The organism is Pseudomonas thermotolerans DSM 14292 (genome assembly GCF_000364625.1).
In the GTDB taxonomy this organism is placed as follows: domain Bacteria; phylum Pseudomonadota; class Gammaproteobacteria; order Pseudomonadales; family Pseudomonadaceae; genus Aquipseudomonas; species Aquipseudomonas thermotolerans.
The window spans coordinates 29,508-83,713 of sequence record NZ_KB822611.1; the positions used below are offsets into that span (position 1 = coordinate 29,508).

At 66.5% G+C, this 54,206-nt stretch carries 59 protein-coding genes and 1 pseudogene (1 of these 60 only partly in view); 10 read left to right on the forward strand and 50 right to left on the reverse strand.

The genetic code is table 11. From position 1 onward, the window contains the following. The 3 genes and pseudogenes from H165_RS20000 to H165_RS0111095 all read left to right on the forward strand — a co-directional run. Positions 1–89, forward strand: a pseudogene (locus tag H165_RS20000) (Lateral flagellin); the annotation flags it as partial. Positions 90–286: 197 nt separating this feature from the next. Then, positions 287–1,138: a winged helix-turn-helix domain-containing protein gene (locus tag H165_RS0111090; protein ID WP_026146556.1), complete on the forward strand. Its 852-nt coding sequence runs from the start codon at positions 287–289 to the stop codon at positions 1,136–1,138. Next, entirely contained in the window at positions 1,135–1,584 is a 450-nt protein-coding gene (locus H165_RS0111095; RefSeq protein WP_017939006.1) for a hypothetical protein, read from the forward strand. Before H165_RS0111090 ends, H165_RS0111095 begins: the two co-directional genes overlap by 4 nt. Positions 1,585–1,666: 82 nt before the next feature. On the opposite strand, the gene H165_RS0111100 is transcribed toward H165_RS0111095, so the two are convergent. The 23 genes from H165_RS0111100 to flgB all read right to left on the reverse strand — a co-directional run bounded on the left by H165_RS0111100 (position 1,667) and on the right by flgB (position 19,900). Then, on the reverse strand, positions 1,667–2,584 hold the full coding sequence (locus H165_RS0111100; RefSeq protein WP_026146557.1) for an OmpA family protein: 918 nt from the start codon (positions 2,582–2,584) through the stop codon (positions 1,667–1,669). Between the two features lie 2 nt (positions 2,585–2,586). Further along, positions 2,587–3,462 (reverse strand): flagellar motor stator protein MotA, encoded by an 876-nt coding sequence (gene motA / locus H165_RS0111105; protein ID WP_017939008.1) that lies wholly within the window; start codon positions 3,460–3,462, stop codon positions 2,587–2,589. 3 nt (positions 3,463–3,465) lie between these two features. Continuing rightward, the gene (locus tag H165_RS0111110; RefSeq protein WP_017939009.1) at positions 3,466–4,194 is read right to left on the reverse strand and encodes a FliA/WhiG family RNA polymerase sigma factor; all 729 of its coding nucleotides are present in this window, start codon (positions 4,192–4,194) and stop codon (positions 3,466–3,468) included. Between the two features lie 8 nt (positions 4,195–4,202). Then, positions 4,203–4,718 carry a flagellar basal body-associated FliL family protein gene (locus tag H165_RS0111115; RefSeq protein WP_026146558.1) on the reverse strand — a complete coding sequence of 172 codons (516 nt, stop codon included), beginning with the start codon at positions 4,716–4,718 and terminating at the stop codon, positions 4,203–4,205. Positions 4,719–4,775: 57 nt separating this feature from the next. Continuing rightward, positions 4,776–5,858, reverse strand: a complete 1,083-nt coding sequence (locus H165_RS0111120) for a flagellar hook-length control protein FliK (RefSeq protein ID WP_017939011.1) — start codon at positions 5,856–5,858, stop codon at positions 4,776–4,778. A gap of 14 nt (positions 5,859–5,872) precedes the next feature. Then, a complete protein-coding gene (locus tag H165_RS0111125; protein ID WP_017939012.1) occupies positions 5,873–6,184 on the reverse strand; it encodes a hypothetical protein in 312 nt (103 codons plus the stop codon). Continuing rightward, the gene (gene fliS / locus H165_RS0111130; protein ID WP_017939013.1) at positions 6,165–6,566 is read right to left on the reverse strand and encodes a flagellar export chaperone FliS; all 402 of its coding nucleotides are present in this window, start codon (positions 6,564–6,566) and stop codon (positions 6,165–6,167) included. Before fliS ends, H165_RS0111125 begins: the two co-directional genes overlap by 20 nt. Beyond that, positions 6,563–7,858, reverse strand: a complete 1,296-nt coding sequence (fliD, locus tag H165_RS0111135) for a flagellar filament capping protein FliD (RefSeq protein WP_017939014.1) — start codon at positions 7,856–7,858, stop codon at positions 6,563–6,565. The genes fliS and fliD overlap by 4 nt, the downstream gene beginning before the upstream one ends. Before the next feature lie 310 nt (positions 7,859–8,168). After that, positions 8,169–8,585: a flagellar export chaperone FlgN gene (gene flgN / locus H165_RS0111140; RefSeq protein ID WP_017939015.1), complete on the reverse strand. Its 417-nt coding sequence runs from the start codon at positions 8,583–8,585 to the stop codon at positions 8,169–8,171. Between the two features lie 17 nt (positions 8,586–8,602). After that, positions 8,603–8,896, reverse strand: coding sequence for a flagellar biosynthesis anti-sigma factor FlgM (flgM, locus tag H165_RS0111145; protein WP_017939016.1), 294 nt, complete (start codon positions 8,894–8,896; stop codon positions 8,603–8,605). 90 nt (positions 8,897–8,986) lie between these two features. After that, positions 8,987–9,307, reverse strand: coding sequence for a hypothetical protein (locus H165_RS0111150; RefSeq protein ID WP_026146561.1), 321 nt, complete (start codon positions 9,305–9,307; stop codon positions 8,987–8,989). A 76-nt stretch (positions 9,308–9,383) separates the two neighbouring features. Next, positions 9,384–10,427: a hypothetical protein gene (locus H165_RS0111155; RefSeq protein WP_017939018.1), complete on the reverse strand. Its 1,044-nt coding sequence runs from the start codon at positions 10,425–10,427 to the stop codon at positions 9,384–9,386. 12 nt (positions 10,428–10,439) lie between these two features. Then, positions 10,440–11,354, reverse strand: coding sequence for a flagellar hook-associated protein FlgL (gene flgL, locus H165_RS0111160; protein WP_017939019.1), 915 nt, complete (start codon positions 11,352–11,354; stop codon positions 10,440–10,442). 43 nt (positions 11,355–11,397) lie between these two features. Continuing rightward, positions 11,398–12,765, reverse strand: a complete 1,368-nt coding sequence (gene flgK / locus H165_RS0111165) for a flagellar hook-associated protein FlgK (RefSeq protein ID WP_017939020.1) — start codon at positions 12,763–12,765, stop codon at positions 11,398–11,400. After that, entirely contained in the window at positions 12,762–13,787 is a 1,026-nt protein-coding gene (locus H165_RS0111170) for a lytic transglycosylase domain-containing protein (RefSeq protein ID WP_017939021.1), read from the reverse strand. Before H165_RS0111170 ends, flgK begins: the two co-directional genes overlap by 4 nt. Before the next feature lies 1 nt (position 13,788). Next, the gene (locus H165_RS0111175; protein ID WP_017939022.1) at positions 13,789–14,892 is read right to left on the reverse strand and encodes a flagellar basal body P-ring protein FlgI; all 1,104 of its coding nucleotides are present in this window, start codon (positions 14,890–14,892) and stop codon (positions 13,789–13,791) included. Between the two features lie 8 nt (positions 14,893–14,900). Further along, positions 14,901–15,563 (reverse strand): flagellar basal body L-ring protein FlgH, encoded by a 663-nt coding sequence (gene flgH / locus H165_RS0111180; RefSeq protein WP_017939023.1) that lies wholly within the window; start codon positions 15,561–15,563, stop codon positions 14,901–14,903. Between the two features lie 5 nt (positions 15,564–15,568). Further along, positions 15,569–16,354, reverse strand: a complete 786-nt coding sequence (gene flgG / locus H165_RS0111185; RefSeq protein ID WP_017939024.1) for a flagellar basal-body rod protein FlgG — start codon at positions 16,352–16,354, stop codon at positions 15,569–15,571. A 118-nt stretch (positions 16,355–16,472) separates the two neighbouring features. Next, positions 16,473–17,198: a flagellar basal body rod protein FlgF gene (locus H165_RS0111190; RefSeq protein WP_017939025.1), complete on the reverse strand. Its 726-nt coding sequence runs from the start codon at positions 17,196–17,198 to the stop codon at positions 16,473–16,475. A 9-nt stretch (positions 17,199–17,207) separates the two neighbouring features. After that, positions 17,208–18,410: a flagellar hook protein FlgE gene (gene flgE, locus H165_RS0111195; RefSeq protein ID WP_017939026.1), complete on the reverse strand. Its 1,203-nt coding sequence runs from the start codon at positions 18,408–18,410 to the stop codon at positions 17,208–17,210. 25 nt (positions 18,411–18,435) lie between these two features. Next, the gene (gene flgD, locus H165_RS0111200; protein ID WP_017939027.1) at positions 18,436–19,104 is read right to left on the reverse strand and encodes a flagellar hook assembly protein FlgD; all 669 of its coding nucleotides are present in this window, start codon (positions 19,102–19,104) and stop codon (positions 18,436–18,438) included. Then, positions 19,104–19,532, reverse strand: a complete 429-nt coding sequence (gene flgC, locus H165_RS0111205; protein WP_017939028.1) for a flagellar basal body rod protein FlgC — start codon at positions 19,530–19,532, stop codon at positions 19,104–19,106. Before flgC ends, flgD begins: the two co-directional genes overlap by 1 nt. 5 nt (positions 19,533–19,537) lie before the next feature. Continuing rightward, complete coding sequence (gene flgB / locus H165_RS0111210; RefSeq protein ID WP_017939029.1) at positions 19,538–19,900, reverse strand: flagellar basal body rod protein FlgB; 363 nt, start codon at positions 19,898–19,900, stop codon at positions 19,538–19,540. Positions 19,901–20,148: 248 nt separating this feature from the next. On the opposite strand from flgB, the gene flgA reads away from it, so the two are divergent. Beyond that, entirely contained in the window at positions 20,149–20,817 is a 669-nt protein-coding gene (gene flgA / locus H165_RS0111215; protein ID WP_017939030.1) for a flagellar basal body P-ring formation chaperone FlgA, read from the forward strand. A 70-nt stretch (positions 20,818–20,887) separates the two neighbouring features. Here the strand turns inward: flgA and pcaC are convergent, their stop codons facing one another. From pcaC to H165_RS0111245, 6 genes are all read right to left on the reverse strand, one after another. Then, a complete protein-coding gene (pcaC, locus tag H165_RS0111220; protein ID WP_017939031.1) occupies positions 20,888–21,289 on the reverse strand; it encodes a 4-carboxymuconolactone decarboxylase in 402 nt (133 codons plus the stop codon). Between the two features lie 67 nt (positions 21,290–21,356). After that, positions 21,357–22,145, reverse strand: a complete 789-nt coding sequence (gene pcaD, locus H165_RS0111225) for a 3-oxoadipate enol-lactonase (RefSeq protein WP_017939032.1) — start codon at positions 22,143–22,145, stop codon at positions 21,357–21,359. A gap of 9 nt (positions 22,146–22,154) precedes the next feature. Then, on the reverse strand, positions 22,155–23,516 hold the full coding sequence (locus tag H165_RS0111230) for a 3-carboxy-cis,cis-muconate cycloisomerase (RefSeq protein ID WP_017939033.1): 1,362 nt from the start codon (positions 23,514–23,516) through the stop codon (positions 22,155–22,157). A gap of 117 nt (positions 23,517–23,633) precedes the next feature. After that, positions 23,634–24,839, reverse strand: a complete 1,206-nt coding sequence (pcaF, locus tag H165_RS0111235; RefSeq protein WP_017939034.1) for a 3-oxoadipyl-CoA thiolase — start codon at positions 24,837–24,839, stop codon at positions 23,634–23,636. After that, positions 24,836–25,618, reverse strand: a complete 783-nt coding sequence (locus H165_RS0111240; RefSeq protein ID WP_017939035.1) for a CoA-transferase subunit beta — start codon at positions 25,616–25,618, stop codon at positions 24,836–24,838. The genes pcaF and H165_RS0111240 overlap by 4 nt, the downstream gene beginning before the upstream one ends. After that, entirely contained in the window at positions 25,618–26,466 is an 849-nt protein-coding gene (locus H165_RS0111245) for a CoA transferase subunit A (RefSeq protein WP_017939036.1), read from the reverse strand. The genes H165_RS0111240 and H165_RS0111245 overlap by 1 nt, the downstream gene beginning before the upstream one ends. Before the next feature lie 327 nt (positions 26,467–26,793). Here H165_RS0111245 and H165_RS0111250 point away from each other — a divergent pair, with 327 nt between their 5' ends. After that, positions 26,794–27,057, forward strand: a complete 264-nt coding sequence (locus H165_RS0111250; protein WP_017939037.1) for a DUF2790 domain-containing protein — start codon at positions 26,794–26,796, stop codon at positions 27,055–27,057. A gap of 275 nt (positions 27,058–27,332) precedes the next feature. Here the strand turns inward: H165_RS0111250 and catA are convergent, their stop codons facing one another. The 3 genes from catA to H165_RS0111265 are packed head-to-tail and all read right to left on the reverse strand — an operon-like array spanning position 27,333 to position 29,757. Beyond that, a complete protein-coding gene (catA, locus tag H165_RS0111255; protein ID WP_017939038.1) occupies positions 27,333–28,277 on the reverse strand; it encodes a catechol 1,2-dioxygenase in 945 nt (314 codons plus the stop codon). 55 nt (positions 28,278–28,332) lie between these two features. Then, on the reverse strand, positions 28,333–28,623 hold the full coding sequence (catC, locus tag H165_RS0111260) for a muconolactone Delta-isomerase (protein WP_017939039.1): 291 nt from the start codon (positions 28,621–28,623) through the stop codon (positions 28,333–28,335). Between the two features lie 12 nt (positions 28,624–28,635). Further along, positions 28,636–29,757, reverse strand: a complete 1,122-nt coding sequence (locus tag H165_RS0111265; RefSeq protein ID WP_017939040.1) for a muconate cycloisomerase family protein — start codon at positions 29,755–29,757, stop codon at positions 28,636–28,638. Positions 29,758–29,916: 159 nt separating this feature from the next. Between H165_RS0111265 and H165_RS0111270 the strand changes: the two genes are divergently transcribed. Next, positions 29,917–30,789, forward strand: a complete 873-nt coding sequence (locus tag H165_RS0111270; RefSeq protein WP_017939041.1) for a LysR family transcriptional regulator — start codon at positions 29,917–29,919, stop codon at positions 30,787–30,789. Between the two features lie 85 nt (positions 30,790–30,874). On the opposite strand, the gene H165_RS0111275 is transcribed toward H165_RS0111270, so the two are convergent. The 8 genes from H165_RS0111275 to H165_RS0111310 all read right to left on the reverse strand — a co-directional run bounded on the left by H165_RS0111275 (position 30,875) and on the right by H165_RS0111310 (position 39,351). Beyond that, on the reverse strand, positions 30,875–32,134 hold the full coding sequence (locus H165_RS0111275) for an OprD family porin (protein WP_026146564.1): 1,260 nt from the start codon (positions 32,132–32,134) through the stop codon (positions 30,875–30,877). Positions 32,135–32,246: 112 nt separating this feature from the next. After that, positions 32,247–33,464 (reverse strand): benzoate/H(+) symporter BenE family transporter, encoded by a 1,218-nt coding sequence (locus tag H165_RS0111280; protein WP_017939043.1) that lies wholly within the window; start codon positions 33,462–33,464, stop codon positions 32,247–32,249. Positions 33,465–33,558: 94 nt separating this feature from the next. Further along, positions 33,559–34,899, reverse strand: a complete 1,341-nt coding sequence (locus tag H165_RS0111285; RefSeq protein ID WP_017939044.1) for an MFS transporter — start codon at positions 34,897–34,899, stop codon at positions 33,559–33,561. Positions 34,900–35,024: 125 nt separating this feature from the next. Further along, positions 35,025–35,801, reverse strand: a complete 777-nt coding sequence (locus H165_RS0111290) for a 1,6-dihydroxycyclohexa-2,4-diene-1-carboxylate dehydrogenase (protein WP_017939045.1) — start codon at positions 35,799–35,801, stop codon at positions 35,025–35,027. Between the two features lie 71 nt (positions 35,802–35,872). Then, positions 35,873–36,886 (reverse strand): benzoate 1,2-dioxygenase electron transfer component BenC, encoded by a 1,014-nt coding sequence (gene benC, locus H165_RS0111295; protein WP_017939046.1) that lies wholly within the window; start codon positions 36,884–36,886, stop codon positions 35,873–35,875. Between the two features lie 99 nt (positions 36,887–36,985). Further along, positions 36,986–37,474: a benzoate 1,2-dioxygenase small subunit gene (benB, locus tag H165_RS0111300; RefSeq protein WP_017939047.1), complete on the reverse strand. Its 489-nt coding sequence runs from the start codon at positions 37,472–37,474 to the stop codon at positions 36,986–36,988. Between the two features lies 1 nt (position 37,475). After that, positions 37,476–38,837, reverse strand: a complete 1,362-nt coding sequence (gene benA / locus H165_RS0111305) for a benzoate 1,2-dioxygenase large subunit (protein ID WP_017939048.1) — start codon at positions 38,835–38,837, stop codon at positions 37,476–37,478. 196 nt (positions 38,838–39,033) lie between these two features. Then, positions 39,034–39,351, reverse strand: a complete 318-nt coding sequence (locus H165_RS0111310; protein ID WP_017939049.1) for a class I SAM-dependent methyltransferase — start codon at positions 39,349–39,351, stop codon at positions 39,034–39,036. Between the two features lie 182 nt (positions 39,352–39,533). Between H165_RS0111310 and thpR the strand changes: the two genes are divergently transcribed. Next, positions 39,534–40,055, forward strand: a complete 522-nt coding sequence (gene thpR, locus H165_RS0111315) for an RNA 2',3'-cyclic phosphodiesterase (RefSeq protein WP_017939050.1) — start codon at positions 39,534–39,536, stop codon at positions 40,053–40,055. 60 nt (positions 40,056–40,115) lie between these two features. Here the strand turns inward: thpR and H165_RS0111320 are convergent, their stop codons facing one another. Together H165_RS0111320 and H165_RS0111325 are read right to left on the reverse strand one after the other, a co-directional pair. Further along, complete coding sequence (locus tag H165_RS0111320) at positions 40,116–40,550, reverse strand: DoxX family protein (protein WP_017939051.1); 435 nt, start codon at positions 40,548–40,550, stop codon at positions 40,116–40,118. Between the two features lie 106 nt (positions 40,551–40,656). Further along, complete coding sequence (locus H165_RS0111325; RefSeq protein ID WP_026146566.1) at positions 40,657–42,081, reverse strand: MltF family protein; 1,425 nt, start codon at positions 42,079–42,081, stop codon at positions 40,657–40,659. Between the two features lie 214 nt (positions 42,082–42,295). On the opposite strand from H165_RS0111325, the gene H165_RS0111330 reads away from it, so the two are divergent. Then, on the forward strand, positions 42,296–43,120 hold the full coding sequence (locus H165_RS0111330) for a TatD family hydrolase (RefSeq protein WP_017939053.1): 825 nt from the start codon (positions 42,296–42,298) through the stop codon (positions 43,118–43,120). Between the two features lie 17 nt (positions 43,121–43,137). Here the strand turns inward: H165_RS0111330 and rlmKL are convergent, their stop codons facing one another. Further along, a complete protein-coding gene (gene rlmKL, locus H165_RS0111335; RefSeq protein ID WP_017939054.1) occupies positions 43,138–45,327 on the reverse strand; it encodes a bifunctional 23S rRNA (guanine(2069)-N(7))-methyltransferase RlmK/23S rRNA (guanine(2445)-N(2))-methyltransferase RlmL in 2,190 nt (729 codons plus the stop codon). A 530-nt stretch (positions 45,328–45,857) separates the two neighbouring features. On the opposite strand from rlmKL, the gene rmf reads away from it, so the two are divergent. Continuing rightward, positions 45,858–46,076, forward strand: coding sequence for a ribosome modulation factor (gene rmf / locus H165_RS19185; protein WP_081609352.1), 219 nt, complete (start codon positions 45,858–45,860; stop codon positions 46,074–46,076). Positions 46,077–46,171: 95 nt separating this feature from the next. Here the strand turns inward: rmf and H165_RS0111345 are convergent, their stop codons facing one another. Both H165_RS0111345 and H165_RS0111350 read right to left on the reverse strand, forming a co-directional pair. Beyond that, a complete protein-coding gene (locus tag H165_RS0111345) occupies positions 46,172–47,194 on the reverse strand; it encodes a quinone-dependent dihydroorotate dehydrogenase (RefSeq protein ID WP_017939056.1) in 1,023 nt (340 codons plus the stop codon). A 76-nt stretch (positions 47,195–47,270) separates the two neighbouring features. After that, on the reverse strand, positions 47,271–47,492 hold the full coding sequence (locus H165_RS0111350) for a DUF2835 domain-containing protein (protein ID WP_017939057.1): 222 nt from the start codon (positions 47,490–47,492) through the stop codon (positions 47,271–47,273). A 95-nt stretch (positions 47,493–47,587) separates the two neighbouring features. Here H165_RS0111350 and H165_RS0111355 point away from each other — a divergent pair, with 95 nt between their 5' ends. Then, complete coding sequence (locus tag H165_RS0111355; protein WP_017939058.1) at positions 47,588–48,472, forward strand: DUF6685 family protein; 885 nt, start codon at positions 47,588–47,590, stop codon at positions 48,470–48,472. A 9-nt stretch (positions 48,473–48,481) separates the two neighbouring features. Here H165_RS0111355 and pelG read toward each other — a convergent pair whose 3' ends face one another. The 5 genes in view from pelG to H165_RS0111380 are tightly spaced (at most 5 nt apart) and all read right to left on the reverse strand, a layout consistent with a single transcriptional unit that may run on beyond the window. Next, complete coding sequence (gene pelG / locus H165_RS0111360; protein WP_017939059.1) at positions 48,482–49,855, reverse strand: exopolysaccharide Pel transporter PelG; 1,374 nt, start codon at positions 49,853–49,855, stop codon at positions 48,482–48,484. Continuing rightward, complete coding sequence (pelF, locus tag H165_RS0111365) at positions 49,856–51,382, reverse strand: GT4 family glycosyltransferase PelF (RefSeq protein WP_017939060.1); 1,527 nt, start codon at positions 51,380–51,382, stop codon at positions 49,856–49,858. It lies immediately after the preceding gene. Then, on the reverse strand, positions 51,379–52,368 hold the full coding sequence (locus H165_RS0111370; RefSeq protein WP_017939061.1) for a HEAT repeat domain-containing protein: 990 nt from the start codon (positions 52,366–52,368) through the stop codon (positions 51,379–51,381). The genes pelF and H165_RS0111370 overlap by 4 nt, the downstream gene beginning before the upstream one ends. After that, positions 52,346–53,719 (reverse strand): PelD GGDEF domain-containing protein, encoded by a 1,374-nt coding sequence (locus H165_RS0111375; RefSeq protein ID WP_017939062.1) that lies wholly within the window; start codon positions 53,717–53,719, stop codon positions 52,346–52,348. Before H165_RS0111375 ends, H165_RS0111370 begins: the two co-directional genes overlap by 23 nt. 5 nt (positions 53,720–53,724) lie before the next feature. Continuing rightward, positions 53,725–54,206 carry the 3' portion of a hypothetical protein gene (locus H165_RS0111380; RefSeq protein ID WP_017939063.1) on the reverse strand. It continues 37 nt past the right edge of the window, so only the last 482 of its 519 coding nucleotides appear in the window; its start codon lies beyond the right edge, outside the window; its stop codon occupies positions 53,725–53,727.

The window sequence follows — 54,206 nt, forward strand, 5'->3', positions numbered from 1 at the left end:
CCAAGAACTCCATGCTCCTGCAGTCCGGCATCTCCATGCTGAAGCAGGCCGGCCAGATGCCGAGCATGGTCATGTCCCTGCTGGGCTGATCCCTCCCCGCATCACGACAGCGCCCCGCATTCGCGGGGCGTTTTCGTTTCGGGCTGGCAGGCGGCCTTTGATCAGAACCTTCGAAAACGACTAATCCGAAAGTAAAAATGTGACTTGCTCCACCATTTTCTTGACGCCAAAATGCCAGCCCATCGAAGGACCTGAAGCCCATGATCAAGCGAACGACCGTCCAAGAATGAACACCTCAACCGCAGCCTTGGTGCCTACCTTCCCTGCTGCAGACAGTTCCGGCCTGGTCATCCAGACCGGCCACGACGAATGCCAGGCGATCTTCTATCCAGCGTTCTACCAGTTGGTGATGAAACGATCCGGCCAGGAGGAAAAGGTCGAACTGGGCTACTCCGGCAGCCGTCTGCTCGAGCGTCTGCTGCAGACGCCCGGCACCGTGGTATCCCGTGAGGAGCTGATGGAATATGCCTGGGCGGACCGGGTCGTCGGCCAGGGCAGCCTGAACCAGCAGATCTACACCCTGCGCCAGGTGCTCGGCGACGAGAAGAAGCGCGAGATCATCCAGACCCTGCCGCGCCGGGGCTACATGTTCAACCCGCGCTTTCTGGTGCCGGTGGTGCTGGACGAGCCCGAGCCGGAACCGCAGCCGTCTGTCAGCCCCGCCGCGGAAATGTTGCCGGCGATGCCTGTGCCGGAGGTGGCCGTCCGCAGCTCACAGCCGCCGCTGCGAACCGTGCTGGTCCTGCTCCCGCTGGTGGTGGTCCTGGTCGCCTCGCTGGTCTACCAAGGCCTGACCGTGGCCGGGGTGCGCAGCAACCAGGTACAGTCCGGGCTGGCGAGCATCGCCTACATCGCCGGAGATGGCATCACTCTGCCGCAACTGATGAACGAAACCAAGGAGCTCTCCGAGCGCATCGCCGGTCTGGCGGAGCAGCCGGTGGAGCTGGTCCTCGGCAAGGCCGCGGACTTCTACCAGCTGCTCTGCGCCCGCCCCGACGGCAGCGCCCGCTGGCTGATGGTGCAGGAAACCCAGCTGGCCTCCCTCGACGAAGCGACCCTGCGCAGGTGCTTGCCATGACCAGCCGCAAGCAGTTGATCCTCGCTCTGGGCGGCGGCGTCCTGCTCGCCGCCGGCGCCATCGTCACCTGGCTGACCCTGCCGCCGACCACGGTGGATCTGGATGGCCGCTACGGCTCCCAGGGACAGGTTCGCCTCGGCAGCGGCGAAGTGCTCGACGCCAGCTACAGCATCCTGTTCACCGAGGGACGCTACTACGCCATGAGCCGCCAGGGCGACGTCATCGTGGAAACCTCGGGCAAGGTGGAGACGGACTGGCGTGGCGGCTACCGACTGCTGGTCGAGAAAGGCGACGTCACCGAGCTGAACGCACAGCTCGACAACAGCCTGCTGTTCAACCTGCTGTACAGCCGCCATCCGGGAGCGGTGATCCATCTGAAGCCGCTGTATGCCGCCTGTCTTTACGCCCAAGAGACCCAGCAGGTGTATTGCGCAAACAACCCCTGAGCCTGCGCCCGCTTTCCCCACCGAAACGACTCGCGCCACCGGGCTCTCGAGATGACGAGAGTCCGGCGACGCGATCGCGCGCTTACAGAGCGCTCTTCCGTACCGGAGCGACGAACTCGGTGCCGTCGTTCGAATAACGGGCCTGGGCGCTGCCGTTACCGAACAGCTCGCGATACAGCTCTTCCGCGTGGGTGGTGAGGAGCAGTAGCTCGATGCGACGGTTGGCGCCGTTCTCCGGATCCTCCGGCAGCAGCGGCATGACGTCCGCCTGAGCCGCCACCTGAAGGATGCCGGCAGGCGGCAGGCCGGCATCGACCAGCACGTTGCGCGCGCGCAAAGCGCGCTCGCCGGACAGGTTCCAGTTGTTGTAACCGGTCTTGCCGCGATAGGGCACCGCATCGGTGTGGCCGCTGATGATCAGCTTGTTGTCCACCTTCGCCAGCACCTCGGCCAGAGACCTGAGCAGGGTACGGAAATGCGGGTCGAGATCGGCACTGCCACGCGGGAACATGAAGCGCTTCTGGTCATCCTTGATGAGGATGCGCAGGCCCTGGGGCACCACCTCGATCTCCACGTTGGCCATGGCGTCCACCTTGAGCGCCACCATCTCCATCAGCCTGGCCAGCTGCTGCATCTGCGCCGGCGTTTCGTAGTGCTGGCGTTCCGCCTCGGCCTCGCCATCCTGCTTCCGGATCTGCTCCGTCTTGCGCGGCGGCGCCGGCGGCAGCCCGTCCAGCTCCAGCGGAGTGTTGCTGGTGCCGTCGAAGACCCCGGCACCACCGTCCACCACTGGGTTGTTGTCCTGGTCGCTGTTCGAGGGGTTGTGCAGCTCCTGGCGCGGGTTGACGATCCAGAGCACCATGAACAGCGCCATCATCGCCATGGTGAAGTCGGCGAAGGCCACCTTCCAGGCACCGCCGTGCTCGTCGTCGTGGCCCTTCTTGGAGCGCCGCTTGACGATGATCTCCTCGCTGTCCTTGTTGCCGCCGCGCTTCTTCAGGCTCATGCCACAGCGTCCCTCTCATCCTCGAACTGGTTGACCCAGATCTCGAGCTGCTTGAAGGCCGGTTTGACGTCCTGCTCGATCAGCTTGCGTCCGGCGTCCACGGCCAGCAGGGTCGGCTTGCCGGCCACGTGGGCGACCAGGGTGGTGCGCACGCATTCCAGCGCCGAGAGCTCGGTCTTGACCCGCTGCGACATGGCGTTGGAGAGCGGCTCCATCAGGCAGTAGCAGCAGAAGATGCCGAGGAAGGTGCCCACCAGCGCCGCGGCTACGTGGGCCCCCACGTCGGCCACCGAACCACCGATGTTGCCCATGGTGATGATGATGCCCATGATCGCCGCCAGGATGCCGAAGCCCGGCATGGCCTCGCCCACCTTGTGCAGCGACTTGGAGGGCAGCAGCAGCGCCTGCTCCATGGCATCCAGCTCCTGGTCGAGGAAGTTCTCCAGCTCGTGGGCGCTGATCTTGCCCATGGCCATCAGGCGGAAGTTGTCGGCGATGAAGGCCATCAGGTTCCTTTCCTGGAGGATCAGCGGGTACTTGGCGAACACCTCGCTCTGCTCCGGTTCCTCGATGTGCTCGTCGAGGACCTTGAGGCCGCCCACCTCGACCATCTCCAGCAGCTCGTAGAGCAGCATCAGCAGCTGTCGCTGGAACTCCTCGCCCCGGTGCTTGTAGAAGAACACGCCCTTGATCTGCGAGCACATCTCCAACAGCACTTCCTTGGGGTTGCCGACGATCAGGCTGCCGAGGCCGGCCCCCAGGATGATGACGGCCTCCGCAGGCTGCCACAGCACGGCCAGGTCGCCATGGGCGAGCAGATAGCCCCCCAGCACGCAGATGACGATGATCAGCGCTCCCAATACCTTCTGCACGGTTCAGTTTCTCTCGGTCAGGTAACGGCAGGCCTTGTTGAGGGCCTGCTTGCTCAGTTGACATACCCGGGCGTCGCTCACTTCGAGCACCAGGGCGATTTCCTTGAGGCTCAGCTCGTACTGGTAGTAGAGCGTCAGCACCAGGCGCTCACGCTCGTCCAGCTGGCTCAGCGCCTGGGTCAGCAGGCGCTCCTTGATGACCCGCTCCTCGATCCCCGTCTCGTTGCTGGCGAACTGGTCGTGGCCGTCCTGCAGCAGCGCATCCAGGCTTTCGATGGCCTCCGACGACTCGGCCAGCAGGAACGCCTGGTAGCCCTGCTCGTCGAGACCTGTGTATTCGAGGATCTCCGCCTCGCTCGGCACCCGCCCCAGCTGGCGGGTCAGCTTGCGGATCTCGTCGCGGGTGCGGTGCACCTGCTGACGCACCTGCCGCGGCCGCCAGTCCAGACGACGCAGTTCGTCGAGGATGGCCCCGCGGATGCGCAGCGCCGCGAAGCTGGCGAAGTGCTCATCCGGGGTGCCATAGCGGCGCAGCCCTTCCAGCAGCCCCATCAGACCGATCTGCTCCATGTCCTCCCGATCGAGCACCTGGTTGGCCTGCAGGGAGAGCTGGCCGACGATGCGTTTGACCAGTGGCAGGTACTGCATCAGCCACTGCTGCTCGGCCCCCGGGGCGAACAGCAGGTGTTCTTCCTGGGCAACGGCATGCTCGAAGTCGATGGCTGCGTTCATGGCCGGACCTACTGGACGATCAGCTTGCTGACCAGCACGTGCTTGAAGGGCGTGGCCACCCGACGGCTGGCGAAGTCACTGAGCAGCGCCTTCTCGAGGCCGGCTTGCAGCTCGGGGATCGACTTGCCGCGCAGCTCCTCGAACTTCAGGGCCGACAGGTAAGCCACCGCTGAGTTGCGCACCATGGGGTCGATCAGGTCCAGCTTGCGGCGGTCGGTCTCCAGATCGGCCTGCAGCACCAGGTCAAGCACGAAGTAATGCTCACGATCCTCGCCGGGCAGGCTGACGATGACCTTGTTGATCGGGAAGAACAGGTATTCCGCAGGCTCGCCACCCTCCTCCGGCGCCTCGCCCGCGACAGAGGACTCGTCCTCGCCGGCGGCGACCGGAGCCTGGACGGCCTGGGCCGGTGCGCTCTTGCCCGAAACCAGCGGCTTGAGCAGCTGGTAGTTGAGCAGCACGCCGCCGGCGGCGATCGCCGTGTTGAGGAGCAGGATTAGCAACAGGATGCGCTGCATCGTCATGACGGGTTCTCGTTCCTGGATCTATCGAATGGGTTCCATGGCCGGGCAGTCGCCCGGCTAGACGGTGACCAGCACGTCGCTGGTCCGGGCGGCCGCCTTGCCGCCCTCCTCGACCACGCTGGCGGCCCGCACCGGTTCATCGGCCAGTTGCACCATCGCCTCACGGCGCGACTGCTGGCGACCAGAGTGGCCATCCGCGGCGACCTGGACCTCCACCTGCACGAAGTGCTGGCCGGTCAGCTCCTGGCGCAGCCGCTCGCTGGTCTGCTGCACCAGGCGGGCAACCTCGCTCTGCCCCGCGGTGATCTGCACGTTGAGACGACCTGACTCGTGGCTGAGGAGGATCTCCAGGCTGCCCAGCTCCGGGGGGTCGAGGCGGATGCTGGCCTGCTGGACGTTGCTGCGCAGCTGCAGCTCGACGCTCTCGCGCAGAGCGTTGAGCATCTGCTCGCCCCACTTGGCCTCGGGGGCCTGCAGGACCAGGCGCTGCTCCAGCGGCGTCGCGGCGGCCTGGGTCGGCTGGGCCTGGCCGGCGAGCGGCGCTGCGGAAGGCTGGGTGAGCTGCAGGGCCGCAACCTCGGGCTGGCCGGACAACGGCGCGTCAGGCAGCTCGATGGCCAGCGGCTGAGCCACTGCCTGCAGCGGCACCGGTGCGATCGAGGCATCGGCCAGTGCCGGCTGATGCTGCGGCAGCTGGACCGCCGGGCCCCGGCTCTGGTGCTCGCCAGAGATTCCTCGCTGCGGTTCGACCAGCGCGGCCTGCGCCTGCGGCAGCATTGGCAACTGCGTCTCCTGGGGTGGAAGATCGCCGTCGACAGCCGCCTGCGGCTGCGCCTCGCGGGCCTGGATGTTCAGCGCCTGCTGGTCGAGCATGATCAGCAACCATTGCCCGGCATCCGGCACCTCCACGCCGGCCAGCTCGGCAGGTTGTTCGAGCTCGGCCCGCGGCGGCGCCGGCAGTTCCGTGGTCGCCGACAGCTGCCACGGCCCAACTGGCAGGGTCTCTTCCGCGCTCAGCGCCAACTGCTCGCCAAAGTCCCCGCCCGGCACCGCGCCGTCGAGCAGGCCGGTCAGCTCGGCGCTGGCCTGAGGCGCGGCCTGTCCCTCGCCGGCCGCCCCGCTGCGGACAGCCTGCGTCATCACCTGAACAACCACTATCTTCCACCCTGCATCAGTTCGATCTGCGTATAGGCCGAACGACCCTCGGCGTATTCCAGATGCGTCAGCAGCAGGCGCCGCAGACGCTCGCACTCTTCGGCGCAGGCCGCCCGCGCCCGGCCGTGCAGCTCCTGCAGGCGACGCTTGGCCTGCAGCAGGTCGGCATCCGGCTCGCCGAGGCCGGACAGGCGCTGGAGGTGGGCGCGAATGGCCTGATCGACCTCGCCGAGTTGCCGCCAGTCACGCCTCTCCAGCACCTCGGCGAGGCGCTGGTAGAGCGCGCGGGACTCAGCGACGACGGGCCGCATTGACGCCTTCCCAGCCTTCGCGGATCACCTTGACGAGTTCCACCACCTCGTCCAGCCCTTCCAGGGACAGGGTCACGCTGACGTCGGAGAGACGGTAGATGCAGTAGTCGTACAGACGCGCCAGGCTCTGCACCACCTCGCCGCCCTCCTCGTAATCCAGCGCGCTGCTGAGGCCGCCGAGGATGTTCAGGCACTTCTCTAGGGACTGCCCCTTCTGCTGGTAGCGCTTGGCCTCGATGTGGCCGCGCGCCCGGGCCAGTTCGTCGAGCAGGCCGTCGAACAGCACCAGGACCAGCTCGTAGGGGGAAGCCGCGGCGGCGCGGGCTTCCAGATCGATGGTGCGATAGCTGTCGTAGCTCTCGTTCAGGCTGTAGTTGCTCATGTAAACATCCCGGCGGTCTGCTCCATGGTGGCCATGGTCTGCATCAGGTTGGTGTACTGCTTCAGGTAGCGGCTGTAGTACATGTCGTACTGCTTCTGGATGGTGTCGAACTGCTCATCGATGCGTTTGAGCATGCTGTTCAAGCTTTCCTTGCGGTTCTTCAGCACGCCGTTGGTGCTGTTGGTGTACACGGCAAGGTTCTTGTCCAGGGTCTCCAGCAGGTTGCCCTTGCCGGAAAACAGCTTGTCGAACCCTTCCGGATCGGCGGCGATGGCCTTCTCGAAGCGGGTGCTGTCGATGGTCAGCTTGCCGCTGCGATCGGCACTGATGCCGAAGTCGACCAGACTCTTGCCGCCGAACGAGGTGCGGATCAGTTGGTTGAGCATGCTCTCGATGGAGCGCACGCTGGAGTCGCCGGCCAGGGCACCGCGCCTGCTGTCCTCGCTGCCACTGGCGGTCAGCGTGTCGAAGGTGCTCATCAGGGTGTTGAAGGCGTTGATGAAGGTGTTGGCCTTGTCCTGGGTGGCCTTCTGGTCCTTGTCGATGCTCACGGTCAGCGGCGCCTCGCCGCTCTGGTGCACCTGGGTGAAGGTCAGGCTGACGCCGGTGATGATGTCCTCGAAGGTATTGCTGGAGTTGGTGAGCTTCATGCCGCCCTCGCCCCCCAGGTAGACCTCTGCATCGCGAGCCGGCGAGAGCGGCTGGCTGCCGTCCCAGGCGCTCTGCACGGCGGCATTGGTACTCGACAGGCTGATCTCGTTGACCTTGCCGCTCTTCTCGCTGGCCAACACCAGGGAGACCTCACCATTGCTGCGCACCAGGGTGGCCTTCACGCCGGTATTGTCCTCGGCGGCATTGATCGCCTTGGCCAGGTCGGCCAGGCTGGTGATGCCGTCCATGTTCACGGTGAAGCTTTCACCGTTCTGGGTGAGGGTCAGCGAGCCGCTGCCGGTGAGATCGGAATCCTTCAGGCCGTTCAACGCCTGCTGGTGGGCGCTGGCCAGCTGCTTGACGAAGAACTGGTAGCTGCCGGACAGGGCGGTGGGCGAGACGCTGGCGGTGGCCATGCCCTCCTTGCTGAAGGTGGCACTGTTGACCAGCAGGCTGCCATTGGACTTGAGACCGGAAGCCGCGCTCTTGAAGGTCTTCAGCGCGCTGTCCAGCTTGGTCACCGCGTCCAGCTGCGACTGGTAGGAAGTCTGGTTGCGCTGGGCCTTCGCCTGCGCCGCCTGCACGTCGTAGCTGGCCAGCTGGGTGGCCATCTGCTGTACGTAATCCGAATCGATTGCCATGGAAATATCCTCTTTCGCCTGCTTGAGCAATAAGGGTGCCAACTGCTGAAAGCCGCATTCCAGAGCGGTTCTCCGCCAATCGCGGGTGAAAGGGAATTTCCGCATCGGGCTTTCCAGAGACCATGCGGAAACGCTCCTTCCGCCCGGACGGAAGGCACGGTCGTGACTTCAGAAGGCGACGAACCGGACCCGCGGGTTAAGCGGAAGCGGCGACGAAACAGGAGGCCGAGACGGAAAACCCGGAAGGTCCGGGGAGCGGATGCGGATCAGCGGCGAACGCTCGGCTCGGGCGTCGCCGAGGCAAGTACCACTAGTAGTGCTGCGGGCCGTACAGGTGCTTGTCGTGCTCGCCCAGCAGTTGGCCGAGGATGTCGTTGTGCATGGCCAGCAGCTTGCCGTTGCGCTCGTTGAGGCGCTTGCACTGGCCGACCAGTTGGCCGAGCTGCTGCCAGGTCTGCTCCATATGAGCTCGGCGCACCGGCGGGAACTGGGCGATCAGCTTGCGCATCGCCGCGCCATCGCTGCCGAGCTGGAAGGCGCCGAGGACCTTGCTGCGCCGGACGGCGCGCGCCCGCACCTGGTCGATGAGTTCGAGGATCTGCTGGTTGAGCAGGTCGATCTGCCGGCTGTCACGCCTGAGCAACTGCTGATACAGCTCCTGCATCAAGCCGCGCAGACTGAGGTAGTCGGAGCAGTCCTGGCAGACGTCCTGCTCGACGACTTGCAACAATTGCTCCTTGCGGGTCACGCCAGCTTGCCACCGTGATAGTCGAGCATGCTGGCAGCCAGACTGGCGCTGTCGGAGGCCAGCTCGCCACGCTGCAGGGCCTGTCGGAGGGCGGCTACCTTGTCGAGGTCCACGTCGGGCAGCGCACGCAAGGCTTCTTGCATGCGCTCCAGGGGGAGGGGCGCTTCGCTGCCGGCGGCGGCGCCAGTGTCGCCGGCGGCACGTGAAGTGGCCGCACGCTCGGCCTGCTGCAGCTTCGGCGCTTCGCTCTGCACGGCGTAGCCGACCTTGAGATGCCTGTTGATTTCCATGTTCAGAATCCAGTTCGTGGGCTCACCACTCTATAACGACCGCGATGTGCAGCGACTTAAATCAGGCCCGGAAAAATTTTTGCCGGCCTCTCATTCCATCGGCAGCTTCGGCTCGAACAGAGGGGCGGGCAGGCAGTCCGCCAGCCCTTCCAGCTCGGCGCGCGCCACCGCCCGCTGATCCAGCTTGATCCGCGCTGCCTCCGGCAGGTCGGTGAAGCTGATGATGCCGCGCTCCACGAGAATATGCACCACGTCTTCCAGAACCCGGATGATATCCAGATCGGACTGACGGAGCAGCTCGAGACGCTTCCTGGCCTCGTCCTGATAGACGGATGCATCCTGCCCGCCGTTGAAAGGTTTGCTTTCCACCCTCAGCAACCCACCTTGCCCATAGCGCTCTACATGAACCATTCAACTTCACCCGCCCGATACCGAACCGGGACGGCACCCCGGCGAGGCCGCCGCCTCGGGGCGTCACACGCTGGGGTCAGGACAGCAGACTGACTACGGTAAAGCGGCTGATATTGGCCTGGGCCACCACCACCTGGGTGACCGAGGCGTAGCTGGAACCGCTCTGGCGAAGTAAGTTGAACACCGAAGTGGCGTACTCCATCGCCCATTGCCGCTCGTCCTCCACCGCCTGGCGGGACAGGAACTCGCGAATCTCATCCTGGCGATGGCCGAGCTGCTCGCGCAATACGGCGATCCTGTCGAGGGCATGCAGCACCTCGTCGAGTATCCGGCGCAGTTCGCGCTGGCTGTCCAGCGCACGCTCGCCGGACAGATCGAGGAGCTGCTCCTCGCGGATCTTCACACGCGTCGCGCGCTCCTTGGGAAAGAGCCCGCCCTCGCCCTGCACGGCGAGATACTCCTTGAGCTGCCGCCATTCGCTTTCCGGGGCCGAGAACTTCAGCTCGCCGCCCTGCCCCAGCTCGGCACGGATGCCGGCCTGCCCCAGGCTGGCATTGAAGCGCCGGAGGATCTGCTGCTCGCTGAGCCCCTCATCGAGCACCACCGCCAGCGGCTCGATCAGCTTGCGCCCGGCGCTGAACAGCAGGGTTTCCTTGCCGGCGCTGCGGACGTTGGCGATCGACTCCAGGCCCTCCATGCTGAAGCGGCTGCGCACCGGCTCGTACAGGCGCAGCTGGAGGTTGGCATCCAGCGAATTGCCGGAACGCTCGGCGCGCTGGCTGAGCAGCTCGGCGGTTTCCTCGATCTGCCGGGCCAGGCCCTTGCGATCGCCGCCCTGGGCGTTGCTCAGCTCACGGGCCAGGCTCAGCTTGAGCTGACCGAGGCGCGCGCTCAGCTCGCCCAGGTAGCTCTCCGCCGACTGCATGGCGCTCAGCTGCTGGTTGAGCTGGACGCTGAAGCTGGCGTTCTTGCCCTTGCTCGCCGCCTGCTGCCAGACCTTGGCAGCAGGCGGACCAGAATACTCCCGGGGGCGCGCCACCTGGGTGTCGTTACGGGTCTGCCGGCGCTCCTGGGAGTCGATGGCAGCGACTGTCGGGAAACGATTATTCTCGACCTTCATCCAGGGAGTTCCTTACAGCAGGCTGAACAGCGACAGCTCGTTGATGGCCAGATAGGTCTTCTGAGTCGCCTGCAGGGACAGCTTGTAGTTGTTCAGATCGATGCTCGCCCCCGCATAGTCCAGCCTGGACAGCTCGCCCTCGATCTTCTGGTTGACCAGCGACACCTCGTCGTTGCTGTCGGTCAAGAGAGTCAGGGCATTCTGCCGACCGCCCAGCTCGGTGATGGCGCCAAGCACCTTGCCGTGAGTGTCATCCAGGCTGTTCAGGGCATCGACGATCTGCTGGCGGACGGCCGGGTCGCTGGAGTCCAGCGCCGGATCCCTGAGGGTCTGCACCAGGGCGTGCAGCCGGTTGAGCATGTCCGCGTTGGCGCCGAGTACCTCCAGCGCGGTGACGTTCTCGTCCACCAGCACGCCGTTGGCCACCGCCGCCTGGCGGTGCTTGCCGTTGCCGGTAATCTGGTAGGTGGCGGTGCCGGCGTCGAAGGTCAGCGCCGGGATGTCGCTCAAGGTGCCGGAGAACAGGTAGCGGCCCTCCTCGTCGCGCACGTTGACGAAGCTGGCGATGGTGTTCTCGATGATCTCCAGCTCGCCGGCCATGGCCGCCAGGTCCTCGCTGGCGTTCGAGCCGTTGGCCGCCCACACCAGCAGGTCGCGGACGTTGAGCATGGCGTCCGATATCGACTGCAGGTTGGCCTCCTGGGTGGACAGGTTGCCGGAGACGTTGGTGATGTTGGTGCGATACTGAGCCAGGCTGGCTTCCTCGCGCTGCACGCGCAGCACCCGCACGCTGGCGATGGGGTCGTCGGAAGGCAGGCGCATGCGCTCGCCGCTCGACATCCGTTCCATCAGCTTGCTCAACTCCACCGAGTTGCGGTTCATGGAGTTGTGCATGGTAGCGGTGATCTGCGAGTTGGTGATGCGCATGGCGTTGGTACCGTTATTCCGCTGATTGTCCCTGCCGCTCCGCTCAGAAGGCGGAGAGCATTTCTTCGAATATCTTGTTGGCCGTGCTGATGACCTTCATGTTGGCCTGGTAGGCCTGCTGGTAGGTCATCAGGTTGACCGCCTCCTCGTCCAGACTCACCGCGCTGACGCTGTCGCGCTGCGCCTGGGCCTGCTCGGTGACCGCCGTGGAGGTATCCAGATCGGCCTGGTTCTGCCGGCTGGCGCTGGCCACGCGGCCGAGCAGGCCGGCATAGGCGTCATTCAGGGTGACCGCGCTGCCGCTGACGGTGATGGTCCGGTTCTTCAGCTCCAGCAGGGCCAGCAGCACTTCGTTGTTGCCCGACTCGCCAGCCGCCGAGGAGAAGGCCAACTCCTCCGCGCCGAGACCGGTGACGGTGAGCATCGCCGTGGTGCTGGATGGGTCGAAGGCGAACAGCGGCTGGCCGGCGTTGCCGTTGAGGTCGAAACCGGTGGCCAGGGTGTCGTTGACCATCTTGGCCAGCTGCCCGGCCATTTCGCGCAGGGCGTCCTGGGCCGGTCGCAGGGAGCCCTGCTCGCTGACGTAGAGACCGCCCAGGGCACCGCCGAAGCCGTCCTGGCGGAGCGGGAAACTGGTCCCGGCGAAGCGCACCGAGAGGATCTGCTCGCCGCTGCCGTCCTCGGTCACCTCCATCTGGCCAGCGGTCGGCCCGGCAACCAGCGGCTGGCCGTTGGCCAGGGCCACGGTGACCGAGCCGTCCGCCGTCTCGTTGATGCGCAGCGAGGCATACTGGCTGATCGCCTGCAGCAGGCTGTCGCGCTGGTCGCGCAGCGCACTGCTGTCGCCCTGCACGGACTCGGTCTCGGTGATCCGCCGGTTCAGCTCGGCGATGTTGGCGGACAGGCCGTTGATCTCGGTGACCATGGCGACGCGCTGCTCGTGCAGGGCGTCGATCTGCGCCTGGATGTTCTGGTTGAGGCCGTTGAAGCGCTGGCTGAGGTTGCTCGCCTCGCTGATGATCTGCTGGCGCAGCGCGGCCGAGCCCGGGGTGGCGCTGGCCTCGCTGAGCGCCGCGAAGAACCGGTCCAGGCCCACGCTAATGCTGGAACCATCGCCGGCCATCAGCCCCTCGAGCGCGGTGAGGTACTGCTGTGCACTGGAGTAGTAGTTCTGCTCGGTGGTGGCGCGCCACAGCTGCTGGTTCTGGAAGTCGTTGGACAGCCTGCGGATGCTGCTCACCTGTACGCCACCACCGGCGCTCAGCGCGCTGGTGCCGCTCATGGAGACGCTGATGGTCTGCAGGCGGCTGAAGCCGGGAGTATTGACGTTGGCGATGTTCTGCCCGGTGGTCGACAGCGACACCTGGGCAGCCCGTACGCCGCTGAAGCCGATCTGGCTGAGGGTACTCACGAATCTAGCTCCTTGCGCTCAATCCGGATCGGCTGGGCGAAGGCCGCCGACAGGGATTGATGGAGACCGCCCGGGGCGGTCGTGGGAATTCTTTCCTGCAAGGCGACCGGCTGGTCGCCAGACTTAAATTCCGTGTCCGTCTTCTCATTTCGGGCCGAAGCGTCTGCGCCGCCGCTTTCCGGCAGATCACCGAGGATCCGCCAGGTGTAGTCGCGGGTCTCCCGGAAGGGAATCCGCTCGATCCAGTCGGCCACGCCGATCTCCCCGGTACGCGGGTCGCCGTTGCTCTGCAGCCACTCGTCGACCCGTGCCGGGCCGGCGTTGTAGGCGGCCAGGGCCAGCGCCGGGTGCTGGTTGTAACGCTCCAGCATCTTGCTCAGGTAGGCGCTGCCGAGGCGCTTGTTGTAGGCGGCATCGCGGGTCAGGCGCGACTCGTCGTAGTCCAGGCCCAGTTCCGCGGCCATTTCCCGGGCGGTATCCGGCATCAGCTGCATCAGCCCACGGGCGCCCTTGGCGGACACCGCTCCCACCTGACCGCTGGATTCCTGCTGAATGACCCGCTCGACCAGAGCCTGGAACTGCTCGGTACCGGCCCGCCAGGCCTGGCTGAGGCGCTCGACGCCACGCTGCCAGGCACTGGCCAGAGGATTGCTGGCGCTCATCGATGGACGCTGCGGCAGCTCGGCAGCGCGCGCCGTAGCCCCGGCCGCCTCGAGGTCCGCCGCCGAGGTGCCACCGCTCAGTTGGCTGACCAGCATATCGGCGATGCCAGTCTGCCGGCGGCTGGCCAGGGATTCCGCCAACACCTCGTCGTAGAACTCGCGCATGGTCTCCGACTCGCGGCTGCGCAGTGGACTGCCAGCCCCCAGCACGTCGCTGGCCTTGCGCATCTGCTTGAGGATCTGCTGCAGGAACAGCGCCTCGAACTGCTCGGCGGCCATCTCCAGGTCCCGCTGCCGGGCGATGCCGGCATCCGCTTCGCGACGGGCGTTCAGATAGTGGTTGAAGGATACGATGCTCATGTCAGATCACGATCAGTTCGGCATTCAGGGCGCCGGCGCGCTCCAGTGCCTGGAGGATGCTCATCACGTCGTCCGGGGTGGCCCCCAGGCTGTTCACGGTGCTGATGATGCTGTCCAGGCTGGTGCCTTCCGGCCAGCGGAACATCGGCTTGCGCTCCTGAGTGATATCCACGTCGGATTCCGGCGTGACCACCGTCTGGCCGCGGCCGAAAGCGTTCGGCTGACTGACCTGTGGGTTCTCGCCGATGGTTACGGTGAGAGTGCCGTGGGCCACCGCGGCAGCCTTGACCCGCACGCCCTGGCCGATCACCACGGTGCCGGTGCGGCTGTTGAATACCACCTTGGGCCGGGTGCGCCCCTCCTCCACCTCCACCGCCTCGAGCATGGCCATGAAGCTCATCCGCTGGGTACTGGTCAGTGGCGCGCGCAGCGATACCTTGGTGGCGTTGAGGGCGGTGGCGGTGCCCGAACCGAAGCGCGCGTCGACCGCTTCGACGATCCGGCTGACGGTCTGGAAACTCGGCTGGCGGACGTTGAGGACCACCTCCTGGCGTGACGCGAAGTCGCTGGGAATCTCCCGCTCGATGGTCGCGCCGTTGGCGATCAGGCCGGTGTTGGCGCTGTTGATCGCCACGCTGGAGCCGCTCTGGCCCTGGGCGTTGACACCGCCGACCACCAGGTTGCCCTGGGCGATGGCGTAGATCTCGCCATCCACGCCCTGCAGCGGGGTCATCAGCAGCAGGCCGCCGCGCAGACTCTTGGCGTCGCCGAGGGAGGACACGGTGACGTCCACCGTCTGTCCCGGGCCGTAGTTCGGCGGCACGGTGGCGGTGACGCTCACCGCGGCGACGTTCTTCAGCTTGGGATCGATGTTCGCCGGCAGGTTGACGCCGAACTGCTTGACCATGTTGGCCACCGACTGGCTGGTGAATTTCACCTGGTTCTTGTCGCCGGTACCGTCGAGGCCGACCACCAGACCGTAGCCAATCAGCTGGTTGCCGCGCACGCCCTCGATGTCCACCAGATCCATCAGCGGCACGGCACGGGACAGCAGCGGCCAGCACAGGCCGCCGAGCAGCAGGATGAATTTCAGACTCGCGCGCATGGCCGGACTCACAGCGGGAAGAACGGGGAAGTGAAGAAGCGCGTCAGCCAGCCGGCCGAGTTGCTGTCGTTGAGCACGCCGCGCCCGGCGTAGGAGATCCGCGCGTTGGCGACGTTCTGCGAGGACACCTGATTGTTGCGGTTGATGTCCTCCACGCGCACCAGGCCGGTCAGGCGGATGAACTCGTCGCCCTGGTTGAGGCGCAGCGACTTCTCGCCCTTGACCAGCAGGGTGCCGTTGGGCAGCACCCGGTGTACGGTCACCGCGATGGAGCCGCGCAGGGTGTTCTGCTGCGAGCTCTTGGCCGAACCCGCGAAGTCTCGCTCGGCCTCGGCGGAGCTTTGCAGACGGTCGTAGCGCTTGTCCAACACGGTGGGGATGCCGATCGCCGCGCTGCTGCTCTTGCCGAAGCTAGTGCCGGCGCTCTTGCTCGACTGGGTGGACTCCTGGAGAACGATGGTGAGGATGTCGCCGACCCGCACCGCGCGCTTGTCCTGGATCAGCGAGCCGCCGTAGCCGGGACGGAACAGCCCGCCGGCGGTGGTCGGCGGCAGGCTGTAGTCCAGCTCCAGCGGCTGATACTGACTGGAGTCCTCGTCCGGCAACATCTCGTCGAAGCTGGCGCAGCCGCCGAGCAGCAGCAGGCCGGCGCAGAGGGCGAGTGCTTTCATGGCCGTCAGACGGTCTGGTTGAGGAACTGCTGCATGCCGGAGGCGGCGTCCAGCACCTTGGCATTCGCCTCGTAGGCACGCTGGATGGCGATCATGTTGACCATTGCCTCCACCACCTGGACGTTGGAGCCTTCCAGCACGCCCTGCTTGAGGGTGCCCAGACCTTCCTCGCCCGGCACGCCTTCCAGCGGCTCGCCACTGGCCACGGTCTCGCGGTACAGGTTGCCGCCCAGCGCTTCCAGGCCAGCCGGGTTGGCGAAGTTCACCAGGGTGATCTGGCCCAGCTCGGTAGGCACGGTCTCGCCGGCCTGAATCACGGTGACGGTGCCGTCGGAGCCCACGGTGAAGCTGCTGCTGCCTTCCGGCACCTGGATGTTGGGGATCAGTGGCAGACCCTGGGCATTGACCACCATGCCCTCGGCGTTGAGCTGGAACTGGCCGTTCTCGGTGTAGAAGATCTGCCCGTCCGGCGATTCCACCTGGAAAAAGCCGCTGCCAATGATTGCCAGATCCATGGGCTGGCCGGTGGTCTGCATGCTGCCCTCGGTGAACACCTTCTGGGTGCCCACCACGCGTACGCCGCTGCCCAGCTGGATACCGGAGGGCACGGTGTTGACCTGATCGGCCTGGGCGCCAGGCTGCAGTTCGATGGAATAGAACAGGTCCTCGAACACCACGCGGTCGCTCTTGAAGCCGGTGGTGTTGACGTTGGCCAGGTTGTTGGCCACCGCGGTCATCGCGGCGTCCTGGGCGGCCAGACCAGTCTTGCTGACCCAGAGTGCGGAACTCATGAAAAATCCCCTCTTCCGTCCGGCTCGCGGGCCGGATTGCTTGCTGTCATGTGCTGGCGAAAGCTGAAAGTCGTGTCTCGCCCGACCTCGCCTGGTGGAGCCCCGAACGAGCCGTGGATCAGCCGCGGATCATGCGGTTGCCGGCATCGGACAGGTCCTCGGCGGCCTTCATCATCTTCACCTGGGTCTCGAACAGGCGGTTCAGGCTCATGGTCGTTACCAGTTGGTCGATGGCCGAAACGTTGCTCGACTCCAGGTAGCCGGAGACCAGGCGGATGTCCTCGTTGGGCTCGGCCGGCTGGCCGTCGCGGGTGGCCAGCAGGCCATCGTCCTGCTTGACCAGCTCGGCGGCCGGCAGGTCGACCAGCTTGATACGGCCGACCTCAGCGGTCAGGTAGTCGCCGCGAGGGATCACCGAGACGGTGCCGTCGGCACCGATGGTCAGGCTGTCGTACTCGGGCAGCACGATGGGACCGTTCTCGCCGAGCACAGGGCGGCCGTTGATGGTCAACCGCAGGTCGGCGCTGACCTGCAGGCTGCCGTGTCGGGTGTAGCGCTCGCCGGCCGGGGTCTCCACGGCGATCAGACCGGGGCCCTGGATGGCGAAGTCGAGGTCGCGGCCGGTGGCCATCAACTGGCCGGGAGCCATGCTGATACCGTTGTCCACCACCCGGGTGGCGTGGCGGGTGTCGTAGCCGTAGCCCGCCACCTGCACCGCCTCGGCCTGCTCGAGATCGGCGCGGAAACCGGGGGTGTTGACGTTGGCCAGGTTGTTGGCGCGCACCGTGAGCGAGGTCATGGTGCGGCTAGCAGCGGTCATGGCGATGTATCCGAGACGGTCCATGCTTCAACCTCAGATGGCGCTGAACAGCACTTGAGTGAGTTCCTTCTCGGTGGACAGCACCTTGGTGTTGGCCTGGTAGTTGCGCTGTCCTTCCATCAGGCCGACCAGTTGTTCGGTCAGGTCGACGTTGGAGTTCTCCAAGGCGCCAGCGGTCAGCTCGCCGAAGGAGCCGACGCCGGGCACGCCGATCAGCGCCTGGCCGGATTCGGCGGTCTCGGTCCAGGCGGTGCCGCTGACGTTGTTCAGGCCGCCGGCATTGACGAAGCTGGCGAGGACCACCTGGCCCTGCAGCATGCGCTGGCCGTTGCTGTAGTTGGCGTAGATGCGACCGTCCTTCTCCACCGACAGGCCGGTCTGCTCGCCGGCCGAGTAGCCGGTCGGGAGGTTGGTGGTGACCACGAAGTCCGAGCCGTACTGGCTGGTGCCGCTGTAGTTGACGGCGACGTTCATCGGATCCACGCCGGGCAGCGTGAAGCTGAGGTCCACCGTGCCGATCGGCGCGGCCAGGGAGCCGTTGGGGTTGAAGGTCAGCGCCTGGGTCACCGGGTTGCCGGCGCCGTCGAGAACGGCGCTGCCGTCCACGTAGTAGTGGGCATCCCAGACGTTGTCGGCGGTCTTCACGAAGTACTGGGTCAGGGTGTGTTCCTTGCCCTGGGAGTCGTAGATCTTGGTGGTGTAGGTGGAGTTGAAACTGTCCACGTTGGCCGGGGTGAAGGCGACCGTCGGCACCCCCTGGTTGGCGTCCAGGTTGGCGATGAACTGCAGGCTGTCGGTGGCCTTGGCCGGCAGGTTGGACGAGTTCAGCTTGAGGTCGCTGACGGTACCGACCACCAGGTTGCCAGCGGCATCCACCGGGTAGCCCTGCAGGCGCTGGCCGGCGGCGTTGACGATGTAGTTGCTGCGGTCGCTGCCGAACACCCCGGCGCGGGTGTACTGGGTTTCGCCGGAGGTGCTGCGGGTGATGAAGAAGCCGCCACCGGAGATCGCCAGGTCCAGGCTGCGCCCGGTGCTCACCAGGGTACCGCCCTGGCTGATGCTCTGGGTGGTGGCCAGCACTTCCACACCCATCGCCTGGCTGTCGGCATAGACGCTGCCGAACTCGGTGCGCGAGGACTTGAAGCCGGTGGTACCGGCGTTGGCGATGTTGTGGCTGATGGTGTTGAGCTGGTCGTTGACGGCGGTCAGGCCGGTCAGGGCGATGTTGAAGCTCATGCGGGAATCCTCGTGATGGCTGTGCTCAGAGCTGGCTCTGGCCGAATTCGGTGATGTTGTAGAAAGGCACGGAACCGATGCCCGCCACGTCCAGCACCGGTCCTTCGCTGCTGACCCGGACGTTGCTCACCCGGCCGGCGAGCTCCACGCTCGGGTACTCGCCGCTGTCGGTGACGACCTCGATGCGGTAACTGCCCGGCGCCAGGCCGAGCTTCTCGGCATCCAGCTCGAAGGGCACCGCGCCGGCGGCCTGACTGCCCAGCTCGATGTCGATAGTCACGCCGCGGGAGTCGGTCAGGCTGAGCACCGTCTTGCCGGCGGCGAACTCCAGGTTGATCTGCCCCTTCACCGGCGCATCGCCCAGCTGCACCTGGTCGGCGGTCACCTTCACCTCCTGGCCCACCAGACCGGCGGCGGTCAGGGTCTGCAGGTTGTCCAGCAGCACCAGGTTGCTCTTGGTCAGGGTGGACATGTTCTCCAGGCTCTTGACCTGGGACAGGGTGGCGTACTGGTTGAGGAACTCGGTGCTGTCCACCGGGTTGGTCGGGTCCTGGTTCTGGATCTGCGCGACCATCAGGGCGATGAAGTTGTTCTCCAGCTGGGTGGCCTCGCTGACGTCGACCGCCGCGCTGACCCGCTCCTCGATGCTGTAGCTGCCGCCCAAGGCGCTGCCGGCGGCGTTGATCTGGCTCATCAGACTTCTCCCAGCTTGAGCAGCGCCTGCTGCATGCTCTTGACGCGGTTGAGCACGTCCACGCCGGTCTCGAAGCTGCGGCTGGCGGACATCATGTCGGTCATTTCCTCGATCTGATTGATGTCGGCGTAGAACACGTAGCCATCGCGGTCGGCCAGCGGGTTGTCCGGCTCGTAGCGCCGCTTCGGCTCACGGCCGGCGGTGACCACGTCGAGCACCTGCACGTGGGCGCCGCCCATGCCGACGCCACGGGTCAGCTCGCCGTTCTCGTAGACGGCGGCGAACACCGGCTTGCGCGCCTGGTAGACGTCCTCCGGGCGCGCGGCAGCAGACTCGGCGTTGGCCAGGTTGCTGGCCACGGTATTCAGACGCACCGTCTGTGCGTTCATCGAGGAACCGGCGATGCGATAGATGGAATCGAACGACATACGGTCTAGCGCCCCTCAATCGCTTGTTTCAGACCACGGAATTTCATGCTCAGGAAGGTCAGACTGGTCTGGAAATCCATCGCGTTCTTGGCGAAGGCCGCCTGCTCGACGCTCAACTCCACGGTGTTGCCATCCTGGGACGGCTGGGTCGGCACGCGGTACTTCAGCTGCGCCGCCCCGCCCGAATCGCCGGCGGCGGCGAATGCATCGTCGAGCCGCCGCATTTCCCCCGCGAAGTCGATGTCCCGCGCCTGAAAGCCCGGGGTGTCTTCGTTGGCCAGGTTGGCGGCAAGGATCTCGCTGCGCAGGGTGCGCAGCTCGAGGGCGCGCACATGGACGCCCAAATCCTCGTCAATCCGTATACTCATTGCCCGTTTCCATGAATCAGGGGGTCCGGCACAGGCGCCGGACGTTGCTCCGGCAACCCTGAGCAGGAATCGTGCCCAACTTCACAAGTGCACCTATAACCTTGATTTTATTGAGCTTTTTCAAGAGAAGGACGGCCCCGAGCGCTGCCTGCCTTCCGCCTTTACCCAAGACGGAAGGCCGATGCGGAAGTTTCCTTTCCGCCTCGCGTCACCTCCTCGCCGTCGCCCTGCTTCCGCTTGCCGCCGGCGTGCAGGCCGAATCCCGGGTCGACCGGCAGATCGACCAGGCCGTGGAGCGCTACCTGGCGGCACAGTTCAAGCAGGAAGCCCGTCGCCAGGGCTGGCAGGACATGCGCTTCACCCAGGCCAGCACGCCCCTCAACGACACCTCGCGCCTGACGCCCTGCGCACAGCCGCCGGTCGTGGAGACTGCCGGCGACAACCCCAGCCTGCTCGGCCGCCTGCGCCTGCGGGCGAGCTGCGGCGACACGCCGGGCTGGTCGGTGCTGCTCAGCACCCAGGTCAACGTGTTCATCCCTGCGCTGTTCGCCGCGCAGACCATCGAGCGCGGGCAGACCATCGAGGCCGCCCACCTGCAGGTGCAGGAGCTGAACGTCAGCAAGGCGTCGCGCGGCTACTACCAGCGCGAGGAGGAGGTGGTCGGCATGGGCGCCAAGCGCCGCATCCGCGCCGGTCAGGCGCTGAGCCCGGGGCTGTTGGCCAGCCCGATGCTGGTTCGGCGCGGCCAGCAGGTGAAGATCATCGCCAGCCGCGACGGCATCGTCGCCACCACCCTTGGCGAGGCCCTGCAGAACGGTCAGCGGGATGAGGTGATCCGGGTGCGCAACCTGAGCAGCGACAAGATCATCGAAGCCAAGGTGCTGGAAGACGGGACGGTGACGAGCACCTTCGAATGAGGACGGCAGGCGGGGGCTCGCCCCGCCCTACCCGCTCCACCGGGCGGCAGAGCGGGCGCAACGGAGGCCGTCAGGCCTGCTGCTGCAGCGACTCTACGCCCAGCTCGTCCCACACCGACTCGGCGAGGTGGAAGGTGGCGTTGGCCGCCGGGATGCCGCAGTAAATGGCGCTCTGCATGATCACTTCCTTGATCTCGTCGCGGGTCACACCGTTGTTTCTGGCGGCACGCAGGTGCAGCTTCAGCTCGCCTTCGCGGTTCATGCCGATCAGCATGGCGATGGTAATCAGGCTACGGGTGTGGCGCGGCAGGCCCGGGCGGGTCCAGATGTCACCCCAGGCATGGCGGGTGATCATTTCCTGGAATTCTTCGTTGAATGGCGTCAGGTTGGCCAGGCTGCGGTCGACGTGGGCATCGCCGAGCACCGCGCGGCGCACCTGCATGCCGGCTTCGTAGCGTTCTTTCTCGTCCATCTTAGGCTCCAAGGGCATTCGGGACGCCGGCCCGCATACACGTGCGCAGGCCGGCTCGGGGGCTGGCTCAGCCGCGCAGGAAGTCCAGCACGCGCAGCGTGAAGGCGTCGCCGGCCTCCACGTTGGACAGGTGCGCCGCGTGGAATTCCACCAGCTCGGCGCCACTGATGCGCTCCTGCATGAAGCGGCCGTGTTCGGTGGTGGTCACCGGGTCGGCAGAACCGCAGACGATCAGGGTCGGCGCCCGGATAGCACCCAGCTGCTCACGGAAGTCGGCATCGCGCACCGCCGCGCAGTTGGCCGCGTAACCCTGCGGCGAGGTCTGGGCGAGCATCTCGACGATCGGCTCGACCTTCTCCGGCTGGGTGGCGGCGAACTCGGCGGTGAACCAGCGGGAGATGGAGGCGTCACGCAGGTCGCGCATGGCCTGGGCGCCACCGGCCAGCACGCTGTCGATGCGCGGGTTCCAGACCTCGGGACTGCCGATCTTCGCCGCGGTGTTGCAGAGCACCAGGCGACCGATGCGCTCGGCGGCGTTGATGCCCAGCCACTGGCCGGTCAGGCCGCCCATGGACAGGCCGCAGAAGTGCGCCTTGTCGATGTTCAGGGCATCCAGCAGGGCCAGCACGTCACGGCCGAGCTGCTCGATGCTGTAAGGCCCGGGAGTGACCAGGGAAGCGCCGTGTCCGCGGGTGTCGTAGCGCAGCACCCGGAAGTGCTCGGCGAAGCCGGGGATCTGCGCGTCCCACATGTGCAGGTCGGTACCCAGGGAGTTGGAGAGCACCAGGACAGGCGCGTCGTCGCGGCCGTCGATGCGGTAGTTCAGTTCGCCATCGGCGAGTTTTACGACAGGCATGCAAATCTCCTAACGCGAAAGCGCGTGATGTTCGGCCAGGGCACGGGCTACCCAGCGGCGCGCCTGGCCGAGGTAATGGGCCGGGTCGAGCAGTTGGTCCAGCTCGGCGGCGGACAGGCGGGCAGTGACTTCGGCATTGGCGCCGAGCACGGCACGCAGGTGGGCGCCCTCCTTCACCGCCTGCTTGCAGCACTGCTCCAGCAGATGATGGGCGGCATCGCGGCCGATGCGCTGGGCCAGGGCGATGCTCACCGCCTCGGCGAGCACCAGACCGCGGGTCAGATCAAGGTTGGCGCGCATCCGCGCGGCGTCCACCTCCAGGCCGGGGACCAGTTGCAGGGCCTGCTGCAGGGCCCCGGAGACCAGGCAGCAAAGCTCCGGCAGGGTTTCCCACTCGGCGTGCCAGAGGCCCAGGCTGCGCTCGTGCTCCTGGGGCATGGCGGCGAGCATGGTGGCCACCAGGCCGGGGGCGCGGGTGGCGGCGCCGATCAGCACCGCGGCGCCCACCGGGTTGCGCTTGTGGGGCATGGTGGAGGAGCAGCCCTTGCCCGGCGCGGCCGGCTCGAAGACCTCGCCGGCCTCGGTCTGCATCAGCAGGCTGAGGTCGCGGCCCAGCTTGCCCAGGCTGCCGGCGAGCATGCCGAGCAGCGCGGCGAATTCCACCAGACGGTCACGCTGGGTGTGCCAGGGCTGCTCCGGCAGGCTCAGGCCGAGCTCGTCGGCCAGGGCCTCGGCCACCGGCCAGGCGTATTCGCCCAGGGCGGCGAGGCTGCCGGAGGCGCCGCCGAACTGCAGGCTCAGCAGGCGCGGCTTGAGTTCGGCAAGGCGCTGACGATGGCGCGTGATGGCGCCCAGCCAGCCGGCGATCTTCATGCCCAGGGTCACCGGGGTGGCGTGCTGCAGCCAGGTGCGCCCGGCCAGGGGCACCTCGGCATGGCGCTCGGCCTGTTCGGCCAGCCGCGCGGCCAGGCTGGCCAGGTCGGCCTCCAACAGCTCGATGGCGGCGCGCAGCTGCAGCACCAGGCCGGTGTCCATGGCGTCCTGACTGGTGGCGCCAAGATGCACGTAGCGCTCGGCCTCGGTGCTGCGCGCGGCGACCTGCTTGCCCAGGGCCTTGACTAGGGGAATCGCCGAGTTGCCGGCCGTGGCGATGGCCACGGAGAGCGCGGCGAAGTCGTACAGCTCGGCCTGGCAGGCGGCCTCGATGGGCGCCACCGCACTGGCGGGGATCAGCCCTGCGCGGGCCTCGGCGCGGGCCAGGGCCGCCTCGAAGTCGAGCATGCCCTGCACGCGACCGCTGTCGGAGAAGATCGCACGCATGGCCGGCTGGGTGAAATAGGTGTCGAAGAGTTGGTTGCTCGGGCTGTTCAAGCCAGTGCTCCGGAATGCGGGATGGTGTTTCCTTGTATAGCAGCCGGCCCCGCGGGGCCAGCCCCCATTGACGATGCGCACGGCCGCGCGGCGGGGCGACCGTGCGCGAGTGCGGCCTCAGACGCGTTCGATGGCCAGGGCCAGGCCTTGGCCCACGCCCACGCACATAGTGGCCAGACCGCGCTTGCCGCCGGTCTTCTCCAGGTGATGAACGGCGGTCAGCACCAGGCGCGCACCGCTGGCGCCCAGCGGGTGGCCGAGGGCGATGGCGCCGCCGTTGGGGTTGACCCGGGCGTCGTCGTCGGCGATGCCCAGCTGGCGGGTCACCGCCAGGCCCTGGGCGGCGAAGGCCTCGTTCAGTTCGATGACGTCGAAATCGGCGACGCTAAGGGACAAGCGCTCCAGCAGCTTGCGCACCGCCGGCACCGGACCGACGCCCATGACCCGCGGTGCGACCCCGGCGCTAGCCATGCCCAGCACCTTGGCACGGGGCTTGAGGCCGTACTTCTGCACCGCCTCGGCGGAGGCCAGGATCATCGCCACGGCGCCGTCATTGACCCCCGAAGCGTTGCCGGCGGTGACGGTCTTGCCTTCACCGTTGACCGGCTTGAGCTTGGCCAGGGTCTCCAGGGTGGTGTTCGGACGCGGGTGCTCGTCACGGTCGACGATGGTCTCGCCCTTCTTGCCCTTGATGACGACCGGGACGATCTCCTCGGCGAAATAGCCGGCCGCCTGGGCAGCCGCTGCGCGCTGCTGGCTGCGCAGCGCGAAGGCGTCCTGATCGGCGCGGGAGATCCGGTACTCGTCGGCCACGTTGTCGGCGGTTTCCGGCATGGAGTCCACGCCGTACTGGGCCTTCATCAGCGGGTTGATGAAGCGCCAGCCGATGGTGGTGTCCTCGATCTTCATGTTGCGCGAGTAGGCGCTTTCCGCCTTGCCCATCACGAAGGGCGCGCGGGACATGGATTCCACGCCACCGGCGATGGCCAGATCCATCTCGCCACAGGCGATGGCGCGGGCGGCGGTGCCCACCGCGTCCAGGCCGGAGGCGCACAGACGGTTGAGGGTCACGCCCGGCACGGTGTGCGGCAGGCCGGCCAGCAACAGCGCCATGCGTGCCACGTTGCGGTTGTCCTCGCCGGCCTGGTTGGCGCAGCCGTAGAACACCTCGTCCAGCTGGTTCCAGTCGACCTGGGGGTTGCGCTCGACCAGGGCCTTGATCGGGATGGCCGCCAGGTCATCGGCACGTACCGCCGCCAGAGCGCCGCCGAAACGGCCGATGGGCGTGCGGACGGCGTCGCAGATGAAGACTTCGCGGCTCATTCCTCACCTCCCTTCTGCCCGTGGGCGATGGCTGTGCGTTCTTCCAGCTCGCGCAGGGCGGTCAGCTCGACCTCGTTCGGCGCCTCGGTCACCGCCACCTGCTCGGCGAAGCGGATCGGCCAGCCGGTGTTCTCGATCACCTGCTCGCGAGTCACGCCCGGGTGCAGCGAGGTGACGATGAATTCGTTGGTGCCGGCTTCCGGCTCCATGATGCACAGGTCGGTGATGATCGCCACCGGGCCCTTGCCGGGCAGGCCGAGACGCTTGCGGTGGTCACCGCCCTCGCCGTGGCCCACCGAGGTGATGAAGGCCAGCTTGTCGACGAAGGTGCGCGGCGACTGCTTGAGGATGATCAGCACTTCCTTGGCGGAACCGGCGATTTCCGGAGCGCCGCCAGCGCCGGGCAGACGCACCTTGGGCTTGTGGTAGTCGCCGATCACGGTGGTGTTGATGTTGCCGAACTTATCCACCTGGGCGGCGCCCAGGAAGCCGACGTCGATGCGCCCGCCCTGCAGCCAGTAGCGGAAGATCTCCGAGGTGGGTACCACGGTGTCGGCGGTCTCGGCCAGCTCGCCGTCGCCGATGGACAGTGGCAGCACACTGGGCTTGGCGCCGATGGGGCCGGATTCGTAGATCAGCACCACGTCCGGGGACGAGGTGAGACGGGCCAGGTTGGCCGCCTTGGAGGGCAGGCCGATGCCCACGAAGCACACTGCGTTGTTCTTCAGGCGGCGGGCGGCGGCCACGGTCATCATTTCATTGGTGGTGTAGGCGCTCATCACTTGGCCTCCGCGATTTTCTTCTGGTACTCGGCAAAGTCTTTGGTGCCGCGGATGTAGGTATCGATCCACGCGGTGAAGGCTTCACGGTCGCGGGCAATCGGATCCCAGGCCTGGTAGAAGCGGTTGTCGCGCTCGTAGTAGCCATGGGCGTAGGACGGGTGTGCGCCGCCGGGGACATGGCAGACGGCGGTCAGCGCCCAGCTGGGCAGCACGCAGGCATTCATCGGCGCGTTCAGGTCGTCGACGATCTCTTCGACGGTGACGATGCAGCGCTTGGCGGCCAGGGCGGCCTCCTTCTGCACGCCGAGGATGCCCCAGAGCAGCACGTTGCCCTTGCGGTCGGCCTTCTGGGCGTGGATCACGGTGACGTCCGGGCGCACCGAGGGCACCGCGGCCAGACGCTCGCCGGTGAACGGACAGTCGATGAACTTGATCACCGGGTTGACCTTCGGCAGGTCGGAACCGGCGTAGGCGCGCAGCACCGCGAAGGGCAGACCGGATGCGCCAGCCACGTAGGCGTTGGCCAGGTCGGCGTGGCTGTGCTCCTCGATCTCCAGGGCGTGGGGCCAGTCCTTCTCGACGGCGTCACGCAGACGGTGCAGGGAACCCACACCAGGGTTGCCGCCCCAGGAGAAGATCAGCTTCTTGGCGCAGCCGGCACCGATCAGCAGGTCATAGACCAGGTCGGGGGTCATGCGCACCAGGGTCAGGTCTTTCTTGCCCTGGCGGATGATCTCGTGGGACGCGGCAGTGGGGATCAGATGGGTGAAACCCTCGAGGGCGACGGTGTCGCCGTCGTTGATATAGCGTTCGACGGCTTCGCGGAGAGTCAGGAGTTCAGCCATGGTGGTTCTCGTATCGTTGTCCAGGGCGCCTGGGCGGCGCCGTTGGACAAACCTTAATCAGCGTAACCCCTGCAAACAATCCGATAATCGACTATCCGTGCGATTATCGAACCAAAAAGCAAGCCAGCTATCGAAGCTGTCCGATGTGTCGGTTGTGGGTCTTTACTGAAGGCAGGAGCGGGGGACGGCAGGCCGGGATGGGCGTGTCGAGGAGTCGATGACTATTGCAGCTATTGTAACGATCAATAACTCAAATGCCTCTTTATTGCCGATCATAGGTGCATAGACTTTTCACCCAATTCACCTCCCCCAAAAGAGGAACGGGAAATGCTCAAGCAAGCCACCTTTCTGACCCTGAGCCTGCTCGCCACGTCGGCCATGGCCGACGGCAGCGATGGCCGCGACGACAGCGACCAGCTGCCACAACACCCCTACCAGTACGGCATGCAACTGGACGTCCAGAAGGTCATCTCGGTGACCCCGCGCCCGCAGAGCTGCGACGTGGCGCCGGCCACCATGATCTACGTGGACAGCCACGGTGACACCCAGCGCCTGGATTACCTGGTGATGGGCGACTGCCTGGGTAGCTAAGCCACCCTCACTCTGCGACCAGACGCATCCCCCAGGGACTCACCGGCGGCACGTCCTGAACGACATTCACCGGGTCTGCCAAGCGCGGCGACTGGCAGACCGCCTGCGCTCCAACCTATTGCTCCCCCCCTCGGCAGGCAGCCCCCGCCGTGCCCTTCACCGGGCCGGCGGGCGCCCTGCCCTTTTTGGCTTCCTCATGACATTCGCCGAAATCACATTCGCCGAAAACGAAAGAGCCCCGGAAACCGGGGCTCTTTCGCGGCTTTCAGCTGGGCTCAGGCGCCCACGACCTGCAGTGCACGGGGACGGCGGCTGCGCTGCTCGTCTTCGGCGCTGCTGGCCTTCTGCAGCTGGAAGTTGAACTCCAGCTCGGCGAAGCGGCCCTTCACGCCACGCTTGGCGGCGGCTTCGGCATCCTCGATGAAGCGGATGTCGCCCACCAGGCCGTCGCGGGTGGCGTAGGCGAAGTCGTCCCACAGGTAACGGTCGCCGGCCAGGTTGATCTGGGTGGTCAGGTGCCGGTAGCCAGGCGCGGAGATGAAGAAGTGGATGTGCGCCGGGCGCTGGCCATGCCGGCCGAGCAGGTCCAGGCACTCCTGGGTCGGGCCCTGCGGGTCGCAGCCGTAGCCGGACGGCACGATGCTGCGGGCGCGGTAGCGACCTTCGGCATCGGTGATGATGCGGCGACGCAGGTTGTACTCGCTCTGGCTCTTGTCGAAGTAGGAGTAGTTGCCCTTGGTGTTGGCGTGCCACAGATCCACGGTGGCGCCGGCGATCGGCTTGCCGTCCAGATCCAGCACGCGGCCTTCCAGGAACATCACGGTGGCGACGTCCTCTTCGCTGCCGTCGTCCATGCGGGCCTCGCCTTCGGCGATGGGCGCGCCGGCCACGTACAGCGGACCTTCGATGGTGCGCGGGGTACCACCGGTACGACCCAGCTGCTCGTCCTTGGCGTCCTGCAGCAGGTCGAGGAAGTGCTCCAGGCCCAGGCCGGCGACCAGCAGGCCGGCTTCGCCGCGGGCGCCGAGACGGTTGATGTAGTCCACGGCGAACCAGAACTCGTCCTGGGTGATTTCCAGGTCCTCGATCAGCTTGGCGGTGTCCTGCAGGATGCGCAGCATGATGCGCTTCAGGCGCGGGCTGCCGTTGTCGTTGCCGAAACCGGCGGCTTCCTCGAAGAACTTCTGGATTTCAGCAGTGTGAGTGATTTTCACGGTCATTGCGGGTTACCTCATCTTGTTCTTGTACAAGGGGTCTTGCGGGTTGCTTGCTTGATCAGCGGTCATCGGCATGGATCGACGAGGGGTGGCGGCAGAGCCCGTCGATCTCGATGTCCATGTAGGGAAACAGCGGCAGCTGCATCAGGGTCTCGTGCAGCTCCTCGACGCTTGCCACGTCGAAAATGCTGTAGTTGGCGTACTGGCCGGCGATGCGCCACAGGTGGCGCCACTTGCCCTCGCGCTGCAGGCGCTGGGAGTACTCTTTCTCCTCGGCCTTGATCCTGTCGGCCAGCTGCGGGTCCATGTCGGCCGGCAGCTTCACGGTCATCTTCACGTGAAACAGCATGATTTCTTCCTCTTAACGGCGGGCGAAGCGCGCCAGGCGCTCCTCGTCCAAAGTCAGGCCGAGGCCGGGGGTGCGCGGCACGTGCAGCTGGAAGTCACGGTACTGCAGCGGCTCGGTAACGATTTCCTCGGTGAGCAGCAGCGGGCCGAACAGCTCGGTGGCCCAGGTCAGCTGCTTCAGGGTGATGAAGGCATGGGCGGAGGCCAGGGTGCCGACGCTGCCCTCCAGCATGGTGCCGCCGTACAGGGCGATGCCCGCCGCCTCGGCGATCTGCGCGGTGCGCAGCACGGCACGCGGGCCGCCGTTCTTGGCGATTTTCAGGGCGAACACGCTGGCGGCGCCGTCGGCGGCCAGGCTGAAGGCGTCCTCGACGCTCTCGATGGATTCGTCGGCCATGATCGGTGCCGGACTGCGCAGGTTCAGGCGGATCTGTCCGGCGCGGTTGATGCGCGAAATGGGCTGCTCGATCAGATCGATGCCGTTCTCGCCGAGCACCTGGCAGCCACGGATGGCCTGGGATTCGTCCCAGTACTGGTTGACGTCGACCCGTACGCTGGCGCGGTCGCCCAGGGCCTTCTTGATCGCCACCACGTGGCGCAGATCCTGCTCCAGGGGGTTGGCGCCGATCTTCAGCTTGAAGATCCGGTGCCGGCGCGCTTCGAGCATCTGCTCGGCTTCGGCTATGTCCCGCGCGGTGTCGCCGCTGGCCAGGGTCCAGGCCACTTCCAGGCTGTCGCGCACGCGGCCGCCGAGCAGCTCGCTGACCGGCAGGCCGAGGCGCTTGCCCTGGGCGTCGAGCAGCGCGCTTTCCACCCCGGAGCGGGCGAAGGTGTTGCCCTTGATGGCCTTGTCCAGGCGGATCATCAGGGCGTTGATGTTGCTGGCATCCTGGCCGACCAGCAGGGGCGCGAAGTGAGCGTCCAGGTTGGCCTTGATGCTTTCCGGGCTCTCGTTGCCGTAGGCCAGGCCACCGATGGTGGTGGCTTCGCCGATGCCTTCGATGCCGTCGGAGCAGCGGATGCGCACGATCACCAGGGTCTGCTTCTGCATGGTGTGCATCGCCAGCTTGTGCGGGCGAATAGTCGGCAGGTCGACGATGATCGCTTCCAGGCGTTCGATCAGAGCTTGGCTCATTTCAGGTTCCGTTATCACGCAAGGGCTGTTGTGGCAGTGTTCGTTCCGCTGGCAGCGAACCGATACCTGCCAGGTCTTGTTTGTGCGTGAAAAGGATTGCCTTTCCGAGCTGCTGCAGTCCAATATCGATGAACTCTCATTCCATACCCTGGAGGTATCATGGAGCTCAGGCACCTGCGCTACTTCAAGGTGGTCGCGGAAACCCTCAACTTCACCCGCGCCGCGGAGCGCCTGCACATCGCCCAGCCGCCCCTGAGCCGGCAGATCCAACAGCTCGAGGAGCTTCTCGGAGTGCCCCTGCTGGAACGCGGCCGGCCACTGCGCCTGACCGAGGCCGGGCGCTTCTTCTACGAGCAGAGCGGCACCCTGCTGGAGCAGCTGAAGAACATCTGCGAGAACACCAGGCGCATCGGCCTCGGCCAGCGCCAGTGGCTGGGCATCGGCTTCGCTCCTTCGACCCTCTACGACGTGCTGCCCGAGCTGATCCGCCAGCTGCGCCGGGACAACGAGCTGGAACTGGGGCTGCAGGAGATGACCACCCTGCAGCAGGTGGAAGCGCTGAAAAGCGGGCGCATCGACATCGGCTTCGGGCGCATCCGCATCGAGGACCCGGCGATCCATCAGCAGGTGCTCAGCGAGGACCCGCTGGTGGCCGCCCTGCCCGCCGGCCATCCGCTGCTCGGCCAGCCGGTGGAGCTGGAGCGGCTGTCCGCCGAGCCCTTCGTGCTCTACCCGGCCAACCCGCGGCCCAGCTACGCCGATCACGTGCTGGCGCTGTTCGCCAACCGTGGTCTGAGCATCCGTGTGGCGCAGTGGGCCAACGAGCTGCAGACCGCCATCGGCCTGGTCGCCGCCGGCCTCGGCGTGGCCCTGGTGCCGGCCTCGGTGCAGCAGCAGCACCGCTCGGACATCGGCTACACGCGGGTGGTCGAAGCCGAGGCGGTATCGCCGATCATCCTCAGCCGCCGCCGCGGCGACGTCAGCGCCCTGGTGCAGCGCTGCCTGGAACTGATCGACCAGGCGCGGCGCTAGCCAGGGGCTCAGCGCCACAACTTCCGCCGCACTGCCGGGCAGCGCCAGACAGTGCGGCGGAAACGCCCCGCGACGGCCGTCCATCTCAGAACAGACTCCAGGTGTAGCTGAGGATCAGGCGGTTCTCGTCGATGTCGCTGCGGTAGTTGGAACGCGCGGCGACGTTGCGCAGGCGGATGCCCAGACCGCGCAGGGCGCCGCTCTGCACCACGTAGGCGATGTCCAGGTCACGCTCGCGGTCCCTGCCCTCGTAGCCCAGACCGGTATCCACGTTGTCGCCGCGGATGTAGCGCAGCGTGCTGCTCAGTCCGGGCAGCCCCAGAGCGGCGAAGTCGTAGTCGTAGCGGACCTGCCAGGAGCGCTCGTCGGCCGAGGCGAATTCGAAGGTGGGCACCTCGTTGCCCAGCGGGGTGATGTTGGCGAACACCCGCGGGAAGGCCTGGTCGCCGTAGATGCCCTGGTAGCCCAGATGGAAGGCGTGCCCACCGCGGCGGGCCGAGAGCAGCGTGAAGAAGGCCCGGTTATCGATCTCGCCGAGACGCTCCTGGCCATCCTCCCTAGCGCTGTAGTAGCCCAGGTTGGCACCGAGCAGCCAGTCGCCCAGAGCCTGACTGTGCTTGAGGCCGACGAAGCCCTGGGCGTAGATATCCTCCAGCTGGCCGTACCAGAGGCTCAGAGAGCTGCGCCCGGCGTTGAACTGGTAATCGCCGCCGACGTAGTTGAAGGCGTCGCTGCTGGCCTGACGTTGCGGCAGGTGGCCGAGCATGGCCAGCATGCGGTCGTCGCCTGCCTCGTTGCGCAGGCTGGTGGAAGTGAGATGCCCGGCCTGCAGGCTCAGGCCGTCAATTTCCCCGGAAGTGATGCCCAGGCCCTGGTAGCTGGGCGGCAGCAGGCGGATGTCGCTGAAGGTCAGTACCGGCAGGTTGGGCTGCAGCTCCCCCACTCTCAGCTCGGTCTTCGACAGGCGGGCCTTCAGGGTCAGCCCCAGGCGGCTGTATTCGTCGGCGGCGCGGCCATCGTCCTGCACCGGCAACAGGCCACTGTTGCCCCGTTCCGGGCTGCTGTCCAGCTTGATGCCCAGCAGGCCCAGGGCATCCACGCCGAAGCCCAGGGGGCCTGGCGTATAGCCGGACTTGAAGTTGAGGATGAACCCCTGGGCCCACTCCTCGGCCTTGGACTGCTGGCCGGCGCCGACGATGTCCGAATAGTCGCGGCTGAAGTAGTAGGTACGGGCCTGCAGGGTGGCGCTGGCGCCCTCGATTAGGCCTTCCCTGGCGAGGGCCGGAAACTGGGCTAGACCGGCGGTCAGCCCGACGGGAAGCAACACACAAGGTTTCTTTTTCATCACATCGCTCTTGTTGTTATCGGGATAAAAAAGCCCCCGACGGCGCACCTCGGTGGCGCCGCGATACCCGTCGGGAGTGGAAGCTCTCCGCTTGCGCAGAGAGGAGGCTCGGCTACTTGCTGGGATCTTCCTTGGCCGCCGCCCATCCCTGCGCGGCCGGCCGAGGCAGGCGCGCATGCAGCAGGGCATGGACAGCGAGCCCGAACACCAGCCCCCAGAAGGCCGCGGAGAGCCCCAGGAAGGACACCCCGGAGGCGGTGACCAGGAAGGTGAAGAGTCCGGCATCGCGCTCGCCCGGCTGGGCCACGCTGCGGCTCAGCGCCTCGCTGATGGCGCCGAACAGCGCCAGGCCGGCGAGCACGGCGACCAGCTCGCCGGGGAAGGCGGCGAACAGCGACACCAGGGTGGCGCCGGCGATGCCGAAGATCAGATACAGCAGGCTTCCGGAAAGCGCCGCCACATAGCGGCGCTGCGGGTCCTCGTGGGCTTCGCGGCTGGTGCACAGGCTGGCGGTGACCGCCGCCAGGTTCAGGCCGTGGCAGCCGAAGGGGGCCAGCAGCGCGCTACCCAAGGCGCTGGCGCTGACGATGGGGCTGGCCGGGGTCTGGTAGCCGGCGCTGCGCAGCACCGCCATGCCCGGCATGAACTGCCCGGTGAGCGCCACCAGAACCAGCGGCAGAGCCAGGTTGAGGCTGGCTGCCAGGCTGAACTCGGGAGTGATCCACTGCGGGCTGGCCAGCTCGAAGACCAGCGCCTCGCTGCGGAATCCTCCGCTCCCCAGGGTCACCGCCAGGCCCGCCAGCAGCACCGCCATCACCGCATAGCGCGGCAGCAGCCGGCGCATGGCGACGTAGACAACGAACATCGCCAGCACCATCAGCGGCTGGGCCGGCAGCGACTGGAACACCCGGACGCCGAAACTGAACAGGATGCCGGCCTGCATACCCGCCGCGATGGATCCAGGCAGACGCGCGATGAGGCGGTCGAAGGCGCCGCTCAGGCCGATCGCCAGGAGGACCAGGCTGGCCACCAGGTAGGCGCCCACCGCCTGGTTCAGCCCCACTTCGGGGAGCAGGGAGACCAGCAGCGCCGAGCCGGGTATCGACCAGGCGATTACCACCGGCACCCGATAGCGCAGGCTGAGCAGCATGCCCAGCAGGGCGCTGCCGATGGAAATGGCCCAGACCCAGGAGGACAGCAGCTCGTGGGACAGGCCGGCGCTGTCCGCCGCTTGGAAGACGATCACCAGCGGACCGGCATAGGAAATCAGCGTAGCGACCATTCCGGCGATCAGAGCAGAAAGGGAGCTATCGCGGAGCAAGGCTTTCATGGAATCTCCCGGGGCGCTGCCGGCCGGCAGCAGCCGGCGCACCTTTGCTGTTTATTCTTGGGGCGCCTGAAAAATCCGGCGCCTCCCCGCCCGCTCAGACCTGGGCAGTGGCCAGGCTGGCGGTCGCCGGGGCGCTGCGCTTGCTGCTGATGACGAACAGCAGCATGGCCAGGGCGGCGATCAGCCCGGGCAACGCGAAGGCCAGGAAGTTGAGTTGCAGCGGCAGCTCGATGCCCATCAGCGCACCACCCAGCAGCGGGCCAACGATGGCGCCATTGCGGCCGATGCCCGAGGCCCAGCCGAGACCGGTGGAGCGGATCGATAGGCCGTACAGCTGAGCGGCGCCGGCGTAGAGCAGGATCTGGGTGCCGATGGTGGTGGCGCCGGCGACGAAGATCAGCAGGTAGAGCAGCGGCGCCGGGCTGTTGAAGCCGAGCAGACCGATCGAGATGGCGGCGGCGGCGAAGAAGGCCACTTTCACCCTGGTCAGGCCGAAGCGGTCGCCCAGCCAGCCGCCGAAGATGGCGCCGAACATCCCGCCGAAGTTCAGGGCGAGCAGGAAGGACAGGCTGGACCCCAGGCTGTAGCCGGCGTTGGCCATCAGCTTCGGCAGCCAGGAGCTCAGCGCATAGACCATCAGCAGGCAGCAGAAGAAGGCCACCCAGAGGGCCAGGGTGCGCACCGCCAGTCCGCCGCGGAACAGCTCCAGCACCGAAACGCCGTGGCCCTGGGCGTCGGCGGCTTCCAATCGGTCGTCAGCGCCGATCGCCAGCTGCGGCGCGACCCGCTGCAGCAGTCCGCGGGCCTGGGCAATGCGGCCTTGACGCACCAAGAAGCCCACGGACTCCGGCAGGAAGCAGAGGATCACCGGCAACAGCAGCAGCGGCACGGCGGCGGCGAAGAACATCGCTTCCCAGCCGAAGCGCGGCAGCATATAGATGCCTACCCCGGCGGACAGCATGCCGCCCAGGGAGTAGCCGCTGAACATCACCGCCACCAGGGTGCTGCGCAGGCGCTTGGGCGCATACTCGTTCATCAGCGCCACCGCGTTGGGCATCAGCCCGCCGCAGCCGAGACCGGCGAGGAAGCGGCAGATGCCGAACTCGGTAGGGTTGCTGGTGAAACCGTTGACTATGGTCGCCCCGCTGAACAGTAGGAAGCACAGGGCGATGCCCTTCTTGCGGCCGATACGGTCGGCCAGGCTGCCGAACACCAGGGCACCGAACATCATGCCGAACAGGGCATAGCTGCCCAGGGCGCCAGCCTCCAGCGGGCTCATGTTCCACTCCTTCATGATCACCGGGAGGACCACGCCGTAGATGAACAGGTCGTAGCCGTCGAAGACGAGCAGCAGTGCGCACAGGAGCATCACTATCCAGTGAAAGCCGCTGAAGCGCGCGTTGTCGATGACTTCATGTACGTCGATTTGTCGCATGGCAAGCACCTCTTGTTGTTGTTGTACGGGTCCCGCTGGCGCGGGATGCCTGGAGTTCGCAGACTTGGGGAGCCCGCCCGAGAGACGACGCACAGGGCTCGGGCGGGGTGAAGGCAGTCAGAGGATCAGCCCAGGTCACCGCCCCCCACCGGCAGGGTCACGCCGGTGATGTAGGAGGCCTCGTCGGAAGCCAGGAAGAGAATGGCGCCGACCTGTTCGTCGATGGTGCCGTAGCGCTTCATCAGGCTGCTGTCGACGGTCTGGTCGACGATCTGCTGGTACCAGACCTTCTCCTGTTCGCTCTGCTCATTGGGGTTGCGCGGAATGCGCCGCGGCGGCGCCTCGGTACCGCCCGGCGCGGTGGCGTTGACGCGGATGCCGCGCTGGGCGTTCTCGAAGGCCAGGCAGGCAGTGAGCGCATTGACGCCGCCCTTGGCCGCGCCATAGGGCACCCGGTTGATGCCGCGGGTGGCGACGGAGGAAACGTTGACGATGGCCCCGCCGCCTTGCTCCAGCATGTATGGCAGCGCGGCATGGCAGCACCACAGGGTGGGGAACAGCGAGCGACGCACCTCGGCCTCGATTTCCGGCTCGCGGTAGTGCTCGTAGGGCTTGGCCCAGATGGTCCCGCCGACGTTGTTGATCAGCACGTCTAGGCGGCCGAAGTGTTCCACGGCTCGGGCCATGGCCCGCTGGCAGTCGGCGTACTGCTCCAGGTCGGCGGTCAGGGCCAGCAGCGCGCCCTCCCTGCCCAGCTCGTCCTGCAGCTCGAAGACCAACTCGGAGCGGTCCACCGCCACCACCTTGGCGCCCTCTTCCACCAGGCGTTCGGCGACCCGGCGGCCGATGCCCTGGGCTGCGCCGGTGACCAGCGCGACTTTATCGGCAAATCTCATCTTCATCTCGACCTCAAAAAAGGAGGGCCGCCCGGGGCGGCCCGAGTTGAGGGAACATTCGAGTGGAACTCGAGGCCTCAGGCCGCGCTGGCGGCGAACTTCTCGTAGTAGAAGTTCGCCGGCTGGATGCCCTGTTCGCGGATGTACTGGCTGACCGCCTCGACCATGGGCGGCGGGCCGCACAGATAGACGTCCACGTCACCCTCGTTGAGATGCTTGGGCTCAATGTGCTGGGTGACGTAGCCCTTGCGCGGGTAGCTGCTTTCCGGGTTGGCCACGCAGGCGCTGAAGGTGAAGTTGGGAATGCGCCGGGTGAACTCCTCCAGGCGATCCAGCCCCACCAGATCGAGGTCGTTGGTCACCCCGTAGATCAGGTGCAACGGGTAGGCACTGCCCTCCTCGGCGATCTTCTCAAGCATCGCGGTGAAGGGAGCCAGACCGGTGCCGCCGGCCAGCAGCAGCAGCGGGCGCTTGATCTCGCGCAGGTAGAAGCTGCCCAGGGGACCGCTCAGGGTCATGCTGTCGCCGGCCTTGGCCAGGCTGGTCAGGAAGGTACTCATCAGACCACCCGGCACGTTGCGGATCAGGAAGCTGACCTCGCCGTCGCGCGGCAGGGAGCTGAACGAATAGGCGCGAGTCTGGTCGCTGCCCGGCACCCGGAGGTTGACGTACTGCCCGGGCAGGAAGGCCAGGCGAGACAGCGACTCGCCCTTGATGGACAGGGCGATGGTGCTGTCGGAGAGCTTGTGCACTCCGCTGATGGTGGCCTCATAGACGCCCTGCTGGGTCTTGCAGACTTCCGAGGAGGCCGGTACGCGGATCACGCAGTCGCTCTCCACACGCATCTGGCAGGTGAGCACGTAGCCCTGCTGCGCCTCGTCCTCGCTCAGGGCGTCCTCGATATAGTTGTCGCCAAGGTCGTAGCGCCCCGCCTCGGCGAAGCACTTGCAGGCGCCGCAGGCGCCGTCGCGGCAGTCCAGCGGAATGTTCACGCCCTGGCGATAGGCGGCGTCGGCGACGGTCTCGCCGGCATTGATGTCGATGAAGCGGGTGACCCCGTCTTCGAAATTCAGTGCAATCTTGTGCGACATGGCGCACCTCGCTCTAGCAACGGCCGGGGCGCGATGGCGCAGCCGAACCCATGGCGGCTCCCCCGCCGCAGGTCCGGGCCAGCGCCCCGGGACCTGGGTTCAGACGTGGTAGACGTCGATCATCTGACGGACGTAGTCGTTCTTCAGCACCACCTTCTTGTACTTGATCAGCGGATTCGCCCCCCGGGTATCCAGGGTGTAGAAGCTGGTGCCGTAGAAATGGTCGACGGTCTTGTAGCGATAGCTCATGGTGTGCCAGTTGAAGCGCACCTTGCAGTAGTCATCGCCCTGCTCGACGATCTCGATGTTGTTGATGTTGTGCGACGTCCGGGTATCCGGAATGGTCGCGCTGGAGCGCTCGGTGCGGATGCGGAACACCCGGTCCTCGAGACCGCTGCGGCTGCCGTACCAGATCAGCGAGATGTCGGTCTGGGGGTTCTCCACCAGCTTGTCGTCGTCATCCCAGGAGGGCATCCAGAAGGTGGCGTCGGGGGCGTACATCTCCAGCCACTCGTCCCACTGCTTGTCGTCCAGGTAGCGTGCCTCGCGATACAGGAAGTCACGCACGGCGTCGTAGCTCAGGCTCATCTCAGGCACCCTCCACTTGGATCATCCGCTCCTGTTCCTTGCGGAACGCCTTGATCATTTCCTGCTGCCAGTAGCGGTGCTGGAGCACGAACAGGCCCTCGTCCTCGGTGCGCACGCCGGAGAGCAGCGGCTTGAGGTCGATCTCCTTGGCCGCCTCGTCAGGGCCTTCGACCCAGTGCTTGGCGCCACGGGACATGTCGTTCCATTCCATGGCGCGGCCCTGGAAGCCCATCTGGCAGGCGCGGAACTCTTCCAGGTCGTCCGGGGTTGCCATGCCGGAGACGTTGAAGAAGTCCTCGTACTGGCGGATGCGCCGGGCACGGGCCTCGGGGCTCTCGCCCTTGGGCGCGATGCAGTAGATGGTTACCTCGGTGCGGTCCACGGACAGCGGGCGGGCGATGCGCAGCTGGGAGCCGAACTGGTCCATCAGGTACAGGTTCGGGTACAGGCAGAGGTTGCGCGAGTGGCCGATCATCCAGTCGGCGCGGGCCTGACCGAACTCGGCGACCAGCTCGTCGCGACGTGCGTACAGCGGGCGGTCCTCCGGGTTGTCCCAGCGGGTCCAGAGCAGCAGATGGCCGTTCTCGAAGGAATAGAAGCCACCGCCTTTCTTGCCCCAGCCGCCGGCGCTCATGGCGCGGATGTCATCACCGGCGTCCTTGAGCTTGCGCTGCTGCTGGGTAGCGGCGTAGTTCCAGTGCACGGCGGTGACGTGGTAGCCATCGGCACCGTTCTCGGCCTGCAGCTTCCAGTTGCCCTCGTAGACATAGGTGCTGGAGCCGCGCAGGACCTCCAGGCCTTCCGGCGACTGGTCGCAGATCATGTCGATGATCTTCTTCGACTCGCCGAGGAACTCCTCCAGCGGAGCGACGTCCGGGTTCAGGCTGCCGAACAGGAAGCCACGGTAGGACTCGAAGCGCGGCACCTTCTTCAGGTCATGGGAGCCGTTGCAGTTGAAGCTGTCCGGATAGCCGGCATCCACCGGATCCTTGACCTTCAACAGCTTGCCGTTGTTGTTGAAGGTCCAGCCATGGAACGAACAGGTATAGGTGGCCTTGTTGCCGCGCTTGAAGCGGCAGAGCATGGCGCCACGATGACTGCAGGCGTTGATGAAAGCGTTCAGCTCACCATCCTTGTTGCGCGCGATGAAGATCGGCTGGCGCCCCATGGTGGTGGTGTAGTAGTCATTCTTGTTGGGAATCTGGCTCTCGTGGGCAAGGTAGATCCAGTTGCCCTCGAAGATGTATTTCATTTCCAGTTCGAACAAGCGAGGGTCGGTGAACATCTCCCGTTTGCAGCGGTAGATACCCTTCTCCTTGTCCTCTTCAAGCAGCGAGTTCAGGTAATCGAATCCCAGGGACATGGCCGGGGCCTCCGTTGTTATTGTTCAGGCCGGCACAGACTAGAGAGAGGGGAAAAGGGCCAATATCCGCTTTTTGCAGAGCGCTATCCGTTTTTTGCAAAGGCTGTCCAGCGGCCGCCAAAAACGGCAGGCACAGGCCGGCCGGCAGCCCCGGGCCGCCAGCCACAGAAGGGAATCCGGATTCTAGGCGCGGGGATCAGCGCGCCAGACGGCGGGTGATCAGCCCCTGGCGGGCCACGCGGGTCAGTTGGCGGACCAGCTCGGGCAACTGCTCGGCGGACGGCGCCTGGACCACCGCCAGGTCAAAGCTGTCGTCGGCGAAGCGCTCCAGCGACTCGCCGTCCTGAACGAACTGGATGCGCAGGGTATGGGGGCGGCGCCAGCGCTTCGGCCAGCCTTCCAGGTAACGCAGCAGGGTCGGCTGGTGGGAGCCGGCAAGCAGCACGCGTGGATTGCGCAGCGGCAGGCCGCTCGTGATCGGCGCCAGGCGAACCAGAGGTTGGGGATGAGACATGATTGGAATCTCCGCCTCGTGGGTCCCGCTGGAGTGCGGTGAGAGGCGACACCGGACCAGCGCTTTAGCAGTATTTGGAAGGCCTAGAAGACCACGCGCCCCGCAAGTAGCTGTTTAAATCGGCGCGAAGGCGGCATTCTGAGAACCTCCGCCGACCCTGTCAAGACGACCGAAATCCCCGAATGAGCACATCGGAACCGCTACGCCTGTTCTTCGCCCTGCCCTGTCCCGCGCCCGTCGCCCACGCCGTGGCTGCCTGGCGCGACCGCCTGCAGCTGCCCGGCAAGGCGGTCGCGGCGGAGAACCTGCACCTCACCCTGGTTTTCCTCGGCGCCCAGCCACGCAGCCGCCTGGACGAACTAAAGGCCATCGCCGCCAGCATCCGCGGCCAGGCCTTCGAGCTGCACCTGGATCGCCTCGGTCACTGGAGCGCCGGCCTGCTGCACCTGTTCCCCAGCCGGCCACCCGAGGCCCTGCTGGATTTGGAATGCAGCCTGCGCGAACGCCTGCTACAGGCCGGCTACGAGCTGGAGAGCCGGACCTTCCGCCCGCACCTGACCCTGGCCCGACACAGTTCCCCACCATCCGGCACCGTCCGGCCGGACTTCCGCTGGCAGGCAGAGCGCTTCGCCCTGTACCTCTCCGAGAGTGACCGGGAAGGCACCCGCTACCGCAGTCTCGCCCACTGGCCGCTGTGCCCCTGAGCGCCTGTGCCAGGCACGACGAAAGCCCGCCGAAGCGGGCTTTCGCATTCCTCGCTCGGATCAGCCGGCGAAGCGCCGATCCAGGGACAGCCGGCCAGCCCCCTCGATCAGCAGCACCAGGCTGATCAGGGCCAGGATCATGGCGTACTCGAAGCCGTTGGCGGTGATGAAGAAACCGTTGGTCCAGTGCACGCTGAACACCGCCACCAGCATGGCGATCGCCAGAGCAAACGCCGCCGGCCGCACCAGCAGGCCGATCAACAGGGCCAGGCCACCGAAGAACTCGGCGCTGCCGGCCAGCAAGGCCATCAGGTAGCCCGGGGCGAGGCCGACGCTTTCCATCCACTGGCCGGTACCGGCCAGACCGTAGCCGCCGAACCAACCGAACAGCTTCTGAGCGCCGTGGGAGGCGAAGGTCAGCCCGGTGACCACGCGCAGCAGGGTGATGCCGTAGCCGGCGCGGGTGGTGAACAGGGCCTTGAGAGTGTCGTTCATGATGCCTGGCTCCTTTTGGGGTAAGGGTGGTGACGGAGACCAGAATATCCATATATTTCGATATTTAAAGCGGAAAACCCCACAAATAATATCTAAATATTGAATATTAGCGCTGACTGACTGCGCCCTTGCCACGCGGCTCCAGCCAGTCCCTTTCTCGATCGTAGGCCAGGTAGTACTTGTTCACCGCCCCGACGTAGCTGACCACCCCCATGCCCAGCTGCTCCATGGCCACCCGCTCCACCTGGAAGAACCACTGATTGCCGTTCAGGCCGCGCCGTCGCGCTTCGGCGCGCAGGGCCTGGACCCGCTCCGGGCCGAGGTTGTAGGCAGCCAGGGTGAAGGCCATGCGCTCGCGGTCGTTGATCTGCGGGCTGCTGAAGTAGGTGCGGCGGATCTTCGCCAGGTAGCGACTGCCGGCCAGCACGTTGTTGTCCAGCAGTTGCACGTTGCCCACCCCGACGCTGCGTGCCGCCGCCGGGGTGATCTGCATCAGCCCGGTGGCGCCGCCGGCCCCGCGCGCCGCGGGATTCAGGGTGGATTCCTTGAAGGCCAGGGCGGCCAGCATCAGCCAGTCCAGGCCGGTCTGCTCGGCGTGCTTCTGCAGCACCGGACGGACCTTCTCCAGGCGCTGCAGATCCTGGCGACCGAGCGGGCTGTGCACCCGGTAGAGGCGCCGGTAGACGCGCTGGAAGTCGGCATCGAGGTTCTCCGGGTCGTGGTAGGTCCTGGCGAAGCGATCGACGCTGGCGTGCAACATGGGCGCGTCGCGGCGCACGAACCAGCTAATGTCACCGTCGCTGGAGAGCACCAGGTGGCGGTCGATGCGCAGCTTGGGCATCACCTTGGCCCAGCGCTCGGCGATCGGCTGCTCCACCGCGGTACGTGGGAAGATCCCCGCCTGGACCATCTCCAGCACGTCCTCCACCGCCAGGCTGGAATCCACCCACTCGATGGCCAGCGGCTCCAGGTTGCGTTCAGCAAGCCGGCGATTGACCGCCTTCAGGGCACCACTCACTGCGCTGCCGGCAGGCAGCAACAGGCTGCGCCCGGCCAGTTGCTCGAGGTTCCGGTAGCGGCGGTTGCCCTGGCGGCTGACCACCACCAGAGGCACCTGGCTGCGAAAGGGTTCGGTGGCCACTACAGGCTGCCCTTGGCGCACCTCCAACATCTCCCCGGGCGCCACCAGGTCGCCCTCGCCGCGCAGCAGGGCGCCGAGCAATTGGTCCTTGGGCCTGGGGATGAGCTTGAGTTCAATGTTGCGCCCGCTACGGGCATTGCGGTTGAGGTATTGGAGGAAGGCCTGCAGGCGATGATGCTCGACGCCTATGCTCTGCCCCTTCACCTCGCCGGAGCTGTTGCGGCTCTGGTTGATCAGCACGCGCAGCTGGCCGCTGCTGCGGATCTGCGCCAGGTCGCGGCCGCCACCCGGCAACTGCCAGCTCTCCGGCGGCCCCATCAGCCTGGCGCTCGCCTGCGGCGGCAGCCAGGCCAGCAGGCAGACGAGCAGGATCAATGGCAGTCGCGTCATCGAGTCTCCACAGGTGGATCGGCCAGGCGACTGAGAGTAGCGCGCCTCGTAATGGTTCCCGTACTGGGTCGCGGAGATTCGCACAGCTGGCCGCCGGATGCCACCCAGATCCGATAATCGACTTCAAAAGATAAATACAACTTCATGATTTTTATTAGGTTTATTCAGGAAGATATCCTTCTGCTATGCTGCCCGCCCCGCAGCGAGGATCACCATGCAACTCATCGATATCGGCGTCAATCTGACCCATGACAGCTTCGCCAGCCAGCTCGAGGCGGTGCTCGAGCGCGCCTACCGGGCCGGCGTCTGCCAGCTGGTGCTGACCGGCACCAGCCTGGCGGTGAGCGCCGAGAGCCTGGCCCTGTGCCGGCGCCTGGACGACAGTGGCCGCCGGCTGTTCTGCACCGCTGGCGTACATCCCCACGAGGCCAGTGGCTGGACCAGCGCCAGCGCCGCCGAGCTGCGCGACCTGCTGGGCGAACCGGAAGTCCGCGCGGTCGGCGAATGCGGCCTGGACTTCAACCGCGACTTCTCGCCTCGCCCTGCCCAAGAGAAGGCCCTGGAGGCCCAGCTGACCCTGGCCGCCGAGCTGCAACTGCCGGTGTTCCTCCACGAGCGCGAGGCCGACCAGCGCCTACGCGAGATACTCCGCGACTTCCGCGACCACCTGCCGGCCGCCGTGGTGCACTGCTTCACCGCCGACCGCCGTGCGCTCTATGGTTACCTGGACATGGACCTGCACATCGGTATCACCGGCTGGATCTGCGACGAGCGCCGTGGCACCCACCTGCATCCACTGATGCGCGACATCCCCAAGGGCCGGCTGATGCTGGAAAGCGACGCGCCCTACCTGCTGCCGCGCACTCTGCGGCCGCGGCCGCGGCACAACGAGCCGGCCTTCCTCACCGAGGTGCTCGCCGAGGTCGCCCGCCACCGCGGCGAAACCCTGGAGCAACTGGCTGCGCACACCACCGCCTGCGCACGGGCCTTCTTCGGCCTGCCGGCAATCGAGGAAAGCGCGGAGGAACGGGAGCACTAGGCGCTCCCGGGTCCTGTTCAGGCCTTGGCGGTGATACGCCAGGCGCGGTGGATCTTCGGATTGCGGGCGAAATCCGGGTCTAGGGTCTGAGCGCTGATCTCCTCCACCTGGTAGCGCGCCGCCAGTCCCTCGTCGAGCTGGAACTTGCGGAAGTTGTTGGAGAAGTACAGCACCCCGCCTTTAGCCAAGCGCGCCATAGCCATGTCGATCAGCCTCACCTGGTCGCGCTGCACGTCGAACACCCCCTCCATGCGCTTGGAGTTGGAGAAGGTCGGCGGGTCGATGAAGATCAGGTCGTACTCGCCGCGGTCGGCCTCCAGCCAGTCCATCACGTCACCCTGCTCCAGACGCTGCTTGTCGGAGAAGCCATTCAACGCCAGGTTGCGCCGCGCCCACTCCAGGTAGGTCTTCGACAGGTCGACGCTGGTGGTGCTGCGCGCCCCACCCTTGGCGGCGTGCACGGTGGCCGTGGCGGTGTAGCAGAACAGGTTGAGGAAGCGCTTGCCGGCCGCCTCACGCTGGATGCGCAGGCGCATCGGCCGGTGGTCGAGGAACAGCCCGGTGTCCAGGTAGTCGGTGAGGTTGACCAGCAGCTTGACCCCACCCTCGGTGACCTCCATGAAGCGCCCTTCGCTGCCCTGGCGCTGATACTGGCGGGTGCCGGTCTGCCGCTCGCGGCGCTTGATCACCACTCTGGCCGGGTCCACGCCGAGCGCCTGGGGAATCGCCGCCAGGGCATCCAGCAGGCGCGCCTGGGCCTTCTCCGGATCCACCGAACGTGGTGGCGCGTATTCCTGGACGTGCACCCAGTCGCGGTACAGGTCCACAGCCAAGGCGTACTCCGGCATGTCGGCGTCGTACAGGCGGTAGCACTCCACCCCCTCGCGGCGCGCCCATTTGCCGAGACTCCTGAGGTTCTTCTGCAGGCGGTTGGCGAACATCTGCCCGCCTTCGGAGAGGCGCGCCGGTTCCATCGCTCGCGGCCGCTCGTGCTGGCCGTTCTGCGCCTCCGCCACGCGCCGCTCGCCGGTGACGAACTGCTGGGGCTGGACCTTGAATAGCAGCAGCTTGCAGGGCAGCGCGCCGTTCCAGAAGGCGTACTGCTTGTGGCTGCGGATGCCCATGCGCTTGCCCAGCTCGGGAGCCCCGGTGAATACCCCGGCCTCCCAGTTCAGGCAGGCCTGGCGCAGGCGCTCGCCGAGGTGCTGGTAGAGGTACAGCAGACTGGCCTCGTCGCCGAGACGCTCGCCGTAGGGCGGGTTGCAGATCACCAGGCCGGTCTGGCCCCTATCCGGACGCGGCTCGAAGGTGGCCAGCTCGCCCTGGTAGACACGGATCCACTGGCCGAGCCCGGCCCGTTCGATGTTGTTGCGTGCCGGCTGGATCAGTCGCGGATCGGCCTCGTAGCCACGGATCCACAGCGGCGGTCTGGCCAGACCGGCGGCGGCGCGCTCCTCGGCCTCGGCGTGCAGGCGCTTCCACACCGCCGGGACGTGCCCCAGCCAGTTGCTGAAGCCCCAGTGCTCACGGCGCAGGTTGGGAGCGACGTCAGCGGCCATCAGCCCGGCCTCGACCAGGAAGGTGCCCACGCCGCACATGGGGTCGGCCAGAGCCCCGCCCTCGGCGGCGATGCGCGGCCAGCCGGCGCGGATCAGGATGGCCGCGGCGAGGTTCTCCTTGAGCGGCGCGGCGCCCTGCTGCAGGCGGTAGCCGCGCTGGTGCAGGCTGTGCCCGGAGAGATCCAGGGACAGCACCGCCTCGCCACGATCCAGGCGCAGGTGGATGCGCAGGTCCGGGTTGACCTTGTCGATCGACGGACGCTGGCCGCTTTCGCGGCGCAGGCGGTCGACGATGGCGTCCTTTACCTTGAGGGCGCCGAAGTGGCTGTTATCGATACCCGAACCACGACCGCTGAACTCCACCGCCAGACTGCCGCCCGGGGCCAGGTGCTCGCTCCAGTCCAGCGCCAGCACTTCCTGGTAGAGCTCCTCGGCATTGCTCATGGTGAAACGCTTGAGCACCAGCAGCACCCGGTTCGCCAGCCGCGACCACAGGCACAGTCGGTAGGCTGTCTCCAGATCGGCACTGCCGCGGATCGCCGCGACCTGGCTGCTGGCCTCCTTCAGGCCGAGCCCAGCGGCCTCCTCGGCGAGCAGGGCCTCGAGGCCCTTCGGGCAGGTGAGAAAAACTTCGTAGTGGTCCGACATGCAAGGCCTCGCGGGCATCCGTGGCCCCTTCTCAGGAGCCTTAGGGTTGAACGGCCACGGTCCCTCCGTGGCCGCGCGGCGCGACAGCGCCACTCGCCCGGCGCAGCGGGCGTGGACCGGCGACATCGGCAGACGCCGCCAGCCGTCCGTCCCGGCCTAGTCGCCGGGTCCGCACACATCCGGTGACAAAAGGTCGCAGGGCAACCCTTCATCGAAATACCTGGGTACCAGCCGCCGCGCTTGGCACGGTCGGAAGAGCCCTACCCCCGGTATAGCCGACTCCCGAGGTGCAGGTGGGGCCGTGGCGGACTTCCGCCTTATCGCCCCCACCACGAACCGATTACCGGCTTATGACAAAACGATCATTCCCACCCGGGGTGGCTTTGGTTAGAAATCAGGTCAGTTCATCCCTGCAACGGGGATGAATGGGTCGCCACGCCGGCAGCGACCCACTGGTAGAGCCATTGCTACCAGGCCTCACCCTGAGGCGAAGAGAGGACATAACAGTCAACAGCAGAGGGCAACACCCTATGAGAAGACTCAAGCGTGATCCTTTGGAAAGAGCCTTTGTCCGCGGTTATCAGTTCGGCCTGCATGGCAAGTCCCGTGATCTCTGTCCGTTTACTCTCCCGTCCGTACGCCAGGCTTGGCTCAATGGTTGGCGTGAAGGTCGTGGCGACCACTGGGACGGCCTGAAGAAAGGCACGGCAGCAATTCATCGCCTCAATCAAATCAACGCGGTCGGCTAAGAGGATCCCGACGTCAGACTCCCCAAGCACGCCCCACTCGGGCGGCGGGCGAGAGCCCAGGGCTCCTTCGGGAGCCCTTCCTAATCGGCCGGTATTCAGCGCTGCAGCGCTCCGATGGCATCCACCGCCTCGCGGATCAGCGCCGGCCCCTTGTAGATGAACCCCGAATAGATCTGCACCAGGCTGGCGCCCGCGGCGATCTTCTCCGCCGCGTGACGGCCCTCGGTGATGCCGCCCACGGCGATGATCGGCAGCCGTCCGCCCAGCTCGCCGGCTAGCACCTTGACGACGTGGGTGCTCTTGTCGCGCACCGGCGCACCGGACAGGCCGCCGCCCTCATTGCCATGGGGCAGTTCCTCGACGCCGTCGCGGCTCAGGGTGGTGTTGGTGGCGATCACCGCATCCATCCCCGCCTCCACCAGCGCCGCCGCCACCTGAGCGATTTCCTCGTCGGTCATGTCCGGGGCGATCTTGATCGCCAGGGGCACGCGCCGGCCGTGCTCCACGGCCAGGTCTTCCTGACGCTGGCGCAGGGCCTCGAGCAGCTGTTTGAGCGAGTCGCCGTACTGCAGGCTGCGCAGTCCCGGGGTGTTCGGCGAGCTGACGTTGACGGTGACGTAGCTGGCGTGCGGATAGACCTTGTCCAGGCCGATCAGGTAATCGTCCACCGCATGCTCGACCGGAGTGTCGAAGTTCTTGCCGATGTTGATGCCCAGCACGCCCTTGTAGCTGGCCGCCTTGACCCGCGCCAGCAGATGGTCGACGCCCAGGTTGTTGAAGCCCATGCGATTGATGATCGCCTCCGCTTCAGGCAGGCGGAACAGCCGCGGTTTGGGATTGCCGGGCTGCGGTCGCGGGGTTACGGTGCCGATCTCGATGAAACCGAAGCCCAGCTGGGCGAAGCCGTCGATGGCGTCGCCGTTCTTGTCCAGCCCCGCGGCGAGACCCACCGGATTGGGAAACTCCAGGCCCATGACGTTCACCGGCAGGGCACGCGGTGCCTTGCACAGCAGGCGGTTGAGGCCGAGACGGCCACCGGCGCCGATCAGATCGATGGACAGCTCGTGGGAGATTTCCGGGGAAAGCTGGAACAGCAGCTTGCGGGCCAGGTCATACATGGGCGGGCTTCGCTCGGTAGGCAGACGATGGCCGGCGATTATAGCCGCGCAGGGGCGGGCCAGGCGAGGCGCATGGTCAGTCGCGGCGGCGCAGGCTGAGCAGTTTGCCCTCGGCGGTGAACTCCAGGAAGAAGCGGCCATAGACCCCGGCCTGGCCGACGAAGGGCCGCAGGTAGTGGGCCGGCAGACTGACCCGCCGGCCGTCGCGGCTGGTCACCAGCACGCGGTTGGCCTGGCCACGGTAGACGGTCTGCAGGCGATCGGCAGGCAGGGCGATGTCCAGTTCCAGCCAGGGCATGGGCAGGCTTCCTCTCGCAAGGCATCACATGGTGCCATAATCGTGCAGCGCCAGCCCGTCTCTGCCAAACTGGCCGCACGTTTCCGGAGTACCCCATGACGCTACCCGACCCCCCAGTTAACCTGACAAGCCGCCTCGGCGACTTCGCCCGGCGCTTGGGCCTGGGCAACCGGGGGCTGCGCCAGCTGCAGGAGCGCGCCGCTGCCCTGCGCCTGCCGTTTCCCGGACCGCCGCTGGTGCAGGAAAGCATCTGGTGGCGCAGCGGCCCACAGCTACAGCGTCTGGTAGATCTGCCCCGCGGCGCGCTGTCCGGTCCGGTGCAGGACGACAAGGCCGAGGCCCATGCCCACCTGGTACGGGTGGTGGAAGTGGAACGCCGCGAGCTGCCCAACCTGGAAGTGCGGTGCATCGACGGCCTGGCCGGCGAGCCGGGCGAGCCCTTCGAGCATCTGGAGGACTTCGCCGCCACCGCCGCCTGCCGCAGCCTACGGCTGATCAGCTACAAGGACTTCCTGCGTACTCTCGGCCTCGCCCTCCCCCACTTCCTGGCCGGCGAACCCATTCAGCTGCTGCAGGCCGCCTGGCTCGGCGAGCGGCTGTTCTGGGCCGGCGAGCACCACCAGGCAGCCTTCGCCAGCGCCATCGTCTATGCCCGCCTGCGCGGCCTACAGGACAGTCTGCCGGCCCAACTGCTGCACTATCGCCTGAGCGCCAGAGGAGTGACCGAGCTGCGCAAGCACTACCACGTGCTGACGGTGCCCGGCCAGGCCTGGAGCGACCCCGGCTTCATGGGACTGCTGCTCGACAACGCCCTGCCCTACGCACGGCTGCCGCTGCAGGACGAGAGCCCCCCGGAAATCCTTCTCCTGCCCCGCCGGCATGCCCTGGCCAACGCCTTCGGCGAGGGACTGTGCCGGGCGGGCGCCAGCGACTTCGCCGCCTACTTGCAGATCCTGCTGGACGCTCAACCCGCCGACTGAACCGCCTGCTCAGCGGCTCAGCATGAAGGTCTCGTATTCCAGGTCGTCCAGCGAGGCGGTCAGCCGGTACAGGCCGAGCAGCACGCAGAGCAGCAGCGACAGGCTGAAGCCGTAGCCGAAGAAGCTCGGTCCGAGCAGCTGACTGATCAGGGTCAGCATGCCGTTGCTGAGCACGAACAGCACGCACAGTTCGAGGACGATGCGGCGCTTGTCCAAGTAGAAGAACACGTTGAGCAGCGCCATGAACACCACCTGGATACTCACCCCGATCACGTCCACGTAGAACAGCGGCAGGTAGTAGTGGGAGATGCCCAACCAGTTGAGCAACTGTGGCGCCATCAGGAGCAGCAGCACCAGGGTCAGGCCCTGGACCTTGCAGATCTCCAGCAGCCCCTGACGGATGGAGAGGATCATCTGCTCCTTGAGCCAGCCGATGTGCTGCAGGGTTTCGCCGCCGCGGATCGCATCGTAGACCCGCTCGTACCACTCGGCGAAGTCCGCCTCGATGCGCACCAGGAACACCGCCATCCCCGGGATGATCGCCAGGTAGGCGAGGAAGATCGGCAGGTCGTAGAGCATGGAGGCGCGCAGCGGACCGATCACCGCCTCAGAGGTGGACGGGTTGAACCAGAAGATGAACTTGTCGATCCAGATCCCCAGGCTGTAGCACAGTCCGGTGAGCAGCAGGCTGACGAATACCTGGCGGCGGTCGAGGAAGTCGAAGGCCACCAGACGCTCGGCCGGGTATTCGCGGAGGATGTCGAAGAGGAAGATGAACAGCAGGCTGGAGTGGCCGATCAGCAGCCCCAGCAGCAGCCCCTCCAGCTTCAGGGCGCGGAGCAGGAAGGCCGAGGCCACCATCAGTGCGTAGCCGAGGAACATCACCGCGAGGATGCGCTTGTAGGCCTTCATCCCGGACAGGAAGATGATCACCAGCCAGAGGTTGCAGAGCACCACGAAGTTCGCCATCACCAGGAGCCGGTAGGCGAAGGACTCCGCTTCGAAGAGCAATGCCACCAGCAGGAAGGAGATCAGCCCCGAGGCCACCGTCACCAGCAGCATGATGCCCACCAGGTTGGGCAGGATCAGACTGTGCTTGCGCTCGAACAGGCGGTCGGAGATGAAACGGGTGAAGAACAGCTGCAGACCTCCGGTGAAGATCAGCGACAGGGCCATCAGGTAGGTCACGCTGATCAGGAACTGGCGGATCAGCACCTCCGGGACCACGCTACCGATGCTCAGCACGCCGATCAGCATCACGCTGATGATCGACAGCACCCAGGGGCCGGAGCTGATCAGTCCGGCATACAGGTAGGCGCGCAGGGTCGCCGTGTAGGAGTCCTGGGACAGCAGCTTGCGCAGTTCGAAACCTATGCCAGCCATCTAGGCGCTCTCCATGCCTTCACGGTACAGCCCGCGGTAGCGCGCGAGCATGAGTTCTTCGGTGTAGTAGCGGTGCACGCGCTGCAGGCCCACGGCCTGGGCCTGGCGCCAGCGCTGCGGATCGCGCAGAAGACCGAGGATCGCCCGGGCGGTGGCCTGGGGGTCGGCGATGGCCACCACCTCTCCGGCCAGGCCCAGGTCACGGTCCTCGGGCCCCGAGCCCTCCACCAGCTCGCGGCAGGAACCCACGTCGCTGGTCACTACAGGGGTGCCAGCGGCCCAAGCCTCCAGTACCACCAGGGGCTGGGCCTCGCTGATCGAGGTAAGCACCATCACTCCCAGCTGCGGTAGTACCTCGCGCACCTGGCGGAAGCCGAGGAAGCGCACCTTGTCCTGCAGGCCCAGGCTGGCCACCAGGCTGCGGCATTCGGCGGCGTAGTCCGGGTCTTCCTCCTCCGGACCGACGATCCAGCCCTCGGCCTCGGGCATGGCGCTGACCACCCCGCGCATGGCGCGGATGAAGGTCTTCACGTCCTTGATCGGTACCACCCGTCCGACCAGGCCGGCCACCGGCGGAATCCCCTCGGGCCGGCTGAGCAGTGCCTCGTTCCAGGTGTCCAGCGCGATACCGTTGGGAATCACCCGGGTCCGCGCCGGGTCGGCGCCATCCTGGATCTGCCGCTGACGGTTGCCCTCGTAGAGGGAGATGATGGTGTGCGCCGAGCGGTAGGTGACCAGACCGATGCGCTCGAAGAAGCGGATCCACAGCCGCCGGATGTAGCCCACCTCGGCGTCCAGACCGGTCTTCAGGCGCTCGTCGGGGTTCTCGGCGATCCAGGCCGCCTGGGCCAGGTCGATTTTGCGCTCCTTGGTGTAGATGCCGTGCTCGCTGAGCAGGTAGTGGCAGCCCCAACGGCGCTGCAGCACGCTGCCCAGAAACCCGGCGTAGCCGGTGGAGATGGAGTGCAGCATGCGCGCGCGCGGCAGGCGTCGCGAGGCCTCGGCGAGCATGAACAGCGGCGCTTGCATGGAACGCAGGGTCCAGAAGTAGTTGACGAACGAGGGGTCGGCACAGTGCTTGCGGTAGCCGCTGGTGATCGCTTCCCAGCTGGCCCGGCTGTGCAGGAAATCGTCGCGGCCGATACGTCCCTCGGCCAGGGTGTCGAGGAAGGCTTCTCCCTGCTCCAGGCTCGGCTCCTCCGGATAGTGGAGGAAGCGATGCACGTCCAGCAGCAGCTCGCCGAGGTTCCTCGGCGGCTCGGTGGACTGCGCCCCGTGGCTGGTCCAGGCATCCGCCAAGAAGTGCTCCTCGATGTGCACCACGTTGTCGGGGACGGCGTAGTGGCGGGCGCCGTAGGCTTCCCGCTGGCCACCGATGAAGAACACCGAGAAGGTCAGCTCCGGCAGGCCGAGGATCAGTTGGTTGATCCAGCTTGACACTCCGCCGCGCACGTAGGGCCATGTGCCTTCCAGCAGCAGGCAGACATCGACGCCGGGGGTATCGTTGGCAACAGGATTGGCTGTCATAACCAGTATCTCGCCAGCGCCGCCAGCGGCGGACGCTGCAACAGGTCGGAGGGAATCTCGCCGAGCAGCCGGGGAATGGCCCGGTACTCGCGACGCAAGAAGGCGATCTCGGCGCGATACGGGGCCAGTTGGGCCGCTGCGGCGCCGGCCGCCTCGGCATCGTCCAGGTGCGCCGCGGCCGACTCGAGATCGCCCTGCTCCAGGGCGATGCGCCCCGCGAGCAGGTGCAGCTCGGCGCTGGGGGCGCCCTGCAGGGCCTGATTCACATGCTGGCGAGCCTGGTCGAGGACGTGCTCGAGCACGCTACCCTGGGCCAGCCCCACGTAGGCCAGCTCCCAGTTCCAGCGCGCCAGCATGCCGTGGATGGCGTAGCGCCGCCCCGGCTTGGCCTTGGCCAGTTGCTCCAGCGCATGTTCGATCCGCTGGTTGATGCGGCTCTCGCGCTGGTCGAGCATCGAGTAGGCCAGCAGACGCACGTCGTCGGAGGCGTCGCGCAGAGCCAGCTTGAGAATCGGGATCGCCTCGCGACTACGCATCCGCCGGGTGGCGAATATCGCGGTGAGACGCTGATCCGGATCCGAAGCGTGGAGCAGCACGTCCTGCAGGCCGCCATCGCCGAACATCAGATCGTGCTTCTTCTCTTGGGGGCGGAACGGCAACTCGGGTACCCCCACCGCCTGCCAGGGCTGCTCACGACGCTTGCGCGGCAGGTACAGAGCCGGAAACAGCGAGAGCGACACGCCGACCATGCCGATCAGCGGGATGAAGAAAGACAGGCAGAAGATGAACAGCGGACTCCACGGCAGCGGAAAGCGGTAGCGCCGCGGCAGCAGCATCCAGATGCCAATGGTCAGCAACAGGCTGCCGAGCCCGTGCGCCAGCGTGTAGAGCAGCGCAGCCTCAAGAACCGGCAGGTTGCTGGCCGCGCTGATCCAACTGCCCAGCTCGAAGAGGAAGGCGCCGCTAAATAGCCACTTGCTGATCATTCAGAGCACACTCGTTGAAGAGGAAATGGCGCAGTGCCTCGCGCTCATCGCCGCCTTCCAAATGGAAACGGTGGATGCGCATGCCCAGCATCTCCGGCGCCAGATCCTGGCCGAACCGCTCGGTGAACAGCTCACGCAGGCGGCGCAGGTAGCCCTGGGCACCGTCCGCCGAGGTGAGCGGCAGCAGCACCAGCAACAGACGATTGCCGTGGCCGTTGCGCACCTTCAGTTGCACGTCCAGGCCGCGTTGGCTGTCTTCCAGTAGGCGCTGCAGCTCCTCGGCATGCTGAGGGTCGCTCAGCTCGAGGCCGAACAGACTGGCCGGCAGGCCGTGGTCGCGGGCATCCAGCAGGGAACGCCTGAGCAACTGGGAATAGCGCTGGGCATCGGCGTCGGCCAGCTGCAGGGCCTGGGGATCGCTCATCAGCAAATCGGCTACGTGCCCGGCGAGCAGTGCCAGCAGGCTGAAGGTGCGCTCGTGGAACATGAAGAAGGGCATCTGCTGGATAGCCAGAATCGCTAGGATGCGCCCCTCCGTGTCCACCAGCGGCACGCAGGCCTGCAGGCTGGAATGCTGGGCGCCATCACCGCGATCGAGCAGCTCCGCGCGCACGCTGACCAGCTCGCCGCGCTCCAGGCAGAGACGCACCAGCAGGTCTTCGTCATCCAGCTCCGGCATCTCGCCGAGCACCGCCAAGGGCCGGGTGTCGACCCGCTGCCCATCGATCACTCGGTACAGGCCGGCGATGCGCAGCGAGGCGTGGGAGGCCAGCAGCGTCAGGATGGTGTCTGCCAGGCAAACCAGGGCATCGCCTTCCTCCCTGGCCAGCCCGCGCAGCCGTTCGCGCAGGTCGAGCAGCGAGCTGCGCAGGCTCTGGTCGCTGCCGGCCACGCGCTGCTCCAGACGGTCGTGGGAGATGCGCAGCAGGTGGTGGGCGCGGGTGAACTCGTCGAGGCGCAGCTGGCGATAGTCGTTGGCCAGGCTCAGGCGCTCCAGGCGCCGGCCCCATATATCGCGGAACTCGCCGACCAGCAGGGTGCACAACAGCAGCCCGACCAGGAAGGCCACCGGCACCACCTGGTACGCCGGCAGCCCCGCGAAGCGGAAGGCGAACAGCGCGGCGATCAACAGCACGGCGCTGCACAGGCCCTGGAGGAAGCCGTAGCGCACGCCGAGCAGCAGCGGTGCGAGGATCATCCAGGGGAACTCGGCCGCAGCCAGTAACGGGTCCTGCGGAACGAACCACCAGCCGAGACCGAGTGCCAGCAGGGTGAGCAGCAGGGTCTCCAGCCATGAAACCCGGGTGCTGGCCTGAGGCGCCAGGATGTAGTCCTTCTGGGCGAACTGCATGGCCGTCACTCGAGGTCGAGATCGTCGACCAGCTCACGGAGCACTTTCTGCGCCGATCCGGCCAGGCTTTCCCGCGACCAGCCGGCCCGCGCCCCGCTAGTGCTCCACAGCACCCGGCCGGTATCCGGTTCGATCACCTGCAGGCTGATGCCCACAGCCGGCTCGCCGTCCAGGCCGTTCTTGTACTGCCACTCCTCGACGCTACCAGTGATCACGTAGGCCAGCTTCTGCTGTCGGGCCCAGGCCAGGGCCTGAGTCTGCCGCTCGCGGTCGTCGGCGAGTAGCTGGTCCTGCTGCGCCGAGACTGGATACAGACGCGGGCGCACGCCTTCCTCGGCCAGCACGCTGAGCAGGATCCGCTCGGCGCGCTCGCCGGCCTGCGGCGCCTGCGAATAGTTGACCAGCGGCGCCAGCCCCCAGGCCGCATCGCGCGGCAGGGCCGAGCCGCTTTCACTGGTGAAGCTGGAACAGCCCGCCACGAGCAGGG

Excerpts from the sequence above, each read along its gene's own strand:
- H165_RS0111320 (WP_017939051.1), bottom strand. The coding sequence starts at position 40,550 with ATGAACGACACTCTCAAGGCCCTGTTCACCACCCGCGCCGGCTACGGC.
- H165_RS0111125 (WP_017939012.1), bottom strand. The coding sequence starts at position 6,184 with ATGCGGCCCGTCGTCGCTGAGTCCCGCGCGCTCTACCAGCGCCTCGCC.
- H165_RS0111310 (WP_017939049.1), bottom strand. The coding sequence starts at position 39,351 with ATGTCTCATCCCCAACCTCTGGTTCGCCTGGCGCCGATCACGAGCGGC.
- benC (WP_017939046.1), bottom strand. The coding sequence starts at position 36,886 with ATGTCGCACAAGATTGCACTGAATTTCGAAGACGGGGTCACCCGCTTC.
- pcaF (WP_017939034.1), bottom strand. The coding sequence starts at position 24,839 with ATGAGCCGCGAAGTCTTCATCTGCGACGCCGTCCGCACGCCCATCGGC.
- fliD (WP_017939014.1), bottom strand. The coding sequence starts at position 7,858 with ATGGCAATCGATTCGGATTACGTACAGCAGATGGCCACCCAGCTGGCC.
- H165_RS0111175 (WP_017939022.1), bottom strand. The coding sequence starts at position 14,892 with ATGCGCGCGAGTCTGAAATTCATCCTGCTGCTCGGCGGCCTGTGCTGG.
- pelF (WP_017939060.1), bottom strand. The coding sequence starts at position 51,382 with ATGACAGCCAATCCTGTTGCCAACGATACCCCCGGCGTCGATGTCTGC.
- H165_RS0111250 (WP_017939037.1), top strand. The coding sequence starts at position 26,794 with ATGCTCAAGCAAGCCACCTTTCTGACCCTGAGCCTGCTCGCCACGTCG.
- H165_RS0111345 (WP_017939056.1), bottom strand. The coding sequence starts at position 47,194 with ATGTATGACCTGGCCCGCAAGCTGCTGTTCCAGCTTTCCCCGGAAATC.
- H165_RS0111270 (WP_017939041.1), top strand. The coding sequence starts at position 29,917 with ATGGAGCTCAGGCACCTGCGCTACTTCAAGGTGGTCGCGGAAACCCTC.
- benA (WP_017939048.1), bottom strand. The coding sequence starts at position 38,837 with ATGTCCCTGGGATTCGATTACCTGAACTCGCTGCTTGAAGAGGACAAG.
- H165_RS0111120 (WP_017939011.1), bottom strand. The coding sequence starts at position 5,858 with ATGACGCAGGCTGTCCGCAGCGGGGCGGCCGGCGAGGGACAGGCCGCG.
- H165_RS0111275 (WP_026146564.1), bottom strand. The coding sequence starts at position 32,134 with ATGAAAAAGAAACCTTGTGTGTTGCTTCCCGTCGGGCTGACCGCCGGT.
- flgE (WP_017939026.1), bottom strand. The coding sequence starts at position 18,410 with ATGAGCTTCAACATCGCCCTGACCGGCCTGACCGCCGTCAACGACCAG.
- H165_RS0111190 (WP_017939025.1), bottom strand. The coding sequence starts at position 17,198 with ATGGACCGTCTCGGATACATCGCCATGACCGCTGCTAGCCGCACCATG.
- H165_RS0111115 (WP_026146558.1), bottom strand. The coding sequence starts at position 4,718 with ATGACGATGCAGCGCATCCTGTTGCTAATCCTGCTCCTCAACACGGCG.
- H165_RS0111375 (WP_017939062.1), bottom strand. The coding sequence starts at position 53,719 with ATGCAGTTCGCCCAGAAGGACTACATCCTGGCGCCTCAGGCCAGCACC.
- pcaC (WP_017939031.1), bottom strand. The coding sequence starts at position 21,289 with ATGGACGAGAAAGAACGCTACGAAGCCGGCATGCAGGTGCGCCGCGCG.
- H165_RS0111240 (WP_017939035.1), bottom strand. The coding sequence starts at position 25,618 with ATGAGCGCCTACACCACCAATGAAATGATGACCGTGGCCGCCGCCCGC.
- H165_RS0111350 (WP_017939057.1), bottom strand. The coding sequence starts at position 47,492 with ATGCCCTGGCTGGAACTGGACATCGCCCTGCCTGCCGATCGCCTGCAG.
- rlmKL (WP_017939054.1), bottom strand. The coding sequence starts at position 45,327 with ATGTCGGACCACTACGAAGTTTTTCTCACCTGCCCGAAGGGCCTCGAG.
- pcaD (WP_017939032.1), bottom strand. The coding sequence starts at position 22,145 with ATGCCTGTCGTAAAACTCGCCGATGGCGAACTGAACTACCGCATCGAC.
- flgB (WP_017939029.1), bottom strand. The coding sequence starts at position 19,900 with ATGAGTATACGGATTGACGAGGATTTGGGCGTCCATGTGCGCGCCCTC.
- H165_RS0111290 (WP_017939045.1), bottom strand. The coding sequence starts at position 35,801 with ATGAAGATGAGATTTGCCGATAAAGTCGCGCTGGTCACCGGCGCAGCC.
- H165_RS0111110 (WP_017939009.1), bottom strand. The coding sequence starts at position 4,194 with ATGAACGCAGCCATCGACTTCGAGCATGCCGTTGCCCAGGAAGAACAC.
- H165_RS0111170 (WP_017939021.1), bottom strand. The coding sequence starts at position 13,787 with ATGAGCATCGTATCCTTCAACCACTATCTGAACGCCCGTCGCGAAGCG.
- H165_RS0111095 (WP_017939006.1), top strand. The coding sequence starts at position 1,135 with ATGACCAGCCGCAAGCAGTTGATCCTCGCTCTGGGCGGCGGCGTCCTG.
- H165_RS0111280 (WP_017939043.1), bottom strand. The coding sequence starts at position 33,464 with ATGAAAGCCTTGCTCCGCGATAGCTCCCTTTCTGCTCTGATCGCCGGA.
- pelG (WP_017939059.1), bottom strand. The coding sequence starts at position 49,855 with ATGGCTGGCATAGGTTTCGAACTGCGCAAGCTGCTGTCCCAGGACTCC.
- H165_RS0111150 (WP_026146561.1), bottom strand. The coding sequence starts at position 9,307 with ATGGTTCATGTAGAGCGCTATGGGCAAGGTGGGTTGCTGAGGGTGGAA.
- catA (WP_017939038.1), bottom strand. The coding sequence starts at position 28,277 with ATGACCGTGAAAATCACTCACACTGCTGAAATCCAGAAGTTCTTCGAG.
- flgL (WP_017939019.1), bottom strand. The coding sequence starts at position 11,354 with ATGCGCATCACCAACTCGCAGATCACCGCTACCATGCACAACTCCATG.
- H165_RS0111355 (WP_017939058.1), top strand. The coding sequence starts at position 47,588 with ATGACGCTACCCGACCCCCCAGTTAACCTGACAAGCCGCCTCGGCGAC.
- H165_RS0111265 (WP_017939040.1), bottom strand. The coding sequence starts at position 29,757 with ATGAGCCAAGCTCTGATCGAACGCCTGGAAGCGATCATCGTCGACCTG.
- H165_RS0111285 (WP_017939044.1), bottom strand. The coding sequence starts at position 34,899 with ATGCGACAAATCGACGTACATGAAGTCATCGACAACGCGCGCTTCAGC.
- H165_RS0111245 (WP_017939036.1), bottom strand. The coding sequence starts at position 26,466 with ATGGCTGAACTCCTGACTCTCCGCGAAGCCGTCGAACGCTATATCAAC.
- flgH (WP_017939023.1), bottom strand. The coding sequence starts at position 15,563 with ATGAAAGCACTCGCCCTCTGCGCCGGCCTGCTGCTGCTCGGCGGCTGC.
- rmf (WP_081609352.1), top strand. The coding sequence starts at position 45,858 with ATGAGAAGACTCAAGCGTGATCCTTTGGAAAGAGCCTTTGTCCGCGGT.
- flgM (WP_017939016.1), bottom strand. The coding sequence starts at position 8,896 with ATGGAAATCAACAGGCATCTCAAGGTCGGCTACGCCGTGCAGAGCGAA.
- catC (WP_017939039.1), bottom strand. The coding sequence starts at position 28,623 with ATGCTGTTTCACGTGAAGATGACCGTGAAGCTGCCGGCCGACATGGAC.
- H165_RS0111330 (WP_017939053.1), top strand. The coding sequence starts at position 42,296 with ATGCAACTCATCGATATCGGCGTCAATCTGACCCATGACAGCTTCGCC.
- H165_RS0111155 (WP_017939018.1), bottom strand. The coding sequence starts at position 10,427 with ATGAAGGTCGAGAATAATCGTTTCCCGACAGTCGCTGCCATCGACTCC.
- thpR (WP_017939050.1), top strand. The coding sequence starts at position 39,534 with ATGAGCACATCGGAACCGCTACGCCTGTTCTTCGCCCTGCCCTGTCCC.
- flgC (WP_017939028.1), bottom strand. The coding sequence starts at position 19,532 with ATGTCGTTCGATTCCATCTATCGCATCGCCGGTTCCTCGATGAACGCA.
- H165_RS0111090 (WP_026146556.1), top strand. The coding sequence starts at position 287 with ATGAACACCTCAACCGCAGCCTTGGTGCCTACCTTCCCTGCTGCAGAC.
- benB (WP_017939047.1), bottom strand. The coding sequence starts at position 37,474 with ATGAGCCTGAGCTACGACGCCGTGCGTGACTTCCTGTATCGCGAGGCA.
- fliS (WP_017939013.1), bottom strand. The coding sequence starts at position 6,566 with ATGAGCAACTACAGCCTGAACGAGAGCTACGACAGCTATCGCACCATC.
- H165_RS0111325 (WP_026146566.1), bottom strand. The coding sequence starts at position 42,081 with ATGACGCGACTGCCATTGATCCTGCTCGTCTGCCTGCTGGCCTGGCTG.
- H165_RS0111370 (WP_017939061.1), bottom strand. The coding sequence starts at position 52,368 with ATGATCAGCAAGTGGCTATTTAGCGGCGCCTTCCTCTTCGAGCTGGGC.
- flgD (WP_017939027.1), bottom strand. The coding sequence starts at position 19,104 with ATGAGCCAGATCAACGCCGCCGGCAGCGCCTTGGGCGGCAGCTACAGC.
- flgG (WP_017939024.1), bottom strand. The coding sequence starts at position 16,354 with ATGAGTTCCGCACTCTGGGTCAGCAAGACTGGTCTGGCCGCCCAGGAC.